This window comes from Nocardioides sp. YR527, assembly GCF_900101045.1.
In the GTDB taxonomy this organism is placed as follows: Bacteria; Actinomycetota; Actinomycetes; order Propionibacteriales; family Nocardioidaceae; genus Nocardioides.
The window spans coordinates 228,589-285,500 of record NZ_FNFN01000002.1; the positions used below are offsets into that span (position 1 = coordinate 228,589).

56 protein-coding genes (1 of these 56 running past the window's edge) are annotated in these 56,912 nt (G+C 68.9%); 12 read left to right on the plus strand and 44 right to left on the minus strand.

All coding sequences use genetic code 11. The features are described 5' to 3' along the window. The 13 genes from nuoF to BLT25_RS05600 all read right to left on the minus strand — a co-directional run. Positions 1-1,103, minus strand: partial view of an NADH-quinone oxidoreductase subunit NuoF gene (gene nuoF / locus BLT25_RS05540; protein WP_091043005.1) — the 5' portion only. The gene continues 211 nt to the left of window position 1, outside the view; 1,103 of the gene's 1,314 nt are visible here — the first part of the coding sequence; the start codon lies at positions 1,101-1,103; the stop codon falls past the left edge of the window. Continuing rightward, entirely contained in the window at positions 1,096-1,863 is a 768-nt protein-coding gene (nuoE, locus tag BLT25_RS05545; protein ID WP_091043007.1) for an NADH-quinone oxidoreductase subunit NuoE, read from the minus strand. The genes nuoF and nuoE overlap by 8 nt, the downstream gene beginning before the upstream one ends. Next, the gene (locus BLT25_RS05550) at positions 1,860-3,173 is read right to left on the minus strand and encodes an NADH-quinone oxidoreductase subunit D (protein WP_091043010.1); all 1,314 of its coding nucleotides are present in this window, start codon (positions 3,171-3,173) and stop codon (positions 1,860-1,862) included. The genes nuoE and BLT25_RS05550 overlap by 4 nt, the downstream gene beginning before the upstream one ends. Next, positions 3,170-3,775: an NADH-quinone oxidoreductase subunit C gene (locus BLT25_RS05555; RefSeq protein ID WP_091044277.1), complete on the minus strand. Its 606-nt coding sequence runs from the start codon at positions 3,773-3,775 to the stop codon at positions 3,170-3,172. Before BLT25_RS05555 ends, BLT25_RS05550 begins: the two co-directional genes overlap by 4 nt. A gap of 23 nt (positions 3,776-3,798) precedes the next feature. Beyond that, the gene (locus tag BLT25_RS05560) at positions 3,799-4,353 is read right to left on the minus strand and encodes a NuoB/complex I 20 kDa subunit family protein (protein ID WP_091043013.1); all 555 of its coding nucleotides are present in this window, start codon (positions 4,351-4,353) and stop codon (positions 3,799-3,801) included. A 1-nt stretch (position 4,354) separates the two neighbouring features. After that, complete coding sequence (locus BLT25_RS05565; RefSeq protein WP_091043014.1) at positions 4,355-4,711, minus strand: NADH-quinone oxidoreductase subunit A; 357 nt, start codon at positions 4,709-4,711, stop codon at positions 4,355-4,357. Positions 4,712-4,920: 209 nt separating this feature from the next. Continuing rightward, a complete protein-coding gene (locus BLT25_RS05570) occupies positions 4,921-5,994 on the minus strand; it encodes a hypothetical protein (RefSeq protein ID WP_091043017.1) in 1,074 nt (357 codons plus the stop codon). A 194-nt stretch (positions 5,995-6,188) separates the two neighbouring features. Further along, entirely contained in the window at positions 6,189-7,229 is a 1,041-nt protein-coding gene (locus BLT25_RS05575) for a hypothetical protein (RefSeq protein WP_091043018.1), read from the minus strand. A gap of 158 nt (positions 7,230-7,387) precedes the next feature. Further along, entirely contained in the window at positions 7,388-8,038 is a 651-nt protein-coding gene (locus tag BLT25_RS05580) for an HD domain-containing protein (RefSeq protein ID WP_091043021.1), read from the minus strand. Next, positions 8,022-8,999, minus strand: a complete 978-nt coding sequence (locus tag BLT25_RS05585; RefSeq protein ID WP_143033641.1) for a hypothetical protein — start codon at positions 8,997-8,999, stop codon at positions 8,022-8,024. Before BLT25_RS05585 ends, BLT25_RS05580 begins: the two co-directional genes overlap by 17 nt. Before the next feature lie 218 nt (positions 9,000-9,217). Next, positions 9,218-9,889, minus strand: a complete 672-nt coding sequence (locus tag BLT25_RS05590; RefSeq protein ID WP_143033642.1) for an ankyrin repeat domain-containing protein — start codon at positions 9,887-9,889, stop codon at positions 9,218-9,220. Between the two features lie 19 nt (positions 9,890-9,908). Beyond that, complete coding sequence (locus BLT25_RS05595; RefSeq protein WP_091043028.1) at positions 9,909-10,598, minus strand: demethylmenaquinone methyltransferase; 690 nt, start codon at positions 10,596-10,598, stop codon at positions 9,909-9,911. Between the two features lie 38 nt (positions 10,599-10,636). Continuing rightward, a complete protein-coding gene (locus tag BLT25_RS05600) occupies positions 10,637-11,218 on the minus strand; it encodes a hypothetical protein (protein ID WP_091043031.1) in 582 nt (193 codons plus the stop codon). Positions 11,219-11,322: 104 nt separating this feature from the next. Between BLT25_RS05600 and BLT25_RS05605 the strand changes: the two genes are divergently transcribed. The 4 genes from BLT25_RS05605 to BLT25_RS05620 are packed head-to-tail and all read left to right on the plus strand — an operon-like array spanning position 11,323 to position 14,009. Continuing rightward, entirely contained in the window at positions 11,323-12,573 is a 1,251-nt protein-coding gene (locus BLT25_RS05605) for an isochorismate synthase (protein WP_091043034.1), read from the plus strand. Between the two features lie 9 nt (positions 12,574-12,582). Further along, positions 12,583-13,074, plus strand: a complete 492-nt coding sequence (locus BLT25_RS05610) for a hypothetical protein (RefSeq protein ID WP_091043037.1) — start codon at positions 12,583-12,585, stop codon at positions 13,072-13,074. A gap of 24 nt (positions 13,075-13,098) precedes the next feature. Continuing rightward, positions 13,099-13,731, plus strand: a complete 633-nt coding sequence (locus BLT25_RS05615; RefSeq protein ID WP_091043039.1) for an MBL fold metallo-hydrolase — start codon at positions 13,099-13,101, stop codon at positions 13,729-13,731. Beyond that, a complete protein-coding gene (locus tag BLT25_RS05620) occupies positions 13,731-14,009 on the plus strand; it encodes a YciI family protein (RefSeq protein ID WP_091043041.1) in 279 nt (92 codons plus the stop codon). The genes BLT25_RS05615 and BLT25_RS05620 overlap by 1 nt, the downstream gene beginning before the upstream one ends. 19 nt (positions 14,010-14,028) lie before the next feature. Here BLT25_RS05620 and BLT25_RS05625 read toward each other — a convergent pair whose 3' ends face one another. Continuing rightward, positions 14,029-14,859, minus strand: a complete 831-nt coding sequence (locus BLT25_RS05625; RefSeq protein ID WP_091043043.1) for a GH25 family lysozyme — start codon at positions 14,857-14,859, stop codon at positions 14,029-14,031. Between the two features lie 213 nt (positions 14,860-15,072). Between BLT25_RS05625 and BLT25_RS05630 the strand changes: the two genes are divergently transcribed. From BLT25_RS05630 to BLT25_RS05640, 3 genes are read left to right on the plus strand one after another with little or no spacing between them, the layout of a single operon-like run. Further along, positions 15,073-15,432 (plus strand): ArsR/SmtB family transcription factor, encoded by a 360-nt coding sequence (locus tag BLT25_RS05630; RefSeq protein WP_091043045.1) that lies wholly within the window; start codon positions 15,073-15,075, stop codon positions 15,430-15,432. Continuing rightward, entirely contained in the window at positions 15,429-15,914 is a 486-nt protein-coding gene (locus BLT25_RS05635) for an SRPBCC family protein (protein ID WP_091043047.1), read from the plus strand. Before BLT25_RS05630 ends, BLT25_RS05635 begins: the two co-directional genes overlap by 4 nt. Next, positions 15,911-16,480, plus strand: coding sequence for a TIGR03086 family metal-binding protein (locus BLT25_RS05640; RefSeq protein WP_256328465.1), 570 nt, complete (start codon positions 15,911-15,913; stop codon positions 16,478-16,480). Before BLT25_RS05635 ends, BLT25_RS05640 begins: the two co-directional genes overlap by 4 nt. Positions 16,481-16,488: 8 nt before the next feature. Here the strand turns inward: BLT25_RS05640 and BLT25_RS05645 are convergent, their stop codons facing one another. From BLT25_RS05645 to BLT25_RS05695, 10 genes are all read right to left on the minus strand, one after another. Next, complete coding sequence (locus BLT25_RS05645; RefSeq protein ID WP_091043049.1) at positions 16,489-16,833, minus strand: hypothetical protein; 345 nt, start codon at positions 16,831-16,833, stop codon at positions 16,489-16,491. A 23-nt stretch (positions 16,834-16,856) separates the two neighbouring features. Continuing rightward, entirely contained in the window at positions 16,857-18,461 is a 1,605-nt protein-coding gene (gene menD, locus BLT25_RS05650) for a 2-succinyl-5-enolpyruvyl-6-hydroxy-3-cyclohexene-1-carboxylic-acid synthase (RefSeq protein WP_091043052.1), read from the minus strand. A gap of 9 nt (positions 18,462-18,470) precedes the next feature. Then, entirely contained in the window at positions 18,471-19,433 is a 963-nt protein-coding gene (locus tag BLT25_RS05655) for an o-succinylbenzoate synthase (protein ID WP_091043055.1), read from the minus strand. Continuing rightward, positions 19,430-20,467, minus strand: coding sequence for an AMP-binding protein (locus BLT25_RS05660; protein WP_091043057.1), 1,038 nt, complete (start codon positions 20,465-20,467; stop codon positions 19,430-19,432). Before BLT25_RS05660 ends, BLT25_RS05655 begins: the two co-directional genes overlap by 4 nt. 145 nt (positions 20,468-20,612) lie before the next feature. Continuing rightward, positions 20,613-22,556 (minus strand): peptidoglycan DD-metalloendopeptidase family protein, encoded by a 1,944-nt coding sequence (locus BLT25_RS05665; RefSeq protein WP_091043060.1) that lies wholly within the window; start codon positions 22,554-22,556, stop codon positions 20,613-20,615. A 4-nt stretch (positions 22,557-22,560) separates the two neighbouring features. Beyond that, positions 22,561-23,091 carry a hypothetical protein gene (locus tag BLT25_RS05670; RefSeq protein ID WP_143033643.1) on the minus strand — a complete coding sequence of 177 codons (531 nt, stop codon included), beginning with the start codon at positions 23,089-23,091 and terminating at the stop codon, positions 22,561-22,563. Next, positions 23,091-25,055, minus strand: a complete 1,965-nt coding sequence (locus BLT25_RS05675; protein ID WP_091043066.1) for a hypothetical protein — start codon at positions 25,053-25,055, stop codon at positions 23,091-23,093. The genes BLT25_RS05670 and BLT25_RS05675 overlap by 1 nt, the downstream gene beginning before the upstream one ends. 272 nt (positions 25,056-25,327) lie before the next feature. Beyond that, the gene (locus BLT25_RS05680) at positions 25,328-28,051 is read right to left on the minus strand and encodes an ATP-binding protein (protein WP_091043070.1); all 2,724 of its coding nucleotides are present in this window, start codon (positions 28,049-28,051) and stop codon (positions 25,328-25,330) included. Then, on the minus strand, positions 28,048-29,223 hold the full coding sequence (locus BLT25_RS29730; protein ID WP_176883646.1) for a hypothetical protein: 1,176 nt from the start codon (positions 29,221-29,223) through the stop codon (positions 28,048-28,050). Before BLT25_RS29730 ends, BLT25_RS05680 begins: the two co-directional genes overlap by 4 nt. 39 nt (positions 29,224-29,262) lie before the next feature. Beyond that, on the minus strand, positions 29,263-29,529 hold the full coding sequence (locus tag BLT25_RS05695; protein ID WP_091043078.1) for a hypothetical protein: 267 nt from the start codon (positions 29,527-29,529) through the stop codon (positions 29,263-29,265). Positions 29,530-29,997: 468 nt separating this feature from the next. Here BLT25_RS05695 and BLT25_RS29735 point away from each other — a divergent pair, with 468 nt between their 5' ends. The 3 genes from BLT25_RS29735 to BLT25_RS05705 all read left to right on the plus strand — a co-directional run bounded on the left by BLT25_RS29735 (position 29,998) and on the right by BLT25_RS05705 (position 32,804). Then, positions 29,998-30,171 (plus strand): hypothetical protein, encoded by a 174-nt coding sequence (locus BLT25_RS29735; RefSeq protein ID WP_160025706.1) that lies wholly within the window; start codon positions 29,998-30,000, stop codon positions 30,169-30,171. A 160-nt stretch (positions 30,172-30,331) separates the two neighbouring features. Next, positions 30,332-31,597: an MFS transporter gene (locus tag BLT25_RS05700; RefSeq protein ID WP_091043081.1), complete on the plus strand. Its 1,266-nt coding sequence runs from the start codon at positions 30,332-30,334 to the stop codon at positions 31,595-31,597. A 196-nt stretch (positions 31,598-31,793) separates the two neighbouring features. Further along, positions 31,794-32,804, plus strand: a complete 1,011-nt coding sequence (locus tag BLT25_RS05705; protein WP_091043083.1) for a type IV toxin-antitoxin system AbiEi family antitoxin domain-containing protein — start codon at positions 31,794-31,796, stop codon at positions 32,802-32,804. Between the two features lie 103 nt (positions 32,805-32,907). On the opposite strand, the gene BLT25_RS05710 is transcribed toward BLT25_RS05705, so the two are convergent. The 13 genes from BLT25_RS05710 to BLT25_RS05770 all read right to left on the minus strand — a co-directional run bounded on the left by BLT25_RS05710 (position 32,908) and on the right by BLT25_RS05770 (position 47,060). Then, positions 32,908-33,783, minus strand: a complete 876-nt coding sequence (locus BLT25_RS05710; protein ID WP_091043085.1) for a 1,4-dihydroxy-2-naphthoate polyprenyltransferase — start codon at positions 33,781-33,783, stop codon at positions 32,908-32,910. A gap of 192 nt (positions 33,784-33,975) precedes the next feature. Continuing rightward, positions 33,976-35,262, minus strand: coding sequence for a multiple monosaccharide ABC transporter permease (gene mmsB, locus BLT25_RS05715; protein ID WP_091043087.1), 1,287 nt, complete (start codon positions 35,260-35,262; stop codon positions 33,976-33,978). A gap of 6 nt (positions 35,263-35,268) precedes the next feature. Beyond that, complete coding sequence (mmsA, locus tag BLT25_RS05720) at positions 35,269-36,825, minus strand: multiple monosaccharide ABC transporter ATP-binding protein (RefSeq protein WP_091043089.1); 1,557 nt, start codon at positions 36,823-36,825, stop codon at positions 35,269-35,271. A gap of 77 nt (positions 36,826-36,902) precedes the next feature. Further along, positions 36,903-37,967, minus strand: coding sequence for a multiple monosaccharide ABC transporter substrate-binding protein (chvE, locus tag BLT25_RS05725; RefSeq protein ID WP_091043092.1), 1,065 nt, complete (start codon positions 37,965-37,967; stop codon positions 36,903-36,905). Between the two features lie 326 nt (positions 37,968-38,293). After that, positions 38,294-38,914, minus strand: a complete 621-nt coding sequence (locus BLT25_RS05730; protein WP_091043095.1) for a maltokinase N-terminal cap-like domain-containing protein — start codon at positions 38,912-38,914, stop codon at positions 38,294-38,296. Between the two features lie 18 nt (positions 38,915-38,932). Continuing rightward, on the minus strand, positions 38,933-39,265 hold the full coding sequence (locus BLT25_RS05735) for a DUF4229 domain-containing protein (protein ID WP_091043097.1): 333 nt from the start codon (positions 39,263-39,265) through the stop codon (positions 38,933-38,935). Next, a complete protein-coding gene (ccsB, locus tag BLT25_RS05740; protein WP_091043099.1) occupies positions 39,262-40,263 on the minus strand; it encodes a c-type cytochrome biogenesis protein CcsB in 1,002 nt (333 codons plus the stop codon). The genes BLT25_RS05735 and ccsB overlap by 4 nt, the downstream gene beginning before the upstream one ends. Continuing rightward, positions 40,256-41,845: a cytochrome c biogenesis protein ResB gene (locus BLT25_RS05745; protein ID WP_256328466.1), complete on the minus strand. Its 1,590-nt coding sequence runs from the start codon at positions 41,843-41,845 to the stop codon at positions 40,256-40,258. The genes ccsB and BLT25_RS05745 overlap by 8 nt, the downstream gene beginning before the upstream one ends. Then, the gene (locus BLT25_RS05750) at positions 41,842-42,600 is read right to left on the minus strand and encodes a cytochrome c biogenesis CcdA family protein (protein ID WP_091043105.1); all 759 of its coding nucleotides are present in this window, start codon (positions 42,598-42,600) and stop codon (positions 41,842-41,844) included. The genes BLT25_RS05745 and BLT25_RS05750 overlap by 4 nt, the downstream gene beginning before the upstream one ends. Continuing rightward, positions 42,597-43,163 carry a TlpA family protein disulfide reductase gene (locus BLT25_RS05755; RefSeq protein WP_091043107.1) on the minus strand — a complete coding sequence of 189 codons (567 nt, stop codon included), beginning with the start codon at positions 43,161-43,163 and terminating at the stop codon, positions 42,597-42,599. Before BLT25_RS05755 ends, BLT25_RS05750 begins: the two co-directional genes overlap by 4 nt. Before the next feature lie 35 nt (positions 43,164-43,198). After that, complete coding sequence (locus BLT25_RS05760; RefSeq protein WP_091043109.1) at positions 43,199-43,879, minus strand: histidine phosphatase family protein; 681 nt, start codon at positions 43,877-43,879, stop codon at positions 43,199-43,201. After that, a complete protein-coding gene (gene hemL / locus BLT25_RS05765) occupies positions 43,876-45,201 on the minus strand; it encodes a glutamate-1-semialdehyde 2,1-aminomutase (RefSeq protein WP_091044282.1) in 1,326 nt (441 codons plus the stop codon). The genes BLT25_RS05760 and hemL overlap by 4 nt, the downstream gene beginning before the upstream one ends. Positions 45,202-45,245: 44 nt before the next feature. Next, positions 45,246-47,060, minus strand: coding sequence for a LamG-like jellyroll fold domain-containing protein (locus tag BLT25_RS05770; protein ID WP_091043112.1), 1,815 nt, complete (start codon positions 47,058-47,060; stop codon positions 45,246-45,248). A gap of 429 nt (positions 47,061-47,489) precedes the next feature. Between BLT25_RS05770 and BLT25_RS05775 the strand changes: the two genes are divergently transcribed. After that, on the plus strand, positions 47,490-48,749 hold the full coding sequence (locus BLT25_RS05775) for a lytic transglycosylase domain-containing protein (protein ID WP_256328467.1): 1,260 nt from the start codon (positions 47,490-47,492) through the stop codon (positions 48,747-48,749). A 60-nt stretch (positions 48,750-48,809) separates the two neighbouring features. Here the strand turns inward: BLT25_RS05775 and BLT25_RS05780 are convergent, their stop codons facing one another. The 7 genes from BLT25_RS05780 to BLT25_RS05810 form a co-directional block, all read right to left on the minus strand. After that, positions 48,810-49,529, minus strand: coding sequence for a TetR/AcrR family transcriptional regulator (locus tag BLT25_RS05780; protein WP_091043114.1), 720 nt, complete (start codon positions 49,527-49,529; stop codon positions 48,810-48,812). A gap of 66 nt (positions 49,530-49,595) precedes the next feature. Continuing rightward, on the minus strand, positions 49,596-50,579 hold the full coding sequence (hemB, locus tag BLT25_RS05785; protein WP_091043117.1) for a porphobilinogen synthase: 984 nt from the start codon (positions 50,577-50,579) through the stop codon (positions 49,596-49,598). A 97-nt stretch (positions 50,580-50,676) separates the two neighbouring features. After that, positions 50,677-52,362 (minus strand): bifunctional uroporphyrinogen-III C-methyltransferase/uroporphyrinogen-III synthase, encoded by a 1,686-nt coding sequence (locus tag BLT25_RS05790; RefSeq protein ID WP_091043120.1) that lies wholly within the window; start codon positions 52,360-52,362, stop codon positions 50,677-50,679. Then, the gene (gene hemC, locus BLT25_RS05795; protein WP_091043123.1) at positions 52,359-53,372 is read right to left on the minus strand and encodes a hydroxymethylbilane synthase; all 1,014 of its coding nucleotides are present in this window, start codon (positions 53,370-53,372) and stop codon (positions 52,359-52,361) included. Before hemC ends, BLT25_RS05790 begins: the two co-directional genes overlap by 4 nt. Further along, positions 53,369-54,664: a glutamyl-tRNA reductase gene (locus BLT25_RS05800; RefSeq protein ID WP_091043125.1), complete on the minus strand. Its 1,296-nt coding sequence runs from the start codon at positions 54,662-54,664 to the stop codon at positions 53,369-53,371. The genes hemC and BLT25_RS05800 overlap by 4 nt, the downstream gene beginning before the upstream one ends. Then, positions 54,661-55,386 carry a redox-sensing transcriptional repressor Rex gene (locus BLT25_RS05805; RefSeq protein WP_091043128.1) on the minus strand — a complete coding sequence of 242 codons (726 nt, stop codon included), beginning with the start codon at positions 55,384-55,386 and terminating at the stop codon, positions 54,661-54,663. The genes BLT25_RS05800 and BLT25_RS05805 overlap by 4 nt, the downstream gene beginning before the upstream one ends. 178 nt (positions 55,387-55,564) lie before the next feature. Further along, positions 55,565-55,804, minus strand: coding sequence for a glutaredoxin family protein (locus tag BLT25_RS05810; RefSeq protein WP_091043131.1), 240 nt, complete (start codon positions 55,802-55,804; stop codon positions 55,565-55,567). Positions 55,805-55,861: 57 nt separating this feature from the next. Between BLT25_RS05810 and BLT25_RS05815 the strand changes: the two genes are divergently transcribed. Next, positions 55,862-56,761: an HAD family hydrolase gene (locus BLT25_RS05815; RefSeq protein WP_091043132.1), complete on the plus strand. Its 900-nt coding sequence runs from the start codon at positions 55,862-55,864 to the stop codon at positions 56,759-56,761. Positions 56,762-56,912: the final 151 nt, after the last annotated feature.

Below are 56,912 nucleotides of genomic sequence, written 5' to 3' on the forward strand. Positions count from 1 at the left end.
TTCTCCAGCCGCTCCAGCACCTGCACCAGCCACCAGGTGCCCTCGCGGCACGGGGTGCACTTGCCACACGACTCGTGCTTGTAGAACTCCGTCCACCGCAGCACCGCGCGCACCACGCAGACGGAGTCGTCGAAGATCTGCAGCGCCCGGGTGCCGAGCATCGAGCCGGCGGCGGCCACGCCCTCGAAGTCCAGCGTCACGTCCAGGTGCTCCTGGGTGAACAACGGGGTCGAGGAGCCACCCGGGGTCCAGAACTTCAGCTCATGCCCCTCGCGTACGCCCCCGGCCAGCTCGATCAGCTTGCGCAGCGTGATGCCGAGCGGTGCCTCGTACTGCCCCGGCTTCTTGACGTGACCGGAGAGCGAGAAGATCCCGACGCCGGCCGACTTCTCGGTGCCCATGCCGGCGAACCAGTCGGCGCCGTTCTTCACGATCGCGGGCACCGAGGCGATCGACTCGGCGTTGTTGATCACGGTCGGGCTCGCGTAGAGACCGGCGACGGCCGGGAACGGCGGCCGGAGCCTCGGCTGACCGCGGCGCCCCTCGAGGGAGTCGAGCAGCGCGGTCTCCTCACCGCAGATGTAGGCCCCGGCACCGGCGTGCACGACCAGCTCGAGGTCGTAGCCGGAGCCGTGGATGTTCGTGCCGAGATGGCCGGCCTCGTAGGCCTCGCGCACCGCGGCGCGCAGCCGCCGGATCACGTGCAGCACCTCGCCACGTACGTAGATGAAGGCACGCTCCGCACGGATGGCGTAGGAGGAGATGATCACGCCCTCCACGAGCGTGTGCGGGCTCGCCATCATCAAGGGGATGTCCTTGCACGTGCCCGGCTCGGACTCGTCGGCGTTGACCACGAGGTAGCGCGGCTTGGGGTTCTCGGGGTCGGGCGCGGGCAGGAAGCCCCACTTCACCCCGGTCGGGAACCCGGCGCCACCGCGACCGCGGAGACCGGAGTCCTTGACCATCGTCTGTACGTCCTCGGGGGCCATCCCCAGAGCGACATCGAGCGCGTCGTAGCCGCCCTGCTCGGCATAGGCGGGCAGTGTCCAGGCCCGCTCGTCGGCCCAGTTGGCGGTCAGCACGGGAACAAGTACGTCACTCATTGGACTTCCCCTCGCTGGTCGAGCCGCCGGAGCCGCTAGGCGGAGGCGTGTCGAGACCAACTCGGTCGCTGTCGGCGCTCGATGGGACTGTGTTGGTCTCGACGCGCTCGCTGGCGCGAGGGTCTGAACGAAGTGGCCCTCGACCAGCGATGGCGATATCAAGCCCCGCAAGCGACGCTGCTCCGGCCGCGGGCCCCTCGTCGACGAGCCCGTCCTCGAAACCGGCGAGAACCCGCTCGGCCTCGCGCCAGCTCGTGATCCGCGCACCGCGCGAGGCCACGACCTCGCGGCCCTCACGCAGGTCGTCGACCAGCTGTGAGGCCGACTCCGGGGTCTGGTTGTCGAAGAACTCCCAGTTGACCATCACCACCGGCGCGTAGTCGCAGGCCGCGTTGCACTCGATGTGCTCGAGCGTGATCGCGCCGTCCGCGGTGGTCTCGTCGTTGCCCACCTCGAGCTTCTCGCGCAGGCAGGCGAAGATCTCGTCGCCGCCCATCACCGCGCACAGGGTGTTGGTGCAGACGCCGACGTGGTGCTTCCCGACGGGATGACGCTTGTACATCGTGTAGAAGGTCGCCACCCCGCTCACCTCGGCGGGAGTCAGCCCCAGGACCTCGGCGCAAGCGTCGATCCCCTCGGGCGTGACCCGTCCTTCCACCGACTGCACCAGATGGAGCATCGGCAGCAGGCCGGAGCGGGCCTGGGGGTAGCGAGCGGCGATCTCGCGCAGCTCGTCGTAGGTCTCAGCAGCAAGCGTCATCGGTCGACGCCTCCCATCACCGGGTCGATGGACGCGATCGCCACGATCACGTCGGCCACCATGCCGCCCTCGGACATCACGCTCGTGGCTTGAAGGTTGGTGAACGACGGGTCCCGGAAGTGGACCCGGTAGGGCTTGGTGCCGCCGTCGCTGACCACGTGGGCACCGAGCTCTCCGCGCGGCGACTCGATCGCTGCGTACGCCTGGCCGGCTGGCACCCGGAAGCCCTCGGTCACCAGCTTGAAGTGGTGGATCAGCGCCTCCATCGACTCGCCCATGATGTGGCGGATGTGGTCGAGGGAGTTGCCCTGGCCATCGGGGCCGACGGAGAGCTGCGAGGGCCAGGCGATCTTCTTGTCGGCGACCATGACCGGCGCACCGTCGAGGTCGGCGAGCCGCTTGAGCGCCTGTTCCATGATCCGCAGCGACTCCCACATCTCGGCCAGCCGCACCCGGAACCGCCCGTAGGAGTCACAGGTGTCCCAGGTGATGACCTCGAAGTCGTAGTCCTCATAGCCGCAGTAGGGCTGGGTCTTGCGCAGGTCCCACGGGTAGCCGGTCGACCGCAGGATCGGGCCGGTCAGCCCGAGCGCGAGGCAGCCCTCCAGGTCGAGGTAGCCGACCTGCTCGAGGCGGCCCTTGAAGATCGGGTTGGCGTTGCACAGCGCCGCGTACTCGGTCAGGCGCTTCTTCATCAACTCGATGAACTCGCTCACCCGCGCGACGGTGCCCTCCGGCACGTCCTGGGCGACGCCGCCGGGACGGATGTAGGCGTGGTTCATCCGCAGCCCGGTGATGAACTCGAACAGGTCCAGGCACAGCTCACGCTCGCGGAACCCGATCGTCATCACGGTCAGCGCGCCGAGCTCCATGCCGCCGGTCGCGATCGCCACCAGATGGGAGGAGATCCGGTTGAGCTCCATCAGCAGGACCCGGATGACCTCGGCCTTCTCCGGCACCTCGGCACCGATGCCGAGCAGCTTCTCCACCCCGAGGACGTACGCCGTCTCGTTGAAGATCGGGGACAGGTAGTCCATCCGGGTGACGAACGTGGTCCCCTGCGTCCAGGACCGGTATTCCATGTTCTTCTCGATGCCCGTGTGCAGGTAGCCGATCCCGGCACGCGCCTCGGTGACCGTCTCGCCCTCGAGCTCGAGGATCAGTCGGAGCACACCGTGGGTCGAGGGGTGCTGCGGCCCCATGTTGACGACGATCCGCTCGTCCTTGACGTCCTTGAGGGCGTCGGTCAGCTCGTCCCAGTCCTGGCCGGTGACGGTGAACGTACGTCCCTCGTCCTCTGTCGTCGTCATGAGTAGCTCCTCCGGGTGTCCGGCGGCGGGATCGTCGCGCCCTTGTATTCCACCGGGATCCCGCCCAGCGGGTAGTCCTTGCGCTGCGGGTGGCCCGGCCAGTCGTCGGGCATCAGGATCCGGGTGAGTCCGGGGTGGCCGTCGAAGACGATCCCGAACATGTCGTAGGTCTCCCGCTCGTGCCAGTCGAGCGTCGGGTAGATGCCCACCCCGCTCGGCACGTGCGGGTCCTCGTCGGGGGCGGAGGTCTCCACCCGCACCCGGCGGTTGTACGTCATCGAGAGCAGGTGGTAGACCGCGTGCAGCTCCTTGCCCTGGTCATCGACGTAGTGCACGCCGGAGACGCCCGAGCAGAGCTCGAAGCGCAGCTCGTCGCGGAGCACCTGCAGGACCTCGAGCAGCCGCTCGCGGCGCACGTGGAAGGTCAGCTCGCCGCGGTGGATGACCGCCTCCGCCTCGGCGAAGGCCAGCGCGTCGGCGATCTCCTTGAACCAACCGCCGTAGGGCTGCACGCCGACGTCGCTGGTGCGGCTCGGCATCGCGTGCTGGCGGGTGAGACCGGCATAGCCGCTGGTGTCGCCGGTGCCCTGCACGCCGAACATGCCACCGGGCTCGTCGTTCTCACTCACCGCAGAAGTCCCGTCTGGTCGATCAGCGGCAGCTGGCGCAGCGCCGCGGTCTCGTTGGCGACCTCCTCGTGCTCGGCGTTGACGCCCAGCGAGGTGCCCTGGATCTTGTCGTGGAGCTTGAGGATCGCGTCGATCAGCATCTCGGGACGCGGCGGGCAGCCGGGGAGATACATGTCGACGGGCACGATGTGGTCGACGCCCTGGACGATCGCGTAGTTGTTGAACATCCCGCCGCTGCTGGCGCAGACACCCATCGCGAGCACCCACTTCGGCTCGGGCATCTGGTCGTAGATCTGGCGCAGCACCGGCGCCATCTTCTGGCTCACCCGGCCCGCCACGATCATCAGGTCGGCCTGCCGCGGGCTCGCCCGGAAGACCTCCATGCCGTAGCGGGCGAGGTCGTACTTCGGGCCACCGCTCGTCATCATCTCGATGGCGCAGCAGGCCAGTCCGAACGTCGCCGGCCACAGGCTCGCCTTGCGGAAGTAGCCCGCCAGGCCCTCGACGGTCGTGAGCAGAACCCCGCTCGGGAGCTTTTCTTCGAGACCCATGTCAGTCCCAGTCCAATCCGCCGCGGCGCCACACATAGGCGTACGCCACGAACACCGTCAGCAGGAACAGGCCCATCTCCGCGAGGCCGAACCAGCCCATCGCGTCGAACCTGACGGCCCACGGGTAGAGAAAGATGATCTCGATGTCGAAGATGATGAAGAGCATCGCGGTGATGTAGTACTTCACCGGGAAGCGACCGCCCAACGCCTGTGGCGTGGCCTCGATCCCACATTCGTAGGGATCCGCCTTGGCCTGGTTGGCGCGACTCGGTCCCACGACCGAGCTCATGACCACCGACCCGACCGCGAAGAGCGTCGCCAGTCCCGCCAACGCGAGCACCGGCACGTAGAGCTCCATCTCGCCTCCTACCCTGAGCCGGCCCACCCCAGATTGAGACTTTGTGAATAGAATCACAATGTGGGCCAACTCACATCCTGCCACTCCTGTGACGGATTGCAAGTGGGTTGGTGAAATGGCGCGCGGCACTTTCCCGCCATGGCGGGAATGTGCTGGCGCATCCGGCGGCAAACGTTTGCAGAATCACGCCATGGCGGGGTTGTGGCGGGTCAGACTTCGGCGCTGACTGCGGGTGTCGGCGTGTCGAGGAAGGCTCGGGGGATCACGACGATCCGCTTCTCGGCGTCTGTCAGCGACGCCGGCAGTCCGTCGGGCCGGACCTGCACCATCTCGTACGTCACGGTGTGCTTGGTCATCCGGCGCAACTTCAGCCATCCCGAGGGCCAAGCAACGCTTCCCCACGGCCCTTGGATCTCGAGCCACTCACCCATCGAGCCGACGACGGTCCCGCCGACGGCGTACATCCCGGACATCCGGCCCTCGCCGGAGAGTAGCCAGATCAGGGGGTTGAGCAACACCAGCACCAACCAGAAGATTGCCATCCGGTAGGAGCCACCGGCCAGTAGTAGCAGGATGTTGAGAGCGAACACAGCCGGAAGCAACCATGCCGTGATGCCGAACTGCGCTCGCAGCCACGCCCGGACGAGCCGCCACCGCAGCGCACGATCGACGACGATCGGCTCCCCGAGCATCGGAGTCTCCCGCGATTCCCGGCCTGCCCTCGCCGCCAGTTCGCGCCTGATCGCCGGCCCGATGAGCTGGGCCGGGAAGTCGATCGACCGCGCCACCTCATCAGGCCCGGCCGGAAGATACGCCGGTACAGCCAGCGCCTTCGGGCCGCCCTGTCGACACCGCACGAGCACCGGCCCGACCTCGACCTGCGTCAGCCCCGACCAGGGATAGAAGGCGAGTCGCCTGAGCGTACGCATGCCCAGCCCGCTCTCCGTCGCCCATGCGACGAGAGTGGCTCCAACAGGGAACTCGCGCTCCACGCGGCGAGAGACTGTCCGCAGCGGCGTCGTCAGCGAAAACGCCAGAAAGACGACTCCGATAGCGGCCATCATCCCGAGTTCAACGGCCTCGCCAACGAGTCCCGGACCAAGGCCCGGATCATGCATGCCGAACCAGAGGGCGCCGGTCAGCAACACGGGCAGACCCAACGTGAGGACCCAGTAGGGCCGGCTCCGCAGCCGCAGCCCTACCAGCGCCCGCTTGAGCCGACGCTGGTCGTCGATCGTGACGGTCCAGTCCGTCACCGATCCCGGCACCACATCCACGTCCACGAACGGCTCCCCTCAGCATCCCCACAGTCCAGAGTCGGCGCAGCGTACCGAATACCCGGGGTGGGATTGGGCGATTCCTGGACTGGAATCGCCTACCCGCAACTTCCCCGCACATGAGCGAAAGTTTCGTACGCCCCGAGCCCAGGTCGTGCCAGAACTCCACATGTGCACGGATGTTGCGGGGTTGTGGCGGGTCAGACTTCGGTGCTGACTGCCGGCGTCGGCGCGTCTAGGAAGGCTCGGGGGATCACGACGACCCGCTTGTCCAGGCTGGCCATCCCTCGGCGTGGCCGGTTCTGCACCACCTCGTACGCCACGGTGTGCTCTGTCATGCGGCCTTGCCTGAGCCACCCGTGGTGCCAGGCGATGCTTCCCCACGGGCCCTGGATCTGGACATACTCGCCCACTGATCCGACAACTGTCGCGCCGATCGGGTACATGCCCGAGATCTGCCCGTCGTCACCTCGCAGCAGCGCCACTGAGGTGAGCACCAGAAGCACCGTCCAGAGGATCGCCATCCGGTAGGAACCATCGATCAGGCTGATCGTGCACTGGAGGACGGCGACCGCCGGGAGCACCCACAGGATCAGGCCCATCTGCTGCCGCATCCATCCTCGGCTGAGTCGCCGATGAAGCGCGCGATCGATCACGACCGGCTCGCCTGGCAGCGCCGGCTCCGCCGTACGTCGGCCCGCTCCCATCCTCAACTCCCGGGCGATCTCCGGACTGATCAGCTGGACCGGGAAGTCCACCGACCTCGTATGTTCTTCGGGCCCGGCCAGGAGCGATACAGGCGCCACCGACCGCCACCGACCGACCGGCTGCCCGAATCGCACGAGCACAGGCCCCTGATCGACCTGCGTGAGCCGCGACCAGGGATAGAAGGCGAGACGGATCGGCGTACGAACGCCAACGCCTGACGCCGTCGCCCAGGACGTGAACGTAGCGCCTACCTGGAAGCCACGCTCGACACGGCGGCGTACGGCACTCAAGCCACCTGCATGCACGACCACGAGGCTCGCCACCATCACTGCCACGAACGTCATCGGCTCGGGGCTCGGGATGACCCAGGCCCACAGAAGAATTCCGGCGCCGATCGGCGGGATCGCCACCCCGACGATCCAGAAGCCAGGACTCGCCACCAGCGTGTTGAACTGAGCCCGCTTGAGCCGCTGCTGGTCCGCGAGGGTGACGGTCCAGTGGGTCACGGAGCCAGGCAGCGCATCCACATCCACGAGCGACTCCTCAGCATCCCCGCAATTCGGTCGCCGAAGCGTAGCGAATACCCGACGAGGGATGCGCTGGAACTTCCCCGCACATGCACGAAGATTCCGTACACCACCCACTCAGGTCGCGCCAGAAGCCCGCATGTGCGCGGTTATTGCGAGGGCGGTCAGTCGGGGTCGGGGCGGATCCAGCCCTTGGCGAGACCTGCTCGGACGATGGCGTCGGTGGCCTCCCCGAGGGTCGTCGAGGCGGCGACGACGCCGGCCTCACGCGCGCGGACGCGGGACTCGGTGGCGCCAGGCATGCCCCAGGTGCCGCCGCGGTTGAGCCAGTTGAGGAGCATCGGCTCGAGGCGGTCCATCGCCTTGCAGAAGCGTGCCTCGGGGGTCTGGGCGGCCTCGAACTCGTCCCACAGGGTACGGATCTGGCCGGCCTGGTCCGGCGGCAGCATCGTGAAGAGACGCTCGGCGGCGGCGACCTCGCGCTCGACCTGATCGACGACCGCGGCCGGGTCGAAGACCGGGCTGTCGCCGGCGTAGATCTCGATCATGTCGTGGATGATGACGAGCTTGATCGCGTGCCCTACGTCGATCGGCTCGTCGGCGTACTCGGCGAGCAGCAGCACCATCAACGCCAGGTGCCAGGAGTGCTCGGCATCGTTCTCCCGCCGGTCGGCCGCTGCCAGCGGCGAGGCGCGCAGGATCGTCTTGAGCTTGTCGGCCTCGGCGATGAACTCCAACTGCGCCCGCAGCCTCCCGCCGATCTCGTCAGGGAGCGGATTCAGGTCGATGATCAGGTCCTCACGCGGGTCGTCCATACCCCGACTCTCTCACCCGCCCCGGGCGGGACGGTCGGCACCCGAGTTGATCGAGGACGTCGTTGGGGACCAGATCTGCCGGGACCATCTCCCATTCCATCCGTGCAGTCCGGCTCGGATAGATCAGCGCTGTCCCTCGGCGGCGTGCGTCGCGCAGCAGCGCCCACGGGATCAGCCGCTCGTCCAGCGCGGTCACAAGTCTGATCCCGAGGTCATCGATCCGAACCGAAGTCGAGAATCCGACCGGAAACATCACACGCGCTTGGTGGCGGGGCATCCACCAGAGCACCCAGACCTCCGCACCGAAGAGGACGACGAGGACGAGCCACTGCGTCGTCAACCACCCGTCACCGGCGAGACCCGTCGATATCCCGACTGCTACAGACCCGACAACGACAACCGCAAGCATCACCTGGGTGAACAGAATGACGGGCTTGACGAGGATCGCCAGCCACGCGTCACGCCCCAGGCGTCGCTGGACCTCCGCCGTCATCACGATGGCGCGCGCGGGTTGCACCTGATTGGACCGCGGAAAGGCCAGCGCTGAGGGTTCCACGGTCTCGGCCGGCGCCGGGATACGAAGGCGTCCAACATCCTCAGCACCCAGCAGGTCTCCTGGCACCCACGAACTGTTGAGTCTCCACACCAGGTTCGCTAGGAACGTGGTGGAGAGTGAGCCTGCCCGCTCCTCGATCCGGAGAACCGTCGCGCTGCTCGGACCGGTGACGATCTGGTCCCAGCGGCGAAACGTCTCACCCAGAGCGTTGGAGACTCGGAGACCGGCCGCGTCGGACTCAGCATACGCGGTCACACCGATCGGGTACGCCTCTCGTATCTGCTTGCCGACTCTGGACGAGACCATCGCCACGCAGAGAAGGGCCAGCGCAACCGCGACCACCGCCAGTACAGCCAGTCCGGTCCGATCCACCGGACCGATGGATCGAGAGTCCTCGCTCAGCACCCACGGCACGCTGCACAGCAGCCAGAGCCCGAGAGCGATCGCGCCCGCACGTACGAACGTTGCTCGTGTCCAGAGCGAGACTCTTCTCGCTGCGCGGACGAGTTGCCGCTGACTCTGGTGAGTCACAACCCAGGAGTGCACCACGTACGGAGTGTGGCCGACAGAGCCGCGGCGAACATCGAAAACCGGAAACCCCGAGGGGTTTGTGGGCGATCTGGTCAGCGAACGGGGAGGGCGCGCTTGGAGCGGCTGACGTACGCCGAGCCGTCGGGCCCGACGACGGCGTAGGAATCGCCGATACGGGAGTTGTACTCCAGGTGGGCGCGACCCCAGAACATGCCGATCCGGATGCCGCCGTACATCCCCGGAGCGGTGAACCAGGCCTCGTCCGGGCCGCCCTCCTCGGAGATGAGCCGGACGTCGAACGTACGCAGCTGGTGCTCGCCACGGAACTCGGCGGTGAGCTCGGCGAGCGTCGCGTTCACGTGGTGGTTGACGCCCTCGAGGTTGTCGCCGAGCGGGGTGCCGGGGCGGAAGTAGGGGTCGAGCATGTCGAGCAGGTGCTCGTGACCGCGTCGCTTGGCGAGCTGGTAGGGCGTCTCGCCATGGGCAGTGGGGAGCGAACGAACCCCACCCAACGAGAGCAGCTCCTGGACGGTCTCCCGCGGCGCACCGAGGTAGGCGGCGTGGTGGAGCGGCGTGAACATCGACTCGCCGCCGATCTTCCAGGTGTTGACGCCGACCGTGTAGTCGTTGCGCACCTGCGAGAGCGCGCGGCGCCAGTCACCCTGTGCGGCCGCGTCGGTGAGCGAATCCCTGGCCTTGACCGCGGCGGGGCCGTAGGCCTCGCGAGGCATCAAGATCCCGTCCCATGGCAACGTGGAGGTCATAGTTGAACTTTCGCAGAGATCAGGCGATTGCGTGATGGAGTGCGACGATTCCACCCGAGAGATTCGTCCAGGTCGGCGACTGCCACCCCGCTGCGGAGAGCATGTCGGCGAGACCTGCCTGGTCGGGCCATGCCCGGATGGACTCAGCGAGATAGACGTACGCGTCCGGGGAGGACGATACCGCCCGCGCGACCGGCGGGAGGGCCCTCATCAGGTACTCCACGTAGAGCGTCCGGAACGGCTTCCAGGTCGGGTGCGAGAACTCGCAGACCACGATCCGGCCGCCGGGGCGGGTGACCCGGCGCAGCTCGCGCAGGCCGGCCGCCGGGTCGACGATGTTGCGCAGCCCGAAGGAGATCGTGACCGCGTCGAAGGTCGCATCGCGGTAGGGCAGCTTGGTGCCGTCGCCGGCCGTGAACGGCAGGTGCGGCTTGGCCTGCTTGCCGACCTGGAGCATCCCGATCGAGAAGTCCGTCGGCACCACGGAGGCGCCCGCGTCCAGGAACGGCTGGGACGAGGTGCCGGTGCCGGCGGCGAGGTCGAGCACGAGCTCGCCCGGCAACGGGGCGACGGCCTTGATGACCTCGCGTCGCCAACGTCGGTCCTGGCCGAGCGAGAGTACGTCGTTGGTCACGTCGTAGCGCTTGGCCACGGCGTCGAACATCCGACGGACCTCGCCGGGCTGCTTGTCCAGATCTGCTCGGGTCACGGGCTGATTCTGTCTTGGGTCGGTGTCCGGGACCGAACTCAGGCGAGCTTCTCGAAGATCTCGTCGGCGTACTTCGCCGCGTCCTTCTTCGAGGCGGCGGTCGCCTGGACGGTCAGGTCGTCGGACGCGTGGGAGCAGGTCGTCTGGGTCTGACCGGTCGACTGGTCGGCGCTGGAGTAGCAGACGTCGTCGCCCACCTTGGAGACCTCGCCACCGCCGTAGTAGGCGCTGCCGTCACCGGCGAAGGCACGGATCATCACGGACTTCTTCATGTCCTTGGTGATGTAGGTGCGCGTAGCCATCGAGAACCCGAGCGCGTCGGACACGTTGCGGTCCTCGGTCTTCGAGCTGGCAGCGTTCTGCTTGATGAACAGGTCCAGCTGCTCCTCGGACGCACCCTGCTTCTTGATCACGTCGAGGTCGTAGGAGGACTTCTCGTCCGCCGGCTTGTAGCCGCCCGACAGCGTCTCCGGGAGCGTGATCTTCACTCCCGAGTGGGATTCGGAGTCGCCAACCCACCGCGGCAGGCCGACGCCCAGCACGACGAAGAGGGCCAAGGCGATGATGCCGAGGGTGATGCCGTTCTCTGCGATGAACGACTGCTCTTTGTTGGTACTCACGCAAGCGCACGCTACAACCCACATGGTGATCTATGGCAACTGGGGCGGATGCCATACCTCACTTCGACTCGTCCTCGCCGACACCACGCCGATACGCTGGGGGCGTGAGTGAGTCTGAGCAGCAGTCCCTGGTAGCCACCACCGTGGCACTCGATGCCGGGTCGGAGACGCTCGACGACCTGCTCGCGCTGCTGCCCGCCCGCCGGCGCGTTCTGTCCTGGGTCCGCCACGGCGAGGGTCTGGTCGGCTGGGGCACCGCCGCCGAGATCCGTACGTCCGGACCGGAGCGGTTCGCGCATGCGACCAAGTGGTTCGAGGAGCTGGCGGCGGTCTCCACGGTCTCCGATCCGGTGCGCGAGCCCGGCACCGGCCTGGTCGGTTTCGGCTCCTTCGCCTTCTCGGACCTGCCGGGATTCTCCGTGCTCAAGGTGCCCGCGGTCGTCGTCGGTAAGCGCGGCGACGTCGCCTGGGTGACCACCGTCGGTCCGGCCGCGGCACCCCCTCCTCCGCTGACTCCGACGCCGGAGCCGGAGGCGCCGCGCGACGTCGTCTTCGCCGATGCGTACGTCGACGGCGAGCACTGGATGCGGATCGTCGCCGACGCCGTTGCCCGGCTCCAGGACGGAGACCTCGACAAGGTCGTCCTCGCCCGCGACCTGCTGGCAGCGGCCAGCGCCCCGATCGACATCCGTGCCGTGCTGCGGCGGTTGGCGGCTGCGTACCCGACCTGCTGGACGTTCCACGTCGACGACCTCTTCGGCGCGACCCCCGAGCTGCTCGTCCGCCGCGAGCGCGGCCTGGTCACCTCCCGCGTGCTCGCGGGCACGATCTGGCCGACCGGCGAGGAGAACCTCGACGACGCTCTCGCCGCGTCGCTGGCGGAGTCCTCCAAGAACCTCGAGGAGCACGAGTATGCCGCCAGGTCGGTCGCCGACGCGCTGGAGCCGCACTGCTCCTCGATGAACGTGCCCGACGCACCTTTCGTGCTGAAGCTCCCCAACGTGATGCACCTGGCCACCGACATCACCGGCGTGGCCAGCGACGGGGTCAGCTCGCTCGACCTGGCCGCCGCCCTGCACCCCTCGGCGGCGGTCGGCGGCACCCCGCGCGAGGATGCCGTCGCGCTCATCGCCGAGATCGAGTCGATGGAGCGCGCCCGCTACGCCGGTCCGGTCGGCTGGATGGACGCCACCGGCGACGGCGAGTGGGGCATCGCGCTGCGTACGGCCGAGATGATCGACGACCGTACGGCCCGCCTCTTCGCCGGCTGCGGCATCGTGTCGAGCTCCGACCCGGAGACCGAGCTGGCCGAGACCCAGGCCAAGTTCGTCCCGATTCGAGACGCACTGTCTTAACCTCCGTTCATGGAGAACTCGGACGGCCTCATCCGCACAGCCCTGCGCGAGGGAGAGGAGAACGCCGACCGGCTGGCGCGGACGCAGCTGCTCACGATCCCGTTCCTGATCGTCGCGATGATCTCGGTGCCGGCGTACCGGATCGTCCACGACGATGGTGAGAACGGCGACAGCTATGGCTTCTGGTCAGCGATCGCATGGTTGGGCGACCGCCCCGACGACGCCCCTGGCGCCTACCGGCTGCTGATCGTCGCTGCGGTGCTGACGCTCCTCTTCGCCGTGGCGGCCGCGGCGATGGGCCTCTACTTCGCCTACTCCCGGAGCAACCATCCCGCCGTCGAGATCGGGATCGCGATCGTCTCGGGGACGCTGCCGAGCGCCATCGCCGTGATCGGAGTGGTCGCGCTGCCCGAGGACTCCGCGGTGCAGATGGGCTGGGGTGTACTGCTTCCGGTCTTCCTCGGCCTGTGGCTCGCCAACATGGTCCGCTCCGACGTCTAACCCAGCCGCGATAGATTCGGCGGCATGAGGATCACGAAGTTCGGCCATGCCTGTGTCCGGATCGAGCACGACGGGGCGGTGGTGGTCGTCGATCCTGGCGTGTTCACCCAGCCCGAGGCGCTGGACGGCGCGACGGCGGTGCTGATCACCCACGAGCACCCCGACCACTACAGCCCCGCTCTCCTGGAGGGCAACGACGCTCCGGTCTACACCATCGGCGCGGTCGCGGCGCAGATCCTGAAGACTGCCCCCGGGGTCCACGAGCGGACCACGGTGGTGAAGCCGGGCGAGTCGTTCGACGCCGGGCTCCCGGTCACCGCGGTCAACGAGAAGCACGCGGTCATCCACGCCGATCTGCCGCACTTCGACAACTCGGGCTACCTGATCACCGCGGGCGAGCAGAAGCTCTTCCACCCGGGCGACGCGCTCGACGGCCCCGGCCAAGCCGTGGACGTACTCTTCCTGCCCGTCTCCGCGCCGTGGGCGCGCTCGAGCGAGCTGATCGACTTCGCCCGCGCTGTCGGCGCGTCCAGCACCGTCGCGATCCACGACCGGATCTACTCCGAGGCCGGCTCCGGTGTCTTCGACACCCAGGCGGCGGCGCTCATCCCCGCCGAGCGTGGCTACGTACGTCTCGCGGACGGGGCTGACCTCTGATGGCCCTCGTCGCGGTTCTGTACGCCTACAACGACCTCCCCGACGTACGCGCCGAGCACCTCGACGCCCATCGCGGGTTCCTGGCCAGCCAGGAGAACCTGGTCCTCTCCGGTCCCACCTCCGACGGTTCCGGCCTGCTTGTCTTCGAGGGCGAGATCGCCACGGTCGAGACTGCCGTGGACGACGACCCGTTCCTCGCGGTCGGGCTGATCAAGGAGCGCCGTATCTTCGAGTGGACCCCGGTCCTCGGTTCCTGGAAGACCCAGCTGGGCCTCTGAGAACCGGGGCCCTCGAAGGTCACCCCCGCGCGAGCGCCTGGAGGCGGTCGTAGGCGCCGTTGAACGTGTTCTGGTCCAACGGCGAGGAGGTGTACTGCCAGAAGGTGTAGTAACCCCAGCCGGCCGGCAGCGTGCCCGGCGTGCTGGCGTACCGGGCGATCCACAGCGGGTGCGCGCTGGCGAACTGCGAGGTGTTGCCGGTGCACGTCGTCCACCAGTCGGTGGTCGTGTAGATGACCGCGTCCCGGCCGGTGCGGGCGCGGTAGCGGTCCAGGAACGCCGCGATCCACGAGCGCATCGAGGCCTGGGAGAGGCCGTAGCAGGTGCCGCCGGAGTAGGGGTTGTACTCGATGTCGAGCACCCCCGGGAGCGTCTTCCCGTCGGCCGACCAGCCCCCGCCGCTGTTGACGAAGTAGTCGGCCTGCGCCGCGCCGCCGGAGTCGGACGGGTTGGCGAAGTGGTAGGCGCCGCGGATGAAGCCCTGGTTGTAGGAGCCGTTGTACTGCTGCGGGAAGTAGGTGCTGTTCTTGTAGTAGGTGCCCTCGGTCGCCTTGATGTAGGCGAACCGCTTCCCCTGGCCCCACCAGTAGGCCCAGTCGACGTTGCCCTGGTGGCCGGAGACGTCGATGCCGCTGACGGTCGCCTGGGCGCTGATCGGCGGGGCGTTCCTGGTGCCGCCCGTGGCGTCCGAGCCGGGCGTCGACCAGCCGACGTACGCCCCGTGCTCGAGGGTCACGCCGTGGGACTTCGCCTTCTGGGTGAGATGGCGATCGTCCTTCTCGGCGGCGCCGGCGGACTGGGTCGGGGAGAGGGAGATGGCGAGGAGGAGACCGGCGGCAATCGCGGTCACTCTCATGGATCTGCGGCGCGAAGGACTCATGGGGCTAGGCCTTTCCCGAGGAGGAAACTTGCACTGAGAGACATCGTGGCTGGGAAACATGGTGCCGCAACCGATGTCCCCCGGGGAATGTTTTCCGGTAAGCAAGTTACTCAACCAAATGGTTGACAATCCAGCAGGGAGCGATCTAGCCTCGTTGTCAACCGATTGGTTGAGGAGTACGAGATGAGCGAGGACAGGCTCTCCCGAGTCTTTGCGGCACTGGCGGACCCGACCCGGCGCGACCTGGTCGCCCGGCTCTCGTCGGCCGACGCGACCGTCGGCGAGCTGGCAGCGCCGTACGAGGTCAGCCTCCAGGCGGTCTCCAAGCACCTCAAGGTGCTCGAGGACGCCGGCCTGGTGAGCCGGGAGTCGCGGCGCGCACCCGTACGCCTCGAAGCGGAGGTGTTCGACCTCATGACCAAGTGGATCGAGAGATATCAGCAGCAGGCCGAGGAGCGCTACCAGCGCCTGGACGCACTGCTCGCCGAGATGCAGGAAGACCGACCGACCAGAGAACCAGCCAGAGAAGAGGACGCATCATGACCACCACGAAGCACGAGACCACGATCGAGGCCTCCAAGGACGCCCCGACGATCACCATCGTCCGCGAGTTCGACGCTCCCCCGGAGCTCGTCTTCCGCGCCCACGCCGAGAAGGAGCTGTACGCCAAGTGGCTCGGGCCCCGCGACGTCGGCATGAACATCACCACGTGGGACTTCCGCACCGGCGGCTCCTGGGCCTACACCGGCGAGCGTGACGACGACGAGTTCCAGTTCTTCGGCAGCTTCCACGAGGTGCGCGAGAACGAGCGCATCGTGCAGACCTTCACCTGGCGCGGTGCCCCCGACGGGGCCTCCCTCGAGTACCTCACCCTCGAGCCGCTCCCCGGCGGCCGCACCCGGCTGACCGGCCTCAGCGTCGTCGAGTCCTTCGAGACCCAGGCCGCGATCATGGCCAGCGGTATGGACCAGGGCGTCGTCCAGGGCTACGAGCAGCTCGACGAGCTCCTGGCGGAGCTCTCATGAGCAACCCAGATCTGAGCAGGAGCGAGCAGCACGCGTACGACGCTGCCCGGTTCTCCGAGATCGTCGGCTCCGCCGCCGCCGAGGACTGGGCTCGCCCCAGCCCGGTGGCGGCCTGGACCGCCCTCGATGTCGTCAACCACCTGATCGAATGGTCGCGGGGGTTCCTGGCGGGATCCGCCGGTGTGGATCTGGCGCCGCTCGACGTCGCTGCTGACCCGGCCGCCGCCTGGAAGACCCACACCGCCGACATCCAGAGCCTCTTCGACGACCCCGCCGGCCGGATGATCTCCAACCCGCACATGGGCGACAAGCCGCTCGACGAAGCACTCTCGGAGATCTACACCCCCGACATCTGGATGCACTCCTGGGATCTGTCCCGCGCCCTCGGGCGAGATTTCGACCTCGGCGCCGACCGCGCCGCGGCGATGCTCGCCGGCGCCGCGGCCATGGAGGACGCGATGCGTGCCTCCGGCCAGTTCGGCCCCAGGGTCGAGCTCCCCGCCGACGCCACCCCGCAGGAGCAGCTCCTCGGCTTCATCGGCCGAGATCCCTACTGGCGGGCCTGAGATCGGGGTCAGGAGAGCGTCAGCGAGCCGACGCCGGAGGTGTAGTGGGTGGCGTACGTCAGCTGCACCTGCTCGGCGCCAGGGGCGAGCAGGATGGTGGCGGCCTGCTGGATGTAGTCGCCTTCGACGTGGACGCTGACGTGGCAGGCGCGCTCGGCCGGGATCTCGAAGGAGACCGTGCCCCAGTAGACGACGTACTGCCGCCCGTCGATGCTCGCGATCGGCGGGAGCTTGCCCGGGTTGTTGGCCAGCATCACGTTTCCGCTGGTCAGGTGGAGCACCAGGATGCGCTTCGTGCCGGTGTAGAACTCGACGTACGGCACCACGCCGGGCCATTGCTGCTGATCGGTCACGGGCACACTGTGCCATGGCCCGTTCAGGAATGGGCGAGGGCGCGGATGGCCAGGTCGAGGGCGCGGCGGTCGTGTCGGGAGACGACCGCCTCGACGACCTCGATGCCGCCGTTGGGCGAGGCGAGGGCGGCCTCGAGCTCGGGCACGGAGGTGACCGCGAGGTGCGGGATGCGGTGGGCGGCGCAGAGCGCCTCGAGCGAGGTCCCGTGCGGGGTGCCGAAGAGGCGCTCGAAGCTGTCGGCGTAGTCGTCAGCACCCTGCTCGAGGGAGGCGAAGATCGAGCCGCCGTCGTCGTTCGCGACGACGATCGTGAGGTCGGGGCGGACCTCCTCGGGGCCGAGCAGCAGCCCGCCGGCATCGTGCAGGAAGGTCACGTCGCCCATCAGCGCCAGCGCGCGCGTCGACGACGTGCGGCCGGCGGCGGCGCCGATCGCGGTGGAGACGATGCCGTCGATGCCGGCCAGGCCGCGGTTGGCCAGCACCTTCCGCCGCCCACCGACGCGGTTGGGGCGCATCATCAGGTCCAGGTCGCGTACGGGGTTGGAGGGACCGAGCATCAGCAGCCCGCCGTCGGGCAGGGCGCGGGCGACACAGCCGGCGACGTCGTACGCCGTCATCTCCTTCTGCTCGTGGAGCAGCCGGTCCACCTGGCGGCTGATCGTGCGATCGGCCGACCGCCAGTCCTCCAGCCACGCCGGGTCGGGCTCGCCCTCGACGTGGAGCCGGGTGCGGATCGTGCGGTCGACCCGGAACGGGCGCGCGGGCCAGACACCGTCGACCAGCGCCGCGATGACCTCGATGCCGGGGCGAGCCAGCAGGTTGGTGACCGGCCGGGAGAGGGTCGGGTGGCCGTAGACGACGACCCGCTCGATCCGTTCGGCGAGCGGTGACTCGAGCAGCAGCCGGTAGGAGCGCAGCGCGTTGTCGCCGGTACGCGCCCCCGAGGACGGCTCGGCGAGCAGCGGCCAGCCGCCGTCCTGGGCCAGGATCCGGGAGGGCGGGCCGGCGTCGTCACCGGCCACGACGACCGTGCGCGGCGTGCTGGGGCCGGTCTGGATCGACTCGTGGATCATCAGCTCGGGGCGTACCGGTGCCGGACGGGCCTCGATCTTCTCCGGCCGCCACCGGTCGGGCGGGGTGAGCGGGTCGTCGAGCTGGAGGTTCCAATGGACGGGGCCGCGTGCGGAGTCGAGCGCGACGATGTCGTCCTCGTCGGGAGCCTCGGCCAGGTCGCGGGTCTCCACCAGCCTGCCGAAGATGCCGACCTGGTCGGTGACCTGGTTGGCACCGGTCTCCCGAAGGCGCGCGGGACGGTCGGCCGTGACGACGGCCAACGGCACTCCGGCGTGAGCGGCCTCCAGCACCGACGGGTGCAGGTTGGCGACCGCGGTGCCGGAGGTGCACATCACCGCCGCGCGCGAGCCGACCTTGGTCAGGCCGAGCGCGAAGAAGCCGGCCGAGCGCTCGTCGATCCGGGTGTGCAGCCGCAGCAGGCCCGCTCGCGCGGCGTCGAGGACGGCGAACGACAACGGGGCGTTGCGTGATCCGGGCGCGACGACGATGTCGGTGACCCGCGCCTCGACGAGCGCGGTGACGACCGCCCGGGCGAGCTCAGTAGCAGTGGGCATCCATCCTCCTCAGAGCGTTTCCCGGTACGCCATCACATCAGCGAGCCGCCTGCGCCAGAACTCCGTACGCTCCGGGGTGGCCCGCAGCGCCGGGTCGGCGACCAGGCGCTCCGGGGCGGGCGTGGAAGGCAGCACCGGCAGGACACCGCCGGACGGCAGGAGCGGGACGGCGGCGATGTCCTCGGTGAACATCGAGACCGTGCCGAGCCCACAGGCATAGGGCAGCTCGGGCAGCGCCGCCGCGAGCGCGATCCCGGCGGCCATCCCGACCGATGTCTCCAGCGCCGAGGAGACCACGCACGGCAGCCCGATGTCCTCCGCGATCCGCAGGCAGGCGCGTACGCCGCCCAGCGGCTGCACCTTCAGCACGGCCACGTCGGCGGCCTGGAGATCGCGTACGCGATAGGGGTCCGCGGCCCGCCGGATCGACTCGTCCGCGGCGATCGGAACCTCCACCTTGCGGCGTACGTCGGCGAGCTCCTCGACCGTGGGGCAGGGCTGCTCGACGTACTCGAGCCCGCCGGCGGCCCGGTCCAGCACCCCGATCGCGGCGAGCGCCTCGTCGACCGTCCAGAGCCCGTTGACGTCGATCCGCACCTTGCCGGAGGGGCCGAGGGCGTCCCTGACCGCCTCGACACGAGCGATGTCGTCGGCCAGGCTCTGGCCCGGGTCGGCGACCTTGACCTTGGCGGTCGCACACCCGGAGCGGGTCACGATCTCGTGGGCGCGCTCCGGCCCGACAGCCGGGACAGTCGCGTTCACGGGGACCTCGGCGCGGACCGGCGTCGGCCAGTCCCCCGCGGCCGCCTCCTCGGCGCAGCGCAGCCAGGGCTCGATCTCGGGGGTGTCGTAGTCGAGGAACGGCGACCACTCGCCCCACCCACCGGCCCCCTCGAAGACGAGGCCCTCGCGCTCGGTGATCCCGCGGAAGCGGGTGGTCATCGAGAGGGAGAAGACGTGCAGGTCGGTCATCGCTCCACCTGGTCGCTCGTGGCCAGCGCGAGGAGGGCCTGCCGGTCGGGCTTGCCGTTGCCGAGGAGCGGGATCTCGTCGAGCGCGACGAGCTGTCGCGGCGCCCAGGAGCGCGGATGCTCCGCCGCGACCCAGTCGCGGGCGGCGTCCGCGTCGATGTCGCCGACGACGAAGGCGACCAGCCGCTGGCCCCACTCCTCGTCAGGGGCGCCGAGAGCCTCCGCGGCCTCGACGGCCGGGTGTTCGCGGAGCCTTCTGGCGACGAGCGCCGCCGGCACCTTCACGCCGCCGGTGATCACCATGTCGTCGACCCGTCCGAGGATCCGGAGCCGGCCGTCCTCGTCCAGGGTGCCGGCGTCGGAGGTGAGGAACCAGCCGTCGACCAGGGCGCTCGCGGTCTGCTCGGGGTCGTCCTGATAGCCGTCGAAGAGCGTCGGGCCGCTGATCCGGACCCGGCCGTCGGTGCCGATCGCGATCCCGACGCCGTCCAGCGGCATCGCGTCGTAGACGCACCCGCCACACGTCTCGGCCGAGCCGTAGGTGGCGACGACGTCGATCCCGGCCGCTTCGGCGCGGGCCCACAGCGACGGGTCGATCGGGCCACCTCCGAGCAGCAGCGTGTGGAACCCGGCCAGGGCGGCGAGGTCGTCACCGCCCGACTCGATGATCCGGTGCAGCTGGGTCGGCACCATCGAGACGAACCGCGGCCCGTCGTCCATCGCCTCCGCCGCCTCGGCGAAGGACCCGTGGGCGGCGGCGATCACCGGCTCGAACCCGGCCAGCAGCGAGCGCGCGATCACGTTGGCTCCGGCGACGTACGACTCCGGCAGCGTCAACAGCCACTGCCCGCTCGCCCCGACCCTTCGCGCCGACGCCGCTGCCGACGCCTTCATCGCCTCGCGCGACAGCATCACCCGCTTGGGCGTGCCGGTCGATCCCGAGGTCTCCACGACCCAGTGCTCCGGCCCACCCCCGGCGAGCCACTCGGCCATCGCGGCGACGGTGCCCTCAGCCCGTTCCACCGCGTCGTTCACGCCCCCAACGCTATCTCCTGCTCTGTGCGGGTTCGCGGTGGGCCGGTGGAGTTCACGGGGTGTAACACGCTGTTCGTACGACTACCCGGTCGTTCAAATAGGGCGAGTAGTCCTACGAACGACGTGTTACAGGCGGCGACGCGCGCTACTGGCCGCGGATGTCGAAGTCCGCGACCAGGCCGTGGTGGTCGGACTCCAGCTTGAACGTGGCGTGGCGGGTGGGGGTGGCGGTGGAGCTCGAGCCGAGGAGCCAGTCGATGGTGCCGCCGCCGTCGTGGGTGGCCCAGCCCTGCGCGGGCGCGCCGAGGGTCTCGAAGGAGGAGGTCATCCCGGCCTTGGCCATCAGCGGCTTCGGACCCCACGGATCCCCGTCGCCACCGTTGCGCGGGTAGGGCGAGTTGAGGTCGCCGGCGACGAGGACCGGGCCGTACTTCTGCAGCCCCTGCGCCAGTCCGGCGAGCTTCGCGAAGCCGCGCTGGGCCTCGTCCTTACGCGCCTGTGCGCTCTTGGCGGGCGAGGTCATCGTGTGAGTGGAGATCACCGAGATGCGCCCGGAGCCGTCGCTGCTGGCGAGGACCACCCAGGTGGCGTACCTGTTGTCGTTCTTGACTCCGGTGACCGGCTTGGTGAGCTGGACGGTGCCCTTGTCGACCGCCACCCAGCGGTCGGTACGCCACATGACGACCGGGCTGAGGGCCTGGCTGCGGTTGCCGTACTCGTCCGCCGAGGCGCGGTAGGTGCCGTACCCCCGCACCGAGATGTCGGAGACCGTACGTGACTGGGCTTCGTTCAGGGAGACGAAGTCGGGTCCGTGCTTCATGACCTCGGCCAGGTCGGAGCGGTATCTCGAGCGGGACATGGAGACCTTGATGTTGGCCTGCGCCAGGCGGACCTGCGGGCCGGAGACGGCGGCCGGGGAGGCGCCGACCTGTCCTTCGCCGGGCAGCCCGCTGACCTGCTTGGTCGCCTCGAGAGTCTTGCCGATGTTCTTGTCCAGCCAGGCCGCCGGGTCCACCTGGTCCTGCAGGTAGCCGCCGCCGTGCGGGTGCACCTCGAAGTGGAGGTGGCAACCGGTCGAGTTGCCCTCGCTGCCGACCTGCCCGATGACCTGCCCGGCCTTGACCGTCTGCCCCGCGGCCACCGAGAGCGACTGCATGTGGCCGTACCAGGTGGTCAGGTTGCCGGGCGCCGTCTGCACCTTCACCAGCCAGCGTCCCGACCAGCCCCAGCTGCCGCCCGACTCGAGGACGACGGTGCCGCCGTGAGCCGCCTGCACGGGCGTGCCGCACGGCGAGGAGTAGTCGTTGCCGGTGTGCATGTTGGCCCAGTTGGAACCGGAGTTGCCGTAGTTGCCCTGGTCGACCGCGAGCCCGGCCTGGATGGGACGTACGACGCTGGTGCTGATCCCGGCCATGCCGATCGTGCAGGACACGTCGGTCGCGGTGGCCGTCAGGTCGGCGGCCGAGACCCCGTCGGCGAGCGCTGCGACGAGAGCTCGCGCCTCGTCCTCGTGCTGGGCGTACGCCAGCGGGAAGGCCGAGCGCTGCACCGCCTGCGCCGCCGCGGTGACCTGCATCTTGCGCCACCCCGGGATGTCGAGGAGGCCGGTGTTGCCGGTGTGGGTGGCCACGCCGTAGAACGCCTGGGCCGACTTGACCGGGTTCGTGATGTCGGCGACCGAACCCCAGCCGGAGACCGGGCGCTGCTGGAAGAGACCCTGCGAGTCGCGGTCGCCGTAGTTGAGGTTGCGCAGGGTGCTCTCCTGCATCGCGGTCGCGAGCGCGATCACCCACCCGTAGGCGGGCACGCCGGACTGCTTGCCGACCGCCACGATCGTCCGGGCGTTCTGGATCTGCTCGGTGTCGAATCCGGCGATGCTGCCCTCGGGGATCTCACCGTCCGGTCCCAGGTTGCCGGCCTGGATCGCGTTGGTCCCGCCGACACAGCCCGACTCGGCCTGGTCCTGGTTGCTCTGCTCGGTGCTCGCCAGACCGCCGATGAGGATCACCAGGGCACCCGTGACCACCAGGACGAGCGTGGCCGCTCCGGCCACGATGCCCCAGATCAGACGCGCCTTGAAGATCCACATCGCCCTATCCCCCCGGAAGAATGTTCGAGACGTACCAGACGTTGTCGACCAGGGTCAGGTAGACGATGACCTTGGGACCATCGGTGGCGACCTCGACGCGTGCCTCCCCGTCGTTCTGCTCGAGGACCTTCGCGGCGCCGACCACCTTGGTCGCCGGCACGGTCGCCGGGTCGGTGCTGCCCAGGGCCTGGGCCAGCGACTCGTCCGGGCGGGCGGCGTTGATCCCGGCCCACCACTCCTCGGTGGTCAGGTCGGGACGGGCCCAGGCGACGACGAACTTGGTCGCCAGGGGTGTCGGGTCCGGGACGGGCGCCGGCGATCCGCTCGCCGAGGCGCTCTGCTGCGCCGACGCGGATCCCCGGTCGGGCTGCGCGGCCGGCTCGGCGTCGGGAGCGTCGCTCACCTGGGCGATGAGCCAGATGACGAAGACGATGCCGACCACCACCGAGAAGAACCGGAACGGCGACCTCATGGGCCACCTCAGCACCGGCGCGATGACCTCCCACAGCACACCACGCGTCGTTGTCGACCGCACTACCGGGCTCCTCCTTCAGACCTCGGACTGTTGTCGACGGGCACCGAGCGGTTCCCGTTCGGTGAGTAGATGACGAAGACCGCGTTGCCGTCGGCGTCGTAGTCCACGTTGGCCTCGGCCACCGGGGACTGTCGCGGCGGCTCCGGCTCGCGGTCGGCGTAGGAGCCCGCGGTGTAGTCGACCGGGCTCGGCGCCTCCGGGCGGTCGTTGTTGTACACCTGCCCGGCGGCGAACCCTGGACGCGCCTCGTCACGGAACGACGGCTCGTCGCGCTCGACCGAGCGCGAGTCGAACCACTGGCCGGCCACCCGCTCGCCCTCCTCGCCGCTCATCGAGGACCCCAGGGCGTACGTCGGTGTGCTGCTCGCACTCGCCCCGGCACCCAGCGCTCCGGCGGCCGTCGCCTGAGCCTGGTTGGGCACCTGCTCGGCGACCATCGTCGGCCGGCTGCCGGTCAGCTCGTGTCCGGGCATGTAGACGCCGCCGGGGCTCGAGACCGATCCGGTGCCCGCCTGGCCACCGCCCGGGACGGGCGGCCGGTCGGCGTTCGCGTCGCGGACCCCGGCCTCGGCGCCCGTCCGGGTGCCGACGTACGAGGAGAGCATCGAGGTGAGCCGGCCCATGCCCGGCAGCGGGATCCCGTAGGCGGCGGGACGGGTGAGGCGCCAGGCCAGCACGGTCAGCACCCCGATCAGCCCCAACTGGAGCACGAACCACATCTTCGAGGTCAAGATCGCCGAGTCCAACCGCAGCAGCAACAACGCGACCAGGAAGTAGATCGGGCCCATCACCAACGGCCCCACCACCCGCTTCAACATCGCCACCGCAGCGTCCCGGGTGTGGTCCAGCATGAACAGCACCCCCGCCGCCGGCGCGAACGGCACGATCAACCGGATCAACGCGAACGACAGCAGGATCGCCAACCCCGCGACCAGCAAGAACCCACACACCACCACGACCACCACAAGGTTCACCAACGCCGTGGTCGCCCGCTGGGACCAGTGCTCACCCTTGAAGTACTCATACGCCACCGGGTCGGACTTCTTGACCGCCTCGGCATGCTCCTTGAACGCGTCCTGCTTGGCCTCCAGGACCTTCTTGCCCTCGCCGTTGGGATCCTTGCGATAGGTGTCGTACTCCTGCCAGGAGAAGTGCGTCGACCGGAACACCCGCGGCCCGTACTTCTTCGCCGTGGCCGAGTCCGGATCACCGAAAGCGCCGGCCAGCCAGGTGCGGTACTGCGTCGAACGCACCACCTCGTCCATCTGAGCATCCACGGCCTTGACCGCGTCGGTCTCACCGAACTCGTCATCACCGACGCCCGGGACCGTCTTGCCGTCGTTGAACCCGGTCGCGATCATCCCGGTCGCCGACCGAACCCCGTCATCGACCAGCTTGGTCGACTCCACCGGATACTGGATCAGCCACGAGGTCACCACCAGCACGCCCAGCGCCCAACCCGCCGCCGTGACCGCCCGCGCGAACCGGCCGTCCCGCGCCCGGATCATCACCGTCGCCGCCACCAGCAACAACACCACGCTCACCCACGGCGCCCACACCCCGTTCGTGACCGCCTCCGAGGCCGCCACGATCGGGTCGTCCAACGCCTTCAGGAACGAGTTCTCCCCGATCACCGCGTTCAACAACGCATGCGACCAGTTCGGCAGGATCCCCGAGATCTCCAACATGATGTTGCCGATCGAGGTCCCCGCCCCCGCCACGAACTGCCCCGTGCACCCGTTGTCATAGGTCCACCACTGCGGCGTCGTGCCATAGGCCGACTCCAACGAGACCTCGTCCTTGTTACGGAACGGATCCAGCTCGTCGTTGACCTCCTCCGGGTCGTTCAGCTCCGTGCCCGCCTTCGACGCCGCCCCCAACGCCGTCATCCGCACGATGAACGAGCCATCCCCGTACGGAGATGCCGGCATCGGCGCGTCCAGGTTGTTGCACGCATCGCTCACACCCGAGAGCCCACCCGTCGGATCGAACGGGATCGGGATATCGATCCCCCTCGGCCCCGCAGCCGCCGGACCGGCGACGGACAACAGAGCAACCACGAGTACGACGAAGGCAGCCGCCCTACGGCGCCAACCGCCCCCGCTGGTCGAGCCGCCGGAGCCGCTAGGCGGAGGCGTGTCGAGACCAACACGGTCCAGTCGAGCGCCGAGGGGACCGTGTTGGTCTCGACACGCTCGCTGGCGCTCGCGGCTCGACCGACGGAGGGCTGGCGGCATCAGCCGATCCCGTCCCCGGAAAGCTCGGACTTGGGGAGATCGGTCGGCTCGCCGCCGATGGCTCGACTGACGCGGCGGGTGGGGTCGGCGGTGGTGTTGAGCGCCTCCTGCAGACCCGGGTGGTGGTTGAGGGTGACCTTGATGATCTCCATGCCGCCGTGACCGGTGTCGCCACCGAGGCCGTCGCGGTAGATGAACTCGCGGTAGCCGAGCTGCTCGTCACCACGCCTGGTGCGCGGCGAGAGCCGCGCCAGGATCGACTCGTAGCCCAGGCCCTCGGGCTTGCCGAGCAGCTTGAGCGCGTCACGCTGGGCGCTCTCGTCCTGTGTACGTCCCACGAAGGCCGCTCCGACGAAGTTGTTGATGTCGGAGCCCAGGATCGCGGAGGCGTTCTGGGTCGAGACCAGCGCGGCACAGTTGTTCTTGCGGGAGTCGCTGGAGAGCTTGTGGACCAGGGCCCGCCCGGTGCCACCGCTCGCCTGGGTGACCTCGTGGGCCTCGTCGAGCGCGAACAGCTTCCGCTCGTTGGGGTCGCTGCGGTAGATCAGGTGCAGCGCGGACCAGGCGGCGAGGGTCATGATCGGGCGCGCCATCTGCTCCTCGGCACTCCACTCCTCGCGCGGCACGTGCTCGGGCGGGGTGTTGAGCCCCTTGAGGTTGTAGAAGGTGAACGGCGTGCCCTTCAGCTCCTCGTCGGACTGGAGGAAGTCGTTGCCGAAGAAGAGGCGGCCGAGCTCGCGCTCGCGGGCGGCGGCGAGCTCGCGGCCGATCTCGTGGTCACCGCCGTCGCCCTCGAAGAGCATCTTCACGATCGTCGAGGTGTCGGCGCCGCGGTCGGCCTGCGCCTCCATGACGCGGGCGCGGATGCGCTTGAGCACCTCCTCGTTGTTGGCCAGTCCGACCGGGAGGCAGGAGCGGAGCACCGAGACGGTCAGGTCGCGGCGCTGCTGTACGGCGGCGGACCGCTCCCGGTGGAGGCGCTCGGCGAACTCGTGGTCCGACATCGCCTCGGCCCGGATCAGCTCCGGGTTGGGGTCGGGGACGACGGCGTACGGCGACAGGCTTCCCGGTCGACCGCCGAGGACGTCGACGCTGCGGGCGCGGGCGGACACCTGCTGACCGTTGAAGAGGCCGCCGCCGATCTCGGGCAGCGTCATCAGCCGTTGCAGCCGCCCGGCCGGGTCCATGGCGACACCGTGGATGCCGGACAGGATCGACATGTAGATGACGACGCCCATCAGGGTCGACTTTCCGGAACCGGGCGTGCCGACGAGCGGGATCAGGCCGGCCTGCTCCATGACCTCGGTCAGGTACCACGGGTCCATCAGCACGGCCCGGGACGCCATCGCAGAGGTCTCGCCGAGGTAGAAGCCGCGCTTGTCGCCCACCTCGGCGGTGACCGCCGGGAGCCCGGCGGCGACCTTGAGGACCGGGAACTTCCGGGCGTGGGCGGTCGACGCGAGCGGCTCGCCCGGGACGAACTCGCGAGCCAGGTGATACTGCCCCAGCTGGCGGGTGATCTTGATCTGCGGCCGGTAGAGGTCGACGACCTTCTGCGCCTTGTCGAGCGCCTCCGCCTCGCTGCGGCCGGTGACGGCGATCCGGTACCAGCCCCTGGTCCGGGTGGACAGGCCCGTGAACTCCGAGCGCATCTCGTCCTCGACGTCGGCGGCTCGGCCGGCCTGACGGGAGAGCTGCTTGGGAGGCCGCTTGCCGTGGTCGTCGGACCAGTGGCTGACCTGGCCGTCGATGCGGCGGGTCAGGGACGCCATCTCACGGGAGACGTCGTCCGGCGAGCGGGGCTCGACCCGGAACGACCACTCCACCGGGAAGCCGAGCGCGTCGGTCTTCGCCATCCACGGCGCGTGGGTCTCCGGGACCTCGATGTCACCGATCCGGGAGACCGTCAGCACGCACACGTGGCTGGTCTCCTGGCGGCCACCGATGCTGCTGGTGACCTGCACCGTCGGCGCCAGCGGCTCGGCCGACCAGGCGACCGACTCGAACCACTCGGCCATGTCGTCGGTGTCGAGGAAGTTCTGCTGGGCCTCACCCGGCTCGGGCACCGGGATCTTGGCGCCCAGGGAGAGCGAACGGGCGATCATCCACTCCATGTCGTGACCGACCGCCGGCCGCGCGGAGAAGCCCGGACGCGACATCACCCGGTTGACCGTGTCGAGGCGCTCGCTGATCGCGGCCATCTCGCGCTCGGCGGCACCGGCGGAGAACTTCGCCAGCGTCCTCACCGTCGCGTCGCGGCGGCCGAGGTCGACGCCGTAGTAGACCAGCTTGTCGGCCTGGCTGTGGGCGGCCATGTGAGCCTGGTTGCGGGCCATCATCTCCTCGAACCCGGGCTGCGGGTCGGGAGCGTTGGCGAACGCGGCATGCGCCCAGTGACGTACGGGATAGGGGCGGGTGGTGACCCGGCCATGAACCGTGTTGCCGACCAGGTCGGCCAGCTGGCTCGCCTGGTCGGTGATCAGGGCCTCGAGGTCCGAGTGGGCGCGGAACGACCAGGTCTGCGGCTCGGCGAGGTACCAGGCGATGATCCGGTCGCTGGTGAAGGTCAGGTGACCGCGCACCTCCTCCAGCGCCCACGTGTCGCCTCTGGGCTCACGGACGCCCTTCGAGTCGTCGCCGCCCCGGCCGAAGACGCTCTTGCGTCCCGGCTTGGGCTTCTCGAAGCCAGGCCCGTAGGCCCGCTCCGTTCGCGGCCGCCTCATGCGGTTCCTCCGTTGTTGGGTGCGTCGTCGCCGTCGAGGCGCTTGCGATAGTCGTCCACACTCTGCGGGCGCCCGTCAGGCGGCCGTTCGTCATTGTCCCTGGGACGGGTACGTCCCGAGGGTGCATCGTCGAAGTCGTCCCACCCGTCGGCCTCGTCCCATTCCTCGTCGTACCCCGGCTCCGGTGCGATCACCACGGCCGGCCTGACCGCATGCGAGAGCGGCTGCCGGGCCGGCCTGGGCGCGGGCTTCGGTTCGGGCGTCGGTTCTGCCTGCGGGGCAGCCTGCTGGGCAGCCGGCTGGGCCGTTGGAGCCGCCGCAGGCGGGCGCGGAGGAGGAGGTGGCGGAGGGGGTGGTGGAGGGGGTGGCGGTGGCGGCGCAGCGGGCTGAGCCGGTGGCGCAGGCGGAGCGGCCGGGGCGGACTGCTCCGGCTCCTGCCGGGCCTGCCACGGCGCGCCGCCCTTCCACGGCACGTCGCGTGGCTCACGCGGCGAGGAGGACGGTCGGCTCGACCAGCCGCCCTTCGCCGGACGTACGCCGGGGGCGTGCTGCTGCCTCACAGGCTGCGCCTCGGGCTGGACCGAGAGATGGGCCGGGAGCGGCTCCTCGACGACCTTCGCCTCGATCACGGGGCGCACTGGCGCGGCCTTGCCGCGTACGGGCGCGGCTGAGGCAAAGCCCGAGGAAGTGTGTCCGGTCTGGGCGGTCGGGGTCGAGGTGACGACCGTCGCCTGCAGCGCCCGCGGCGAGGGGGTGGCACCCGGCTGCTGCGCGAACCGCCGGCCGGGTCGTCGCATGGCCTTCGCCCAGCCGCCGCGGGGGCTCGTGGCGTGGCGGAAGGCGACAGCCGCACCGCCCGCGTACTGGGCGCTGGTCTCCACGCGCGGCGTGGTCAGCTCGTGCCAGAAGGTCATCAGCCAGGCGCCGGCCGAGCTCTCCGAGCTGATGTAGTCGGAGGCCTTCATCGAGAGGTAGGAAGCGCCGATCAGCCACAGGCCCATGCTCAGCAGCGTCACCGGCATGCCGAGCTTGCGCAGCAGCACAAGCGTCAATGGTGCGATCACCAGAAAGAGGAAGATGGTCCGATAACGCATCTCCCCGATGTAGCGACGAGGGGGGCCGAGATAGGTCTGGTCGACCTCGTACAGCTCGTCGTCGTCAGGCAGCCTCATCCCCGAGATCCCTCCCTGGGTTAGCTAACGGGACCGGGTTCACCCCTTGAAGAGACCAGCCATCCACTGACCGAGGTCCGTGGCGTTGTTGCCCACGGCCAGGCCGAGGACGCCGAGACCGATGATCAGGCCACCGACGATCGTGACGGCCTTGGAGATGTTGCCGCTGCGGGCAGCCCACAGGACCGTGACGCCCAGGATCAGCACGACCAGCGTGATGATGTTGTCGGTGATCCACTCGGCCAGGCCGCCGGTGCCATACTCGGCGGCTTGAGTCGTACTTTGAATCAACTGGTGCGGTGCCATTGTTCTGCTCCCTTTCCCGAGGTGAGGTGTGGTTGCGTGATACGTCCGGAAGTATTCGGTTGTCCCGCCCGGCGCAGCCCCATGCGGCACCGGTGGGTGGAGGCGCCTTGCCCCTCCCGCGGGCTGACGCGAACTCCCGGGCGTCGGCATTCTGGACAAACGCCACCGCCATGTGAGACGAGCGTAGTCCCCAGACCGCCGTAACGCACCTCGTTCCACCTGACGACACGTGCCCACGCGCGCCTGCGGGCGCTCGGTGGACCCGCCTCATCAGGCCGCCATGCCACAGACCGGACCACTGGGCGCGACACTGTCCCGCTCAGTGGTCTCCTTCGCTGAATTCTTGCGAGTGGAGGCTAACTTCAGGGAATCTATATCCCGGTGCATCCTCGCGAATTTCGCGCGCTTGCGTCCGGATTCGCGAATTTACACAACATTCAATCGGATTTCTCGGGAGGACGAGCTCACATGGACAAGAAGAAGATCTTCATCGTCATCGGCGCCCTGTTCGTCGGGTTCTGGCTGTTCACCGATCCGCAAGGGCTGACCAGCACGATCTCCGCAATCGCCGGCGGCATCTGGGGCGTCACCACCGACGTCTTCGGCGGCGTGATCGGCACGATCGAGGGCTCCACCCGCTGACCCCGCCCTGACCTACGCCGACGCACGGGCGTCGGCGCGATGGACTCCTTTTTCTTCGCTGCCCGGTTTGGGGACCGATCAGCACGGATAACTGTTTGACGTCGGACGCCGCGATGACAAGACTGCGCTTGTCTCGATGTCAAGATAGTTTGGAGTCGTCTTGTCCCCTCACTTCATCCGGTTGAGGGACAAGGTCCTCTCAGACGACCCGCTCATCCGGGCGATGTCGTACCAGTCGGTGCTCTCGGCCTTCGCCGAAGGCACCTTTCTCACCGGTTCGGCGGTCTTCTTCACCCAGATCGTCGGCCTCTCCGCCGCACAGGTCGGCCTCGGTCTCACGATCGCGGGCGCTGCAACCTTCTTGTTCGCCGTCCCCCTGGGCCGACTCGCGGATCGTCTCGGCACCCGGTTCAGCTGGATCGCCGGTGCCGTACTCCAGGCGCTGCTGTTCGGTGCCTGGGTTCTCGTCGGCAACTTCGCCGCGTACGTCGCCGTCGAGGTGCTCCTCGCGCTCGCCTCCTCCTGGCAGAAGTCGGGTCGCGACGCCTATCGGATCTCGGTCTTCCCCGCGGCGACCCGGGTGCGCTCGTTCGCCTACATGCGGGCCGCCCGCAACGTCGGCTACACGCTCGGCGCCCTGGCCAGCGGCCTCGCTCTGGCCGTCGACTCCAACACCCTGATCAAGGCCGTCCCGGTGATGACCGCCGTGGTCCTCCTGGTCAACGCCTACTGGATCTCGCGCCTCCCCCGCCTCGCCACTGCCGCCTCTCCCGGCGACCTGAAGCCGGACGTACGCGATCGCCTCGGCGCCCTGCGCAACCGTGCGTTCCTCGCGACGACCTTCTTCGACGGCGTGCTCGGCACCCATCAGGTCCTGCTCAACGTCGTCATCCCGTTGTGGCTGGTCCAGGAGACCGACGCCCCACGGGTGCTGCTGGCCTGGCTGTTCGGCACCAACACCGTCATGGCCGTCGGGCTCCAGGTGATCGCCGCACGCGGGGTGACCGACGTGACGACATCATTGAAGGCCCAGCGCCGCGGTGCGCTCTGCTTCCTGGCCTCCTGCGCGATCATCGCGGTCACCCACGACACCGTCGGCCTGATCACGATCGCGCTCGTCTGGATCGGCCACGTGACCGTCACCGGCGCCGAGCTCTTCCAGTCCGCCGGCGAGTGGGGCCTGGTCGCCGATCTCTCCGACCCGGAGCACCGCGGCGACTACCAGGGCGCCGCCCAGGTCGGCTACACCCTCGGCACCGTCTGGGCCCCTGCGGCGTACACCTTCCTGGCCATGGAGCTCGGCCACCTCGGCTGGGCCATCATCGCGGGGATCATCGTCATCGCCGCGATCGGCGTCCACCCCTCCGCCCGCGCCGCCGAGCGCTACCTGGCCCGACGGGCCCAGCCGGAGACCGTGGCGGCGTAGCGCGCCGTGTAACACGTCGTTCGAGGGACTACTCGCCCCATTAGAGCGACCGGATAGTCCTACGAACAGCGTGTTACACGCGCCCGGGGCTCCGTCCCGAGCCACTAGCCATCCACAGGCCGGCTTCGTGTCGGGGTTATCCCCAGCGCGTCGTTGAGCGCCGCCATCCGTCGGCGCAGGGCCGCAGGCTGAGACCATGAACCCACGCATCCAGGCGATCATGGTGGCCAACCACGGCCTGATCACCCGCAGCCAGGCACTCGCAGCCGGACTCGATCTCGAGACGATCCATCGCCACGTCAAGCGCGGCACGTGGATCGCGGTCCGTCGTGGTGTCTATGCCGAACGGACGTACGTGGAGAGCATCACGCTACCCACGGAGAAGCGGCGCCTCCGCGACCGCGCCGCCTGCGCGGCCATCACGGTTCCGTTCGTACGTAGCCATGAAACCGCAGCCCTCGAGCTCGAGATGGGCATCCTCCTCCCCAGGAAGGCTCAGACTCATGTCACTCGCCATCCTGTGATCGGCACCCACAACAAGTGGGGCGTGAAGCATCACCTTGCGCCCTACCTCGACACTCAGGTGTCGCAGGTGAACGGGTTCGATGTGCTGGGTCCAGCCCGGACTGCGATCGACATCGCGCGGGAGCATGGCCGGCCGTACGGGGTCGTTGCCGTGGACTCCGCCAGGCAGATGGGGGTGTCCGTCGACGACTTCTGGAAGGTCCTCGAGCACATGAAGCACTGGCCCAACCGCAGCTTGGCGCGCGAGGCCATCGAGCTCTCCTACCCCGGGGCCGAGACCGTCGGCGAGTCACTCACGCGTGACGTACTCGAAGAGATCGGCCTGACCGGCATCGAGACCCAGTTCGAGATCACGGACGGCGTACGAACCGCCCGATTCGATCTTCGGGTCGGACGTCACCTCTTCGAGTTCGACGGCCGGAGCAAGTACGTGCCGGCATCGGAGGGCGGCCTGGCGCTCCGCTCGATCGACGCAATCCTGGCTGACGAGAAGACGCGGCAGGATTGGGCTCACGGCTTCCATCTCGGCATGTCACGGGTCGCGTGGGACGACCTGTTCGGCCGCAACCGCAACTACCTCAAGGACCGCCTGAACCGGGAGTACCTAGCCACCTGCCGAGCCTTCGGCACGGACATCTCCGACCTGGAACGATTCCGCGTACATCGCTCGAAGGCCGCCTGAGGTCGGGACGCCGGTGGTGTAACACGTCGTTCGCAGGACCACTGACCCCATGAGAACGACCGAATAGTCCAACGAACAGCGTGTTACACCTCCCGGTCGGCGTTCAGACGAACAGCAGAGGTACGCCGACCAGCAGCCCCCACACCAGCGTGGCCATCCCCGTCTGCTGGAGGACCGGGATCAGGCGCGGGCCGAGGTTGGCGCGGTCGAGGATGGTGCGTACGCCCTGCGCGGCGACGGCGATGAACCCGAGACCGAGCAGCGCCCACCACGACGTCGTCAGGGCCACGAGCACCACGGAGACGGCGGCGACGGCCACGAGGGCGACGTAGAGCCAGCGGGTCCGTGCGTCGCCGAGGCGTACGGCGAGGGTGATCTTCCCGGACTCGGTGTCGCCGGGGATGTCGCGGAGGTTGTTGGCGACGAGGAGCGCAGAGGTGATCGCGCCGATCCCGACACCTGCCCACAACGCGCCCCACTCCCAGCTCTGCGTCTGGACGAACGTCGTACCGATGACCGCGACGAGCCCGAAGAAGACGAAGACCATGACCTCGCCGAGCCCGGCGTAGCCGTAGGGGCGCGAGCCGCCGGTGTAGTACCAGGCCGCGATCATGCAGACCAGTCCCACGAGGATCAGCCACCATGCCGAGGTCAGCGCCAGCACCAGGCCCGCGACCGCGGCGATCCCGAAGGCGATGAACGCGGCGCGCTTGACCGCCGACGGCGCGGCGAGGCCGGAGCCGGTCAGCCGCAGCGGGCCCACCCGCTCGTCGTCGGTCCCCCGGATCCCGTCGGCGTAGTCGTTGGCGTAGTTCACCGCGACCTGCAACGCCAGCGCCACCACGAGGGCGAGCAGCGCCTTCCACCAGACCATCCCACCGGCGTACGCAGCCACCCCGGTGCCGGCGATGACCGGCGCGAGCGCCGCGGGGAGTGTGCGGGGACGGGCTCCTTGGAGCCACTGAGCGGAGTTTGCCACCCCGCTATTCAACACCGGTGGCCCGAGGCGGGTGCGGCTGGGCTGTAACACGTCGTTCGTAGCACTATCCGGTCGTTCCAATAGGGCGAGTAGTCCTACGAACAGCGTGTTACACGAGCCGCCGACCCGAAAACCCAACGACCCCTGCCCGGGGGGAGGCAGGGGTCGTTGGGTGGGGGTGTGAGGGGTGGATCAGGTCTTCGGCGGGTCGTTGGAGTCGACGCTGAGCTCGGCCTCCATGGCCTCGATCTCCTCGGCCAGCTTGTCGGGCGGCGGAGCGCTGGGCTCGGCCGCCTCGGCACCGGCACCGCCGGACCCGGCGGTGCGGCGCTTGTTCCACACGTCGAAGGCGACGGCGAGCAGGAGCACGAGGCCCTTGATGGCCTGCTGCCAGTCGATGGAGACACCGAGCAGCGACATGCCGTTGTTGAGGACACCCATGACGAGACCACCGATGATCGCGCCGACGACGGTGCCGACACCGCCGGTGACGGCCGCGCCACCGATGAAGGCGGCGGCGATCGCGTCGAGCTCGAAGTTGACGCCGGCCTTGGGGTTGGCCGCGGTCAGGCGGGCGGTCGTGACCAGGCCCGCCAGGCCCGACAGCAGGCCCATGTTCATCATGACCAGGAAGTCGACCCGCTTCGTGTTGACGCCGGACATCGTGGCCGCGTCGACGTTGCCGCCGATCGCGTAGACGTGCCGACCGAAGACGGTCTTGTTCATGATGAACGTGTAGACCACGATCAGCCCGGCCAGGATCAGGCCGACGATCGGCAGCCCGCGCGCGTCGGCGAGCAGGTAGGCGAAGTACATGATCACGATCGTCAGCAGCGCGAGCTTCACCACGAAGAGCGGGAACGGCAGGACGTCGAAGTTGTAGGCCATCTGGGCGTTGCGGCGACGCACCTCGAGGAAGATCAGCACACCGACGGCGGCCACCGCGATGAGGAGCGTCAGGTTGTGCAGCCCGGTGTCCGGCCCGATCTCGGGCAGGAAGCCGTTGCCGATGGCCTTGAACTGCTCGGGCAGACCACCGACGGTCGCGCCCTTGAGCACGACCAGGGTGAGCCCGCGGAAGAGCAGCATCGAGGCCAGCGTGACGATGAACGCCGGGATCCCGACGTACGCCACCCAGAAGCCGTGCCAGGCGCCGATGGCGGTGCCGATCAGCAGGCCGAGGAAGACCGCGACCCACCACGGGAAGTCGTACTGGGTCATCATGATCGCCGCGGCGGCGCCGACGAAGGCGGCCACGGAGCCGACCGAGAGGTCGATGTGTCGCGCCACGATCACGATCACCATGCCGATGGCCAGGATCAGGATCTGGGCGTTCTGGACGACCAGGTTGGAGACGTTGAGCGGCTTGAGCAGCACGCCCTCGGTCGAGATCTGGAAGAGGATGACGATCGCCGCCAGAGCGATGATCATCCCGTACTGGCGGACGTTCCCGCGCAGCGTGTTGAGCAGGGCATTCATCGGGGGTTACTTCCTCGCGTCCGCGGTCATGTAGCGCATCAGGGACTCCTGGGTGGCCTCTGAGCGGTCGAACTCATGGGTGATCACGCCCTCGGCGAGCGTGTAGATGCGATCACACAGACCGAGCAGCTCGGGCAGCTCGGAGGAGATCACCAGTACGCCGCGACCGCTGCGGGCGAGCTCCTGGATGATCCCGTAGATCTCGTACTTGGCGCCGACGTCGATGCCTCGGGTCGGCTCGTCGAGGATCAGCAGCTTCGGGTCGGTGTACATCCACTTGGACAGCACCACCTTCTGCTGGTTGCCGCCGGAGAGCTTGCCGACCCCGGCGGTGATCGAGGGCGCCTTGATGTTGAGGTTCTTGCGGTAGCCCTCGGCGACCACGACCTCCTTGTGCTCGTCGACGACGAGCCCGGTGCGCAGCTTCTTCAGCGCCGCGGCGGTGATCGAGGTCTTGATGTCGTCGATGAGGTTGAGCCCGAGGCCCTTGCGGTCCTCCGAGACGTACGCGATGCCGGCATCGATCGCCTGGGTGACCGTGTTGAGCTGCAGCTCCGCGCCGTCCAGGACCAGCGATCCGGAGGTCCGGGAGCCGTAGGAGCGTCCGAAGATCGACCGCGCCAGCTCCGTACGTCCCGCACCCATCATCCCCGCGATGCCGACGATCTCGCCGGCCCGCACGGACAGGTTGGCCTGGCGGATGACCTCACGGTGGCTGTCCTGCGGATGCATGACGGTCCAGTCGCGCACCTCGAAGAGGACGTCCCCGATGGAGGGGGTGTGGTCGGGGAAGCGGTTCTCGAGGTCGCGGCCGACCATCCCGCGGATGATCCGGTCCTCGTCCACGCCACCGGCGGCGACGGAGAGGGTCTCGATGCTCTGGCCGTCGCGGATGATCGTGATCTCGTCGGCGATCTGCTCGATCTCGTTCAGCTTGTGGCTGATCATGATCGAGGTGATCCCCTTCTCCTTGAGCCCCTCCAGGAGCGCGAGGAGGTGCTGGGAGTCGTCGTCGTTGAGGGCGGCGGTCGGCTCGTCGAGGATGAGCAGCTTGACCTCCTTCGAGAGCGCCTTGGCGATCTCGACCAATTGCTGCTTGCCGATGCCGAGGTTCTTCACCGGCGTCAGCGGGTTCTCCCGCAGGCCGACCCGCGCGAGCAGGTCGATCGCCTCGCGGTTGGCGCGGCCCCAGTCGATGATCCCGCGCTTGGCGGTCTCGTTGCCGAGGAAGATGTTCTCCGCGATCGAGAGCTCGGGGATGAGGGCGAGCTCCTGGTGGATGATCACGATGCCGGCGGCTTCGCTCTGCCGGATGTTGGCGAACTTCGCGGTCTCGCCCTCGAAGACGATGTCGCCGCTGTAGGTGCCGTGCGGGTAGACCCCGCTGAGCACCTTCATCAGGGTGCTCTTGCCGGCGCCGTTCTCACCGCAGATCGCGTGGATGTCACCGCGGTTGACGACGAGGTTGACGTCGGAGAGCGCCTTGACGCCGGGGAACTCCTTGGTGATGCCGCGCATCTCCAGGATCGGTGAGGCGATGTCCTGAGCCTGTCGAAGGGTCATGTCGTTCCTGCTATCTGGCCAGGTGCAGGCGTGGGCCCGGTCCGGAGGGACCCGGGCCCACGCCGCGTACGGGGGTGCTACTTGATCTCGTCGGCGGTGTAGTAGTCGGAGTCGACGAGCACCTTGGTGACGTCGTCCTTGGTGACCACGACCGGGTCGAGGAGGTAGGACGGAACGACCTTCTTGCCGTTGTCGTAGGTCTCGGTGTCGTTGACCTCGGGCTCCTCGCCCGCACCGACGGCGACGATCATGTCGACGGTCACCTTGGCGAGCTCGCGGGTGTCCTTGAAGATCGTGGAGTACTGCTCACCGGCGTTGATCGACTTCACCGACTGCACCTCGGCGTCCTGACCGGTCACGACCGGGAGGTCGGCGGTGGTGTAGCCGTTGCCCTTGAGCGCGGCGATGATGCCGAGCGAGAGGCCGTCGTAGGGCGAGAGCACGCCCTGGACCTTCGTGGAGGCGTACGTCTTGGTCAGGATGTCCTCCATGCGCTTCTGCGCGGTGGCGGGGTCCCAGCGCAGGATCGCGGCCTGCTTGAAGTCCGTCTGACCGGAGGGGATGACGATCTCGCCGGACTTGATCAGCGGCTCGAGCACCGACATGGCGCCGTCCCAGAAGAAGGTGGCGTTGTTGTCGTCGGGCGAACCACCGAAGAGCTCGACGTTGTAGGGGCCCTCGCCCTTGGCCTTCAGGCCCTCGACGAGCGAGGTCGCCTGCTGCACGCCGACCTGGAAGTTGTCGAAGGTCGAGTAGTAGTCGACGGCCTCGGTGTCGCGGATGAGGCGGTCGTAGCTGATGACCGGGATCTCCTGCGAGTCGGCGGTCTCGAGGACCTCGCCGAGCGCGGTGCCGTCGATGGCCGCGACCACCAGGACGTCGACGCCCTTGGTGACCATGTTCTCGACCTGGGAGACCTGGGTCGGGATGTCGTCCTCGGCGTACTGCAGGTCGACCTTGTAGCCCTCGGCCTCGAGCTGCTTCTTGATGTTGTTGCCGTCTGCGATCCAGCGCTCCGAGGACTTGGTCGGCATGGCCACACCGACGGTGCCCTTGTCGCCGCCCTCGCCGCCGTCGCCGCCGCATGCCGCGAGGCCGAGCGCAAGCGCTGCCGCGGTGATCGTGGTGAGTACCTTGCGCACTTACCTGCTCCATTTCATCTACGGCCGCGTCGGTAGGCCTACGCGCCGCTGTCGGGGGTGCCGGAGACCGGCGCACGGGCCGGTTCCCAGGTGAGTCACATCACAGATGTGAACGCTCACATCGAGACAGGCTGCCTCCTCATGTCCGAATGCGTCAAGTGCAGGACGACGATGTTTCCGACTCGTGACTTACGGGAGGCTCCGTTGATCATCTCCGCCCGCACAGGCAATCCACAGACAACCCGTCGCGCCGGTACGACGGGACGCTCCGGTCGGTCTACCGACGGGTAACGGACAGAAACGTCCCGTCGTACCCGAGACCGCGATCAGAGGTGGGTGACCGCCACCAGCGCGCCCGACCCGCCCGGCCAGGCAACCGTGATCGACTCGTCGCCTTCAGCCTCGGAGCCGTCGGCGACGCGCTTCACCGTGACCGTGAAACCACCGGCCTCGACGCGGGGCGTGGCGCCGTGGGAGCGGATGGTGACACCGTCGAGGTGCGGCACCGCGTCAGGGGACCACGAGCCGGTGCCGACCGCGGTGACGACGGTATCGCGGCGCTCGACCAGCCGGCCCTGGTCGTAGACGTCCATCGGCTCCTGGGTCGCACCGGTGAGCGCCGCAGCCAGGAGCGCCCGGACGGCCACCGGGTCGGCGCAGGCGTCGTAGACGTAGCGCGTGCCCAGCGCCGAGTGCTCGGTGGTCGCCATCAGGAAGTCCTCGGCGCCGTCGAGAGGCGCCTCCCGGTAGGAGACCGGGAGGTGGACGACGGACTCGCCGACCTCGAGGAGCACGCACTCGATCCCGACCCTTCCGGCCGGATCGTCGAACCGGTAGGAGCCGATCATGCTCGCCAGGTCACCCTCGCACCACGTCTGGGTGGCGAGCCAGGCGCCGAAGATCTCGTTCTTCGACGGGGTCAGCGTGGCCTTGTGAACAATCGACATGACCCGTTATCTACCAGGTCAGGACACCTTGTGGCTATCGCCTTCGCCGTTCGAGGAAGCGTCGGTCCCGGAACCGGCCTCGGAGTCGATCTCGGAGTCGATCTCGGCATCCTCCTTGGCGCGGGCGGCGTCGACCGCCTTCGCGGCCCGGGCCTCGACCTTCTCGGCGAAGGCCCGGCGCTGCGGGTCGAGCACGAAGAAGGACAGCACGCCGCTGATCACGAACGCGACGATCACCGCAAGGAAGATGTCGACCTCGCCGGCAACCAGCGCCCAGACACCGGCGACGATGCCGAAGGTGGCGACCAGCGACAGCAGCCGCAGGCCGGTGTAGATCCAGAACTCTTTCATCGTGAGGCTCCCTCGGTGAGCTCGACGACCGCCGGGGCTGCGGGCGCAGCGTACGAGTGCTGCGAGGTCGAGGAGAAGTAGTTGATGCCGATGAAGTTGAACCACAGCGTGGCCAGCCCGATCAGCGCCACGATCGCGGCCTTCTTGCCCTTCCACCCGGCGGTCGCGCGGGCATGCAGGTAGCCGGCGTAGACGACCCAGGTGATGAACGCCCAGACCTCCTTGGGGTCCCAGTTCCAGTAGGAGCCCCAGGCCTCGTGGGCCCAGATCGGACCGGAGATCAGCACCCCGAAGGTCCAGACGGGGAACGCGAAGGCATGGATCCGGTAGGAGACCCGGTCGAGGTTGTCGAGGTCGGGCACCCGCGCCAGCAGGGCGGCGTCGGGGAAGCGCGCCTTGAGGAGGTACGTCACCGAGGCGATGCCGCCCAGCGTGAACCCGCCGGTGGCGATGATCGCCGCGATGACGTGGATGACGAGCCAGTAGGAGTTGAGCGCCTCGGTCAGCGGCGCGACCGGCTCGTAGAGCCCGACCACGGCCAGCATCAGCACCACGACCGTGAAGCCGAGCACCCACGGCGCCATCCAGGACAGCTTCAGCCGCCGGTGGAGAGCGACGTACGCGGCGGCGACCACGAACGAGCCGGAGATCGTGAACTCGTACATGTTGCCCCACGGCACCCGGTTGGGGTCGGCGGCCATCCCACGGCCGACCAGCGCGACCAGGTGGCAGGCCACCGCGATCGCGGTCAGCAGCAGGCTGAGGCGTCCGAAGAGGGCGGCCCGCTGCTCGCGTACGGCTGCGGCAGGGTTCGTCGGGGCGTCGGCCTCGTCGGCCGGCGCACCGGCGCCGACGAGCTCCTTCTCCGCGACCGCGGCCCTGGCGCGCGACTGCCAGGCCGACCACTCGACCAGCGCGCAGAGCAGCGCCAGGAAGTAGACGACTCCGGCGGCCGTGATGGCCTGGTTGCTGAGAACGCCCCAGGTGTGGTCAGACATCCTTCTCCTCCTGTGTTCGCGCGCCTCGTAAGGTCTCCGCAAGGCCGGTGACGACGGCAGCGGTGTCTCCACCGCCGGAGCGGTCGAGAGCGGCGATCTCGACCAGTGTGCGCCCATCGACGCGGCGGGCGCGAACCCACACCCGTCGCGAGCGGATGAAGAGCGACCCGAGCAGACCGACCAGGGCGAGCGAGACGCCGAGGAGTGCCCACTCCTTCCCGGGCGACTTCGAGATCTGCACCCGGTTCCACTGCTGGACGTCGTCGAAGGAGACCGACCCCAGGCCGTCGGGGAGCTCGGCCGTCTCCCCCAAGCGCAGGTTGAACGCCTTGCCGGTCTCGTCGGGCGACATCATGTTGGCCTTGGAGGTGTCGAGCGCGTAGACCGACTGGGGCCCGGCGTCGAGGTTGAGGTCGCCCCGGAAGCCCTGCAGCGAGAGCATCGCGTGCGAACCGTCGCCGATGTCGCCCATCAGGTTGACCGGCTCGCCGTCGACCGTGCCCTCGAAGGGGTAGAACAGCCCCTGGAAGCCGATCTCCTCGGGCGAGGCGTACGGGGCCTTCACGACCCCGAAGGAGAGCAGGTTCTGGCTCTGCGGGAGGAAGATCGTCGGGCCGGAGTAGGCGACGTTGCCCTCGCCGTCGCGCACGGTGATCACCGGTGCGTAGCCGTGGGCGAGCAGGAAGACGTCGGTGCTGCCGATGGTCAGCGGGTGGTTGACCCTGAGGTCATAGGTCTTCTCGTCGCTCGAACCCGCCGTGTAGCGGATCTTCGAGTTGAACCCGCGCGCGGTCCCGGCGCCCGCGCCGGTGCTGAGCCACTCGGCCTTGAAGTCGTCGATCTTGAAGCTGAAGTCGTCGAGATCCTCGGGAGCGAAGAGCGAGCCCGACTTGAAGTCGTCGTACTGCGAGAGCTCGTTGGCGAAGCCGTACTCCTCCCCCACCAGCACGATCACGCCGCCCTTGTAGCCGAACAGGCTCCCGGTCGCGAACGCGACCAGCACGATGATCAGCGACATGTGGAAGATCAGGTTGCCGGCCTCGCGCAGATAGCCCTTCTCCGCCGAGACGGACTCGCCGTCATCGTCTTTCCGGATGCGGTAGCCGCGGAGCTGCTTGCGCGCCGCGGCGAGCACCTCGGCGGGCTCCTCGTCGGTGACGTACGTCGTGGAGTCGGGCAGCCGGGTCAGCTTTGCCGGGGTCGCCGGCGGCTGGGCGCGCATGGCCCGCGCGTAGACGAGGCACCGCGGGATGATGCAGCCGACCAGGGAGACCATCAGCAGCAGGTAGATCGCGGCGAACCACGGCGTCGAGTAGACGTTGAAGAGCCCGAGCTTCTCGTAGATCGGCGTCAGCGTCGTGTGCGCCTCGCGCCACTGGTCGGCCTTGAGCGAGTCGACCCCGTCCTGCGGGATCAGCGACCCGGGGACGGCCGCGAGCGCGAGCAGCAGCAGCAGGATCAGTGCCGTACGCATCGAGGTCAGCTGACGCCAGCCCCAGCGTGCCAGCTCGCGGGCGTTCAGCTCGCCCGGGCGCCGTACGCCTTCGTTCTTCTCCTGGTCGGGAGCCGAGGTAGTGCTCACAGCGCGATGCCCTCCCAACGCTGGACGAGCTGGACCTGCAGCCACTGGACGCCGTTGTCCCACCAACCGGTGAGCATGGCGATGCCGATCAGGATCATCAGTACGCCGCCGATGATCGTGATCGCGCGGGTGTGCCGGCGGAACCAGGTCAGCGCGACCGTCGCCTTGCGCCACATCACCGCGACGAGCACGAACGGGATGCCGAGCCCGAGCGCGTAGACCGCGAGCAGCAGGCCGCCGCGGGCGGCGGTGCCCTGGTCCCAGGCGAGGCCGGCGATGACACCGAGCGTCGGACCGGTGCACGGGGTCCAGGCGAGCCCGAAGAGGAAGCCGAGCAGCGGCGCCGCGGCCAGCCCGACGGCCGGCACCTTGTGGAACTTCAGGTCACGCTGCAGCAGCGGGATGAAGCCCATGAACGCGACGCCCATGATGATCGAGAGCACGCCGAGCACCTTGGTGCCGGTCTGCTGGAACTCGAGCAGCTTGTAGGCGATCCCGCCCACGGTGATGCCCATCAGGACGAAGACGACCGAGAATCCGGCGACGAAGAGCAGCGACCCGGCGAGCATGCGGCCACGGCGTACGTCACCGGACGCGAGGTCGGCGCCGGACAGGCCGGTGGCGTAGGAGAGGTAGCCCGGGAGCATGGGCAGCGTGCACGGCGAGACGAACGAGAGGAACCCGGCCAGCAGCGCGACCGGGATCGCCAGCATCAGCGACCCGCTCCCGGCGGTGCTCGCGAACCAGTCCGTCACGACGGTTCACCCGCCGAGGTGATGAGCTCGTCGAGCGTACGAGCCGAGGGGATCTCGCCGCGGATCAGCGCCGCGACGCGCCCCTCGGTGTCGAGGATCGCGGTGGCCGGGATGGCGCGGGGCGCCAAGGAGCCCTTGAGGGCGAGGACTGCGGACCCGTCGGGCGAATAGACCGAGGGATAGCCGATGCCGTAGTGCCGCTCGAACGCTTGCCCCTGGGCGGCCGAGGCGTCGCGGGTGTTGAGCCCCACGAAGGCGACCTCGTCGCCCAGCTCCTCATAGGCGGCCTGGAGCATCGGCATCTCCTTGCGGCACGGCGCGCAGCCGGTCCACCACACGTTGAGCACCGTGACCTTGCCCCGGGTGTCGGCCAGGTCGAACGGCTTGCCCTCGAGGGTCTCGCCGGTGAGCTCGACCGGCTCCCCGCGATCGGCGACCGGGATCTCCTGGGTGCGGCCGTCACCGGAGATGTAGCCCGCTTCGTTCGTGCCGGTCTGCCCACACGCGGCCAGCAGCCCCACCGTCACCAAGGTGAGGAGGAGGCCACCCAACTTCTTACGCACGCGCAGGACTCTTCCTGACAAACCTGAGAGACCCGTTAATCTTCGTCCATGTCGCCGGCCGAGAACGGCGCGTACTTGTCCTTCGCGGGCAGCATGTCGCCGGCCGGCTCGCTGTAGGAGAGCGCGACGAACTCGTCGTCGACGAAGTGCAGCGAGGTCAGCGAGCACAGCGCGCACTGGCGGCGGCGCGGGTCGTGCAGGAAGCTGCGGCCCTCGATGTGGAGCCGGGTGGTCCAGATCGGCAGCTGATGGGAGACGATGACCGCCTCGTGGCCCTTGGCCATATCCCGGGCGTCGTGGATCGCGGCCATCATCCTGGCCACGATCTCCAGGTAGGGCTCACCCCACGACGGCTTGAGCGGGTTGAGCAGCTTCGGCCAGACCTTGGGGTCCTTCAGCGGCCCCATGCCGTCCTTGAAGCTCTTGCCGACGAAGAGGTTCTCCGACTCGAGCACCCGCTCGTCGAGCGAGATGTCGACGCCGAGCGCCTTCGCCAACGGCCCGGCCGTCTGCTGGGCGCGCTCGAGCGGGCTGGAGATGACGTGGGTGATGTCCTGCCCGGCGATCCGGTCGGCGACCCGCTCGGCCATCCGCAGGCCGAGCTCGGAGAGGTTGAACCCGGGTCGGCGCCCGTAGAGGATGCCCTCCGGGTTGTGCACCTCACCGTGGCGCAGCAGGTGAACCGTGGTCTCGATGCCATGTGCCTGGGACGTCATGCCTTCACCTTTACAGCAGCCTCGGCGGCGTACGGAATCGCCTCCGTGATCTGGGAGATCGCCCGCTCATCGTGGGCGGACGAGAGGAACCAGGCCTCGTAGGCGCTCGGCGGCAGGTAGACGCCCCGATCGAGCATGGCATGGAAGAACGCCTTGTACGCCGCCTCGTCGGTGGTCTTGGCCTCGTCGAAGTTGCGCACCGACCTGTCGGTGAAGAAGACCGAGAACATCGTGCCGGTGGACTGGATGACGTACGGGAGACCGACCTTGGTGAAGCTCTCCTCGATGGCGGCCTTCACGACGTCGGCGGCCTTGGTGATGTGGTCGTAGACCTCGTCGGTCGCCAGGCGCAGCGTGGTGAGGCCGGCGGTGGTCGCCACCGGGTTCCCGGAGAGCGTGCCGGCCTGGTAGACCGGCCCGTCCGGGCTGAGCGAGCCCATCACGTCGGCGCGGCCGCCGAAGGCCGCCGCCGGGAAGCCGCCACCCATCACCTTGCCGAAGGTGACCAGGTCGGGCGTCCAGCCCTCGTGCTTGCCGTCCAGGCCCCACTGCCCCTGCTTGCTGGCCCGGAACCCGGTCATCACCTCGTCGGAGATGAACAGCGCGCCGTTCGCCGTGCAGGTGGTCGCGAGGAACTCGTTGAACCCGGGCTCCGGCGGGACGACGCCCATGTTGCCCGGCGAGGCCTCGGTGATCAGGCAAGCCACCCGGCCCTGGTAGGTCTCGAAGGCGGCGGTCACCGCGGCCCGGTCGTTGTAGGGCAGCACGACCGTGAGCTCGGTGCTGCTCTCGGGCACGCCCGGGGTGCCGGGGATCGCGTGCGTGACCAGCCCGGAGCCGGCGCTGGCGAGGAGCGAGTCGACGTGGCCGTGGTAGTTGCCGGCGAACTTGAGGATCACGTCGCGCCCGGTGAACCCTCGTGCCAGCCGAATGGCCGACATCGTCGCCTCGGTGCCGCTGCTGACGAACCGCACCTTCTCGACCGGCGCCCGCTCGACGATCGCCTCGGCGAGCTCGACCTCGGGAGTGGTCGGGGTCCCGTAGGACGTGCCCCGGGCAACGGCCTCCAGGACCGCGGCCTGGACCTCCGGATGGGCATGGCCCAGCAGCATCGGGCCCCAGGAGCAGATCAGGTCGACGTACTCGTTCCCGTCGACGTCGGTCAGCCACGCCCCCTTCGCCTCCCGGATGAAACGCGGCGTCCCGCCCACCGCGTTGAAGGCGCGCACGGGCGAGTTCACTCCGCCCGGCGTCACGGCCTTCGCGCGGGCGAAGAGCGCTTCGGATGCCGCTGCGGACAGGGTGGGAACATCGGTAGGCACGGCGCCATTCTCGCCGAGACCACCCCGGATCCCCACTTTCGGCCTCACTCGTTGGCGCCAGCAGCCCCTGGAGGCAGACCCGGATCGGCGTTGGAGATGTCGTTGATGCTGAGCGGACCGGCGTACTGCCACACGCCGCCGAGTTCGCCGGCGAGCGGGGCGGCCGGGCCTCCGAGGCCGGTGGTCGTCGTCCCGTTCCCGACCTCGAAACCACCGCGCGCGGTCCACGGCGTCGTGAACGACGCCTCCGGCATCTCGCCCTCGGCACTGCCGTCACCGAACTCCGGGGGAAACCCGTTGCGATAGATCTCGATCTGCCGGTCCTCGGCGTTGTAGACGCCGATCACGACGTTGACGTCGTCAGGCACCCAGACGTCGGCACGCACCTCCGCGACCTCGGCGTCGGCGTGATCACTCTCGGCCATGCGGAAGTAGAACTGCCCGCCGGACCCATCACTCTTGACGCGATAGCCGAGCGTCCACGCGGCGGCGTCCTCACCTGCCTGTTGAGCGATCACGCCCGACCGCGTCGGGTCGGTGAGCCGAACGGATGCGGCGACCGAGAACGACACAGCCGAGTCGGTCACCGGGTGCTCCGACGTGATGCTCTGTTCGGGCGCGCCCGGCAATGCCAGGACGGCACCCGGGAGGTACTGGTCACCAGCGCCCTCGACGCTGAGCTGGGCACCGTACGAACGATCGGTCAGTACGCCGGACTCGACCGTGTCGGTGCCGACCCCGAGGTTCCACTCCGCGGCCATGCTGGTCGCATACCCCTCGTTGGTCTCCAACGACACGCGCTCGGCGATCACGGCCCCGGAGGCCGCGTTGTCCCAGATCCCGACCTCGTCGACCGTCGCGGTGGCGCAGCCGGCCGCGGCGAGGGACGCACTGCCGCAACCCAACCTCCAGTCGGTGCTGTCCCACGCGTCCGCGGTGTAGGCCACGCTCGATCGAGCCACACCGTCGACCCAGAGCGTGAGCTCGTCGGCAGCCGCCCGATAGGTGACCGCGAGGTGCGTCCATGCGCCCCGGATGCCGGGCGCCGAGGCGAGCTCGGCATCCGTCGCGGAACGGCGGCCGGCGACCCAGCTGGCGGTCTCCGCGTCGTACCCGATCTCGAGCGCATCGCCTTCGGGGGACACGGCGGAGACCAGGGTCATGGACTCGGCCGCCTCGACGTGCGCCCACAGCGCGACGGTGAAGTCATCGGCGGTCGAGATCCCGGCGGTCGAGATCCCGGCGGTCGTCGCGGTCGCAGGCGCCCCAGCGTCGAACCGCAGCCCGACGTCGTCGCGTCCGAGCAGCGAGGTCCCGGCACCTCCGAGGTCCAGCTCGCCGGATTCAGGGTCCGCGCCTGTGTTGGCACCAGGAGCGCTGGCGTCGTTGAAGGACCACTCCACCAGGGGCTCGTTGCGCGGCACGAAGAAGTCATAGCTCGCGAAGGAGCCCCACTGGCCAGCCCTGTCCCGGGCTTGGACGCTCAGCCTTCGTACACCGCTCTCCGCCGAGGTGAGCTCGATGGATCGCGGCCTTCCGGCCACTGTCGCGACGGGCTCGCTCAGGCCCGAGGGCTCGTCGCCGGTCGCACCCAGGATCGCCCATCGGTAGGCGTCCACATCGACGTCCCCCGCGGCGGCCTTCAGCTCGAAGGTTCCGGTCTCGCCGACGTGGTTGCCGGTGTGGGGACAGACCGTGGGCGTCTCGACGGACCCGCATTCGGGGAAGTCGAGGCTCGACACGACCGGCGCGAGCGGCACGGCGTCGACGGGTGCGGCCAGCGCGGCTCCCGGGGCCAGGGATCCGGCCGCCAGCAGAGCGCCGAGACCAGCAACAAGGAGCGACGACGCGGGACGCATGGGGGAACTCCTGACTCCGGGGGATGCGAAGGGCGGCGGTCCGGTCCAGGGGGCCGGCGCAGCGCACGGAATCTACGCAACGTCGTTACGTGTTTCCCTCGTTTGGCCATCCCGTTCCAGACCTGTGGCACTACGGTTACCGACATGGCGTGGCGACTCCCGACGCGAAGGACCTGCTCCGTCATCCAACGTGACACTGTTCACATGCAGATCCGGCTGATAATCTACAGTCGTTAGATAAACAAGTTTCGGGATTCAGCGTCACAGACCACGACAACCTGCGTCTCATCAGCGTCTCGTTAACTGGAACGCAATGTGTCAGTAAAACGTGACGCGCGTAACTTTGACGTGAGACGGTTCGTTGTAAGCCTTGCGATATGGGGAGCAAGACCCGGGGCGTTCCATCTCGGGGATTGAGAGGGAGATTCGATGTCCGCTACGCGCTACAACCGCCTTCAGAAGGCGACGGCGCTCGTTCCGCTCGCGCTGTTGAGCGCGGCCTGGACGGTCAATGTCACCGGTCTGACGCAGTCGAGTGCCACCGCATCAGGGACCAGGTATGACGACGCGTTCAGCCTGCCCGACGGGACATCGGTCCCGACCGAGGCGATCGAGGCGCCGGCCAGCGTGTCGGCCTCGACCAACGAGGGCGACAAGTCGCTGCCGGGGACGGCCAGCACTGCCGGCATCCCGTCCGCCGCGCTCGCCGCCTATCAGCGAGCGGCCACGGTCATCAACGCCGCCGACGCCGCCTGCAAGATCGACTGGCCGCTGATCGCCGCGATCGGGCGGGTCGAGTCCAACCACGGTCGCGCCAACGACAACCGTCTCAGCGCCGAGGGCGTCTCCACCCCCGGCATCTACGGGGTGCCGCTCAACGGCAAGGGCAACGTCTCCCAGATCACCGACACCGACGGTGGACAGTACGACGGTGACACCAGCTACGACCGCGCGGTCGGTCCGATGCAGTTCATCCCCTCCACCTGGGCGATGGTCGGCGTGGACGCCGACGGTGACGGCAAGCGCAACCCGCAGGACATCAACGACGCCGCCCTCGCGAGCGCCGTCTACCTCTGCTCCGGCGACGACGACCTCTCCACCGACCAGGGCGCGCGGGCAGCGGTCTTCCGCTACAACCACAGCCAGTCGTACGTCACGACGGTGCTCGGTGTCGCCGAGGCCTACCGCTCCGGTGACTTCACCTCGATCCCGAACAGCACGATCCCGGTCGACTACGCGATCCCGCGGATGGAGGCTCCCAAGTCTTCGAAGCAGAAGGGCCACGAGCTCCGCGCAGGCGGCCAGCAGGCCGGCCCGCGCGGCGGCTCCTCGCAGGCTCCGTCCAACCCGTCCAGCGAGGCTCCTTCCGGAGAGACTCCTGGTGGGAGCACCGGCGGCGGCACCGGTGGCGGCGGCGGTGACGACGGCGGCGCCACCACCGACCCGGGGAAGGTGCTGGAGCCGGTGACCAAGCCGGTCGAGAAGGTGGTCGCGACCGTCGGCGAGCTCACCACGGTCTGCACCAACGCGGTGGTCGACCAGCTCGGCTCCGTTCTCGCCCGCACCGTCCCGCAGAGCACGATCGCCGACTGCGTGGCACAGCTGCAGGGGAAGACCCTGACCGAGGCCACCGATGCGGTCGGCGGCATCCTGACAGGCCTGCTGAGGCTGCTCGGACTCGTCAAGTAGTCCCGAGCCATATGCGAAGGGCCCCGCCATCCGGCGGGGCCCTTCGCATGTCCAGGGCGCTCAGGCGGCGGGCTCGTCGTCCTCGTACTCGGTGACGAAGGCCCGGCCGGCCTCGCGGACCGCGGCCAGGGAGGACGCGTCTGCGAGCAGGGAGCTGAGGTGGTAGTCGGCGACCGACTCGGCCAGGGCAGCAGAGTTTGCAGAGGCCTTCTCCTCGTCGCGCCGGCCGTGCCAGAGCCGGTGCTGGGCACCTTCGTTGAGCGAGAGCAGCATCAGCGCGGTCGCGGCCGGGTCGGTCTGACGCAGCTCACCGCTGTCGACGCCCAGCGCGAGGAGCTGGGCGGCCGCGTCGCGGAGCTTGTCGCCGTCCTCCTCGAAGCCCGCGAAGACCTGCGGCTGCGCGAGCGCGGCCACCTCCAGCTCGTAGAAGTCGAGCGGGGCGGTGCACAGCTGACGGACGTCGGTGTAGAGGAAGGCGTAGAGCCGCGGAGCGACCGGACCGTCCTCCTCGAGAAGCTTCTCCGCGAGGGTGAGCGACTCGCGGTTCTTCTCCATCAAGGCGGAGAGGATCTCCTCCTTGGACTTGTAGTAGTAGTACATCGAGGACTGGCGCAGTCCGACGCACTCGGCGATCTGGCTGATCGTCGTCGCCGCGACCCCTTGAGCGGTGAAAAGCCTGGATGCCTCTTTGAGGATCTCTTCCCGCGGGTTCGCCGAATCACGTCCACTGTTGCGCGGCCGACCGGTGCGCTTGGGGCTGGCCAACTCTCGATTGGTCACGGGCTGCAGTCTACTCTCAGGATATGTTCCACGTCACAGAGCTGAGCGGCTGATCCGACGAGAACGTCAGCCTCGCAGCCAGCCAGCCGCTTCGGTGGCCCAGTAGGTCAGAATGACGTCCGCGCCCGCCCTCTTGAAGGCGGTGAGTGTCTCCAGGATCGCCGGTTCGCGGTCGATCCAGCCGTTCGCGGCAGCGGCTTCCAACATCGAGTACTCCCCTGAGATGTTGTACGCAGCCACCGGAACATCGACAGACTCACGCACTCGCTGCAGGACGTCGAGATACGGGAGCCCGGGCTTGACCATCACGATATCGGCACCCTCAGCGACGTCAAGGAGCGCCTCGCGGACGCCCTCCAGCCCGTTGGCGGGATCCTGCTGGTAGGTGCGCCGGTCGCCCTTGAGCGCGGAGTCGACCGCCTCGCGGAACGGGCCGTAGAAGGCCGAGGCGTACTTCGCGGAGTAGGCGAGGATCGAGACGTCGGTGTGGCCGGCGCCGTCGAGCGCGGCGCGGGTCACCGCGACCTGCCCGTCCATCATCCCGGACGGGCCGACCATGTGGACGCCGGCCTCGGCGTGTGCGATCGCCATCTGGGCGTAGATCTCGAGGGTGGCGTCGTTGTCGACGGAGCCGTCCTCGGCGAGCACACCGCAGTGACCGTGATCGGTGAACTCGTCCAGGCACAGGTCGCTCATCACAGTGAGCGCGTCGCCCACCTCGGAGACGACGTCGGCGATGGCCACGTTGAGGATGCCGTCGGGGTCGAGCGCTCCCGAGCCCACGGCGTCCTTCGTCTCCGGGACACCGAAGAGCATGATGCCGCCGATGCCGGCGGACGCAGCCTCGGCCGCCGCCTTCCGCAGCGACTCCCGGCTGTGCTGGACGACGCCGGGCATCGTCGAGATCGGGACGGGTTCACCGATCCCCTCCCGCACGAACGCGGGCAGGATCAGGTTGGCGGGGCGTACGGCCGTCTCCGCGACCATCCGCCGCATGATCGGCGTGCGGCGCAGCCGGCGGGGACGGATCACGGGCTTCTCGATGCTCATCTGCACTCCATCGTGAATGGGTACGTTCCACGGTAGTGCAACAGCCGCGTGCACCCATACTCGGGAGCACGCGGCTGTCGGAAGTGGAACCGTCGGATCAGGACGTACGCGAACGGCGACGCGAGGCGGGGCGCCGGTCGGACGGCTTGGTGACCGGCAGACCCTGCTCGACCAGCGACGCACGACGCGCGGCGCCGAAGGCGGCGAGCGCCTCGGTGAGCGCCTCGATCGACGGCTCGGGCGACATCACGTCGACCCGCAGGCCGTGCTCCTCGGCGGTCTTGGCGGTGGCCGGACCGATCGCCGCGATCACCGTGGAGGTGTGCGGCTTGCCCGCGATACCGACCAGGTTGCGGACCGTGGACGAGGAGGTGAAGACCACCGCGTCGAACTTGCCCGTCTTGATCGCGTCGCGGGTCGGCGCGGGCGGCGGGGCCGCCCGGACGGTGCGGTAGGCGGTCACGTCGTCGCACTCCCAGCCGAGGTCGACCAGGCCGGCGATGAGGTTCTCGGTGGCGATGTCGGCACGCGGGAGGAAGACCCGGTTGATCGGGTCGAGGTCCTCGTCGTACTCCGGCCACACCTCGAGCAGGCCGGCGGCCGACTGGTTGTCGGTGTTCGGCACCAGGTCGGGGCGCAGGCCCCAGGCCTCGAGCGCCTGGCCGGTCTTCTCGCCGACGGCGGCGATCTTCAGACCGGAGAAGGCGCGGCAGTCCAGGCCGTACTCGTCGAACTTCTCGCGTACGGCGCGCACCGCGTTGATCGAGGTGAAGGCGATCCAGTTGTAGCGGCCCTCGACCAGACCGCGTACGGCCTTGTCCATCTGCTGCGGGTTGCGCGGCGGCTCGACGGAGATCGTCGGGACCTCCTCGGGCACGGCGCCGAAGCCCTTCAGCTTCAGCGACAGCGCAGGCGCCTGCTCCTTGGTGCGGGGCACGAGCACGCGCCAGCCGAAGAGCGGCTTCGTCTCGAACCACGAGAGCGTCTCACGCAAGTTGACCACCTTGCCGATCACCACGATGGCCGGCGGCGCCATCCGTGCGGCACGGGCGTCGACGGCGATGTTCTCCAGCGTCGACTCTACCGTCGACTGCTCGGTCGTGGTGCCGACGCGGGTGATCGCGACCGGGGTCTTGGCCGGGCGGCCCGCGGCGACGAGCTCCTTGGCGATGTCGCCGATCATGCCGACACCGGAGAGGAGGACGAGCGTGCGGTTGTCCGCGTACTGGCTCCAGTCGATCTTCTCGTTGCAGGTCACGACCGCGACCTCTTGGTGGTCCTTGGTCGTCAGCGGGATGCCGGCGTAGGCCGGGACGGCCGACACCGACGAGACGCCGGGGACGATCTCGAAGCCGATGCCCGCCTTGGCGCAGGACTGCGCCTCCTCGGGGCCGGAGGCGTAGAGGAAGGGGTCGCCGGTCATCAGGCGCACGACGCGCTTGCCCAGCTTCGCCTGCTTGACGACGGCCTTGGCACGGGCGGCGTTGGCCAGGGGCTGGCCGTCGGTGCCGAATCCGCCGTCGATGAACTCGGGTCCGACCGGTTCTGGGGTCTCTTCACCCTCGGCCGGCTCGACCGGCTCGGGGATGCCGAGTACGCCGCGCACCAGTGATGCGTGCTCGGGGGCCTCGGTCACGACAACATCGGCCTGCTTCAACAGGTCGATCGCCCGTACCGTCAGCAGCTCAGGGTCACCAGGACCGCTGCCGACGAAGGACACCCAGCCCAGTGGGGTGGCCGAGCTGTGCTCGGCCGTCTGCTCGGTGGTCTTTGCTCGGGTCATGCGTTGTGCACCTTGTCCTGCTCGGGAGCGGTCTGGGGGGAACCGCCCGTGTCCATGACAGCCTGGCCGGGGTCAGTGGTGGGATCGTCGGTCAGGTCTGCTGCACCCTCGGCGAGCATCTCCTCGGCGAGCCGGCGTCCGACGCCTGCGGCGTCGTCGAGCGGCCCGGATGCGGAGAGTCGGATCGAGAGCGAGCCATCGAGTGAGAGCGCAACTGCCCGCACCCACAGCTCTGGTCCTTCCTCACCCTCAACCACGTCGGCGAGGGTCCCGATGGGCGCGGCACAGCCACCTTCGAGGGTGGCGAGCACCGCGCGTTCCGCCTCGACGGCCGCTCGGGTGGGCGAGTCGTCGAGGGAAGCCAGAATCTTGCGTACGTCGGCATCGGCGTCGCCCGCGCGGCACTCGACCGCCAGGGCTCCCTGACCAGGAGCGGGCAGCACCTGGATCGGGTCGAGGATCTCGGTGACCTCGTCGAGCCGGTCGATGCGGGCCAGGCCGGCGCGCGCGAGCACGACGGCGTCGAACTCGCCCGAGCGGACCTTGCCGATGCGAGTGTCCACGTTGCCGCGGATGCCGGCCAGCTCCAGGCCGAGGCCGAGGGCCTTGATCTGGGCGACGCGTCGCGGCGAACCGGTGCCGACCCGCGAGCCCGGCGGGAGCTCACCGAGGGTCAGGCCGTCGCGGGCCACGATCACGTCGCGCGGGTCCTCGCGCGGCAGGATCGCGAGCAGCTCGATGCCGTCCTCGGGATAGGTCGGCAGGTCCTTGAGGGAGTGGACCGCGAGGTCGATCTCCTTGGCGTGGAGCGCGTCGCGCAGCGCGCTGACGAAGACGCCCGTCGAGTTCGCGCTGGTCAGCGGGGTGTTCGCCGCCTGGGTGCGGTCGCCGTCGGAGACGATCTCGACCATCTCGACGATGTGGCCCTGGGCGCGGAGCATCTCCGCGACGAGGGTCGACTGGGTCACGGCGAGCTGGGAACGGCGGGTGCCGAGGCGAAGAGTTCTCATGAGTGGTCTCCTGGGACGTCGGCCCGGGTCACCGCGGAGACGGCCTCGGGGTCGAGCGCGAAGAGCTCGGCGAGCGCAGCGGCGTAGGACACCGCACCGGTCTCGTTGGCGAGCTCCTTGACCCGGACGGTCGGTTCGTGGAGCAGCTTGTCGGCCACGCGGCGTACGGTCCGGAGGACCTCGGCACGAGTCACCTCGTCGAGGCCGGGCAGCTTGTTGTCGAGGCGTTCCATCTCGGCGGCCACGACACCGGTGGCCATGCTCCGCAGCGCGACCACCGTCGGGGTCACCGCGGACTGGCGACGAGCGCTCAGGAACGCCGCGACCTCCTGGGTGACGATGTCGCGGACGGCGAGCACCTCCTTGCCGGCGGGCGAGGCGTGCAGCTCGTCGGCGAGAGCGGCCAGGTCGATCAGGGTGGCCCCGGGGAGCGACCCCGCGGCGGGGTCGATGTCGTGGGGCAGGGCCAGGTCGATCAGCGCGATCGGGTGGCTGCTGCGGTCACCGACCATGTCCGCCGGGACGAGCAGCCCGCTGGCGCCCGCGCAGGTGATCACGATGTCAGCGGCCGCGACCTCCGCGGCCAGCTCGTCGAGGGCGGCGGAGCGCGCGGAGTACTCGTTGGCGAGGCGCTCGGCGTTGGCCGTGGTGCGGTTGACCACGACGACGTCAGCGGCTCCCAGCCGGGAGACGGTCGCGGTGGCCAGCCCGGCCATCGCACCGGCGCCGACGACGGCGACCCGCTTGCCGCGTACGTCACCCACGGCTCGCGCGGCGCGGCTCAGCGAGGCGGTCACCAGCGACGGGGCGGCCTGGTCGATGTCGGTCTCCGCGCGCGAGCGCTTGCCGACCCGCAGCGCCTGCTGGAACAGGCTGTTGAGCGCCGGTCCGACCGTGCCCATCTCCTGGCCGAGCTGCAGGGCCGCACGGGCCTGCCCGAGGATCTGGCCCTCGCCGACGGCCATCGAGTCGAGCCCGGCGGCCACCTTGAACAGGTGGGAGACGGCGCCGTCGTCGTAGTGGACGTAGAGATGCGGCAGCATCGTCTCGAGCGTCTGACCGGCGCCCTCGATGATGCGGCGGGACAGCTCCTCGACGGAGCCGTGGAAGCGCTCGACCTCGGTGTAGATCTCGAGCCGGTTGCAGGTCGCGATGACTGCTGCCTCGCTGACGTGTTCACAACCAGCCACGTCGGTGAGGAGCTTTTGCAGGCCGTCCGAGTCCACCGCGGCCGCCTCGAGCAGCGAGACCGGCGCGGAGTTATGCGAGATGCCGACAACAAGGACACTCATGCCCTGATCCCTTCCTCGGAACCATTGTCCACCGTCCCATCGGCTTCTGCAGCCTTGCGTGACTCGTGATACGCCAGGATCTGCAGCTCGATCGAGAGGTCGACCTTGCGTACGTCGACACCCGGCGGCACGTTCAGAACGGCGGGCGCGAAGTTGAGGATGCTGCTGATGCCGGCCGCGACCATCGCGTCGGCGACGTCCTGGGCCGCGGTCGCCGGCACCGAGATGACTCCGATGGAGACCTGCTCGGCCGCGACGATCTCGGCCAGGTCGGCGAACGGCCGGACCTCGAGCCCGGCGACCGTCCGGCCCTGCATCGGCTCGGCCGCGTCCAGGAGCGCGACGGTGCGGAAGCCTCGGCTGCTGAAGCCGGAGAAGTTGGCGAGCGCCTGACCCAGGTTTCCGATACCGACGATGATGACCGGCCAGTCATGGGTCACGCCGATCTCGCGGGCGATCTGGTAGCTCAGGTAGTCGACGTCGTAGCCGACCCCGCGAGTGCCGTAGGAGCCCAGGTACGAGAGGTCCTTGCGCAGCTTGGCCGAGTTCACCCCGGCGGCGGTCGCGAGCTCCTCGGAGGAGCAGGACGCGATGTTGCGCTCGGCGAGCGAGGTCAGCGCCCGGAGGTAGACCGGAAGCCGGGCGACTGTCGCCTCGGGGATGTCCCGGTGGGGGTCCTGGGCACCGCTGCCCTCGCCCGTATTCGTACTCCGTGCCGTCACGCTCTGCTCTTTCAATGCCGGCGCCACAGACGGGGGCTTTTTAGCCCGGGATCGCCCTGCGGCTCAGCCACCATACGGAGTTTGTGACCGCGAGAACAAACTCGCAGACCGTCGGCTAGCACACGTGTTTGCGGAGTTGTCAGAGGGGGGTTGTTCAGGGTAATGGGCCGATCGACAGTTATTCTGGGGAGCGCGCCAGCGCTGCCCTCAGCCGCTCCTCGGAGACGCGCCAGAAGTCGTGCTGCTTCCCGTCGACGTACGTCACCGGGACCTCGTTCGTGAATCGCTCGCGCAGCTCCTCGTCGGCGTCGATGTCGACCTCGGTGTAGTCGTCCCCGACCACCTTCTCGAGGACCAGCCGAGCCTCGTCGCACAGATGGCAGCCCTGACGGGAGTAAAAGGTCACACGGGGTTCCATCCGACCATCTTGACACCTGGGCCCCTTCACGGCGTCCGGACCACTACTGTTGGCGAAATGAGCAGCGCCAGCGACCGCCGCCGTGCCGAACTGCGGCGAAAAGACCTCAAACGCCGCTCGGCTCTCGCCGGCGAGGCATCGGCCGCGGCCGCGGAGATCGAGGCCTGGCTCTATCCGACGACCGGGGACCCGACGGCGGCAGCGTTCTTCGACGTGGACAACACGATCATGCAGGGCGCGACGATCTTCCATCTGGCCCGCGGCCTGCACCGGCGCAAGTTCTTCCGGACCCGGGACATCGCCTCGGCAGCGTACAAGCAGGCCTATTTCCGGGTGGCCGGGGTCGAGGACCCGGCCCACATGGAGTCGGCGCGCTCCTCGGCCCTGTCGTTCATCCGCGGTCATCGCGCCGAGGAGGTCGAGAGCCTGATGGAGGAGATCTTCGAGGAGGGCATGGCCCACCGGATCTGGCCCGGCACCCGGGCGCTGGCGCAGACCCATATCGACCAGGGTCAGCGGGTATGGCTGGTGACCGCGGCGCCCGTCGAGGCCGCCCGGGTCATCGCCCGGCGGCTCGGCCTCACCGGCGCCCTCGGGACGGTGGCGGCCACCGAGGACGGCGTCTACACCGGCGAGCTGGTCGGGGAGATGCTCCACGGGCCGGCCAAGGCGGAGGCGGTCAAGGCGATCGCCGCCCGGGAGGACCTCGACCTCTCCCGCTGTGCCGCCTACTCGGACTCCTACAACGACCTGCCGATGCTCTCGCTGGTCGGTCATCCGTGTGCGATCAACCCGGACGCGCGCCTGCGCGCCCACGCGCGCGAGAAGGGCTGGCCGATCCGTGACTACCGCACCGGGCGCAAGGCGGCCCGGGCCGGCGTGGTCACCGCGGCGCTGGGCGGTGCGGCCACCGGGGCGATCGCGGTGGCGATCGCGCTCCGCGGACGGCGCGAGTGATCACAGCGTTGGCGACCTGTATGCAGTGCCGGGTATTCGCTGCCTTGTCGGGAAAATGCCACCACACGCCGACGCAACTTCGGCTCGGGACCTGACATCGGGATGCCCTAACCCGTAAGGTTGGGCTCGCTCAGGGGGAGTCTTCGGGAGG

Coding starts and splice junctions, on each gene's coding strand:
- BLT25_RS05610 (WP_091043037.1), top strand. CDS start 12,583: ATGGAGAACTCGGACGGCCTCATCCGCACAGCCCTGCGCGAGGGAGAG.
- BLT25_RS05565 (WP_091043014.1), bottom strand. CDS start 4,711: ATGGAGCTCTACGTGCCGGTGCTCGCGTTGGCGGGACTGGCGACGCTC.
- BLT25_RS05775 (WP_256328467.1), top strand. CDS start 47,490: ATGTCCGCTACGCGCTACAACCGCCTTCAGAAGGCGACGGCGCTCGTT.
- BLT25_RS05590 (WP_143033642.1), bottom strand. CDS start 9,889: ATGACCTCCACGTTGCCATGGGACGGGATCTTGATGCCTCGCGAGGCC.
- BLT25_RS05555 (WP_091044277.1), bottom strand. CDS start 3,775: ATGTTCGGCGTGCAGGGCACCGGCGACACCAGCGGCTATGCCGGTCTC.
- BLT25_RS05680 (WP_091043070.1), bottom strand. CDS start 28,051: ATGAGGCGGCCGCGAACGGAGCGGGCCTACGGGCCTGGCTTCGAGAAG.
- BLT25_RS05705 (WP_091043083.1), top strand. CDS start 31,794: ATGAACCCACGCATCCAGGCGATCATGGTGGCCAACCACGGCCTGATC.
- ccsB (WP_091043099.1), bottom strand. CDS start 40,263: ATGTCTGACCACACCTGGGGCGTTCTCAGCAACCAGGCCATCACGGCC.
- BLT25_RS05580 (WP_091043021.1), bottom strand. CDS start 8,038: ATGGACGACCCGCGTGAGGACCTGATCATCGACCTGAATCCGCTCCCT.
- BLT25_RS05550 (WP_091043010.1), bottom strand. CDS start 3,173: ATGACGACGACAGAGGACGAGGGACGTACGTTCACCGTCACCGGCCAG.
- BLT25_RS05790 (WP_091043120.1), bottom strand. CDS start 52,362: ATGACCCGAGCAAAGACCACCGAGCAGACGGCCGAGCACAGCTCGGCC.
- menD (WP_091043052.1), bottom strand. CDS start 18,461: ATGCCCACTGCTACTGAGCTCGCCCGGGCGGTCGTCACCGCGCTCGTC.
- BLT25_RS05730 (WP_091043095.1), bottom strand. CDS start 38,914: ATGTCGATTGTTCACAAGGCCACGCTGACCCCGTCGAAGAACGAGATC.
- BLT25_RS05810 (WP_091043131.1), bottom strand. CDS start 55,804: ATGGAACCCCGTGTGACCTTTTACTCCCGTCAGGGCTGCCATCTGTGC.
- BLT25_RS29730 (WP_176883646.1), bottom strand. CDS start 29,223: ATGAGGCTGCCTGACGACGACGAGCTGTACGAGGTCGACCAGACCTAT.
- BLT25_RS05815 (WP_091043132.1), top strand. CDS start 55,862: ATGAGCAGCGCCAGCGACCGCCGCCGTGCCGAACTGCGGCGAAAAGAC.
- hemC (WP_091043123.1), bottom strand. CDS start 53,372: ATGAGAACTCTTCGCCTCGGCACCCGCCGTTCCCAGCTCGCCGTGACC.
- BLT25_RS05615 (WP_091043039.1), top strand. CDS start 13,099: ATGAGGATCACGAAGTTCGGCCATGCCTGTGTCCGGATCGAGCACGAC.
- BLT25_RS05695 (WP_091043078.1), bottom strand. CDS start 29,529: ATGGCACCGCACCAGTTGATTCAAAGTACGACTCAAGCCGCCGAGTAT.
- BLT25_RS05560 (WP_091043013.1), bottom strand. CDS start 4,353: ATGGGTCTCGAAGAAAAGCTCCCGAGCGGGGTTCTGCTCACGACCGTC.
- BLT25_RS05760 (WP_091043109.1), bottom strand. CDS start 43,879: ATGACGTCCCAGGCACATGGCATCGAGACCACGGTTCACCTGCTGCGC.
- BLT25_RS29735 (WP_160025706.1), top strand. CDS start 29,998: ATGGACAAGAAGAAGATCTTCATCGTCATCGGCGCCCTGTTCGTCGGG.
- mmsA (WP_091043089.1), bottom strand. CDS start 36,825: ATGACCCTTCGACAGGCTCAGGACATCGCCTCACCGATCCTGGAGATG.
- mmsB (WP_091043087.1), bottom strand. CDS start 35,262: ATGAATGCCCTGCTCAACACGCTGCGCGGGAACGTCCGCCAGTACGGG.
- BLT25_RS05635 (WP_091043047.1), top strand. CDS start 15,429: ATGACCACCACGAAGCACGAGACCACGATCGAGGCCTCCAAGGACGCC.
- BLT25_RS05770 (WP_091043112.1), bottom strand. CDS start 47,060: ATGCGTCCCGCGTCGTCGCTCCTTGTTGCTGGTCTCGGCGCTCTGCTG.
- nuoE (WP_091043007.1), bottom strand. CDS start 1,863: ATGACGCTTGCTGCTGAGACCTACGACGAGCTGCGCGAGATCGCCGCT.
- BLT25_RS05655 (WP_091043055.1), bottom strand. CDS start 19,433: ATGACCGACCTGCACGTCTTCTCCCTCTCGATGACCACCCGCTTCCGC.
- BLT25_RS05665 (WP_091043060.1), bottom strand. CDS start 22,556: ATGTGGATCTTCAAGGCGCGTCTGATCTGGGGCATCGTGGCCGGAGCG.
- BLT25_RS05735 (WP_091043097.1), bottom strand. CDS start 39,265: ATGAAAGAGTTCTGGATCTACACCGGCCTGCGGCTGCTGTCGCTGGTC.
- BLT25_RS05640 (WP_256328465.1), top strand. CDS start 15,911: ATGAGCAACCCAGATCTGAGCAGGAGCGAGCAGCACGCGTACGACGCT.
- BLT25_RS05630 (WP_091043045.1), top strand. CDS start 15,073: ATGAGCGAGGACAGGCTCTCCCGAGTCTTTGCGGCACTGGCGGACCCG.
- BLT25_RS05620 (WP_091043041.1), top strand. CDS start 13,731: ATGGCCCTCGTCGCGGTTCTGTACGCCTACAACGACCTCCCCGACGTA.
- hemB (WP_091043117.1), bottom strand. CDS start 50,579: ATGAGCATCGAGAAGCCCGTGATCCGTCCCCGCCGGCTGCGCCGCACG.
- BLT25_RS05800 (WP_091043125.1), bottom strand. CDS start 54,664: ATGAGTGTCCTTGTTGTCGGCATCTCGCATAACTCCGCGCCGGTCTCG.